The sequence below is a fragment of the Embleya sp. L77 genome (assembly GCF_055557415.1).
In genome coordinates this window covers 2,740,748-2,798,268 of record NZ_CM145710.1, presented here as the reverse complement: position 1 = coordinate 2,798,268, position 57,521 = coordinate 2,740,748, and the positions used below count along the sequence as shown (strand labels likewise).

46 protein-coding genes (2 of these 46 running past the window's edge) are annotated in these 57,521 nt (G+C 71.3%); 26 read left to right on the top strand and 20 right to left on the bottom strand.

Annotation, left to right across the window (positions count from 1 at the left end):
• The 3 genes in view from ACZOOI_RS41770 to ACZOOI_RS41760 are tightly spaced (each overlapping or abutting the next) and all read right to left on the bottom strand, a layout consistent with a single transcriptional unit that may run on beyond the window.
• A protein-coding gene (locus tag ACZOOI_RS41770) for an ABC transporter permease (protein ID WP_465282046.1) crosses the window boundary here: on the bottom strand, positions 1-190 show its 5' end (the start). The gene continues 671 nt to the left of window position 1, outside the view; 190 of the gene's 861 nt are visible here — the first part of the coding sequence; the start codon lies at positions 188-190; its stop codon lies off the left edge, out of view.
• Positions 178-1,116 (bottom strand): ABC transporter permease, encoded by a 939-nt coding sequence (locus tag ACZOOI_RS41765; protein WP_465282045.1) that lies wholly within the window; start codon positions 1,114-1,116, stop codon positions 178-180. Before ACZOOI_RS41765 ends, ACZOOI_RS41770 begins: the two co-directional genes overlap by 13 nt.
• Positions 1,113-2,294, bottom strand: coding sequence for an ABC transporter substrate-binding protein (locus ACZOOI_RS41760; RefSeq protein WP_465284154.1), 1,182 nt, complete (start codon positions 2,292-2,294; stop codon positions 1,113-1,115). The genes ACZOOI_RS41765 and ACZOOI_RS41760 overlap by 4 nt, the downstream gene beginning before the upstream one ends.
• 211 nt (positions 2,295-2,505) lie before the next feature.
• Here ACZOOI_RS41760 and ACZOOI_RS41755 point away from each other — a divergent pair, with 211 nt between their 5' ends.
• Positions 2,506-3,252 carry a GntR family transcriptional regulator gene (locus ACZOOI_RS41755; protein ID WP_391584753.1) on the top strand — a complete coding sequence of 249 codons (747 nt, stop codon included), beginning with the start codon at positions 2,506-2,508 and terminating at the stop codon, positions 3,250-3,252.
• Positions 3,253-3,411: 159 nt separating this feature from the next.
• Here the strand turns inward: ACZOOI_RS41755 and ACZOOI_RS41750 are convergent, their stop codons facing one another.
• Both ACZOOI_RS41750 and ACZOOI_RS41745 read right to left on the bottom strand, forming a co-directional pair.
• Positions 3,412-3,981: a phosphonate degradation HD-domain oxygenase gene (locus tag ACZOOI_RS41750; RefSeq protein ID WP_465282044.1), complete on the bottom strand. Its 570-nt coding sequence runs from the start codon at positions 3,979-3,981 to the stop codon at positions 3,412-3,414.
• Positions 3,978-5,045, bottom strand: coding sequence for a TauD/TfdA family dioxygenase (locus ACZOOI_RS41745; protein ID WP_465282043.1), 1,068 nt, complete (start codon positions 5,043-5,045; stop codon positions 3,978-3,980). Before ACZOOI_RS41745 ends, ACZOOI_RS41750 begins: the two co-directional genes overlap by 4 nt.
• A 462-nt stretch (positions 5,046-5,507) precedes the next feature.
• Here ACZOOI_RS41745 and ACZOOI_RS41740 point away from each other — a divergent pair, with 462 nt between their 5' ends.
• Positions 5,508-6,581 (top strand): prenyltransferase, encoded by a 1,074-nt coding sequence (locus ACZOOI_RS41740; RefSeq protein WP_465282042.1) that lies wholly within the window; start codon positions 5,508-5,510, stop codon positions 6,579-6,581.
• 37 nt (positions 6,582-6,618) lie between these two features.
• Here the strand turns inward: ACZOOI_RS41740 and ACZOOI_RS41735 are convergent, their stop codons facing one another.
• A complete protein-coding gene (locus tag ACZOOI_RS41735; protein ID WP_465282041.1) occupies positions 6,619-7,245 on the bottom strand; it encodes a TetR family transcriptional regulator in 627 nt (208 codons plus the stop codon).
• A 99-nt stretch (positions 7,246-7,344) separates the two neighbouring features.
• Between ACZOOI_RS41735 and ACZOOI_RS41730 the strand changes: the two genes are divergently transcribed.
• The 3 genes from ACZOOI_RS41730 to ACZOOI_RS41720 all read left to right on the top strand — a co-directional run bounded on the left by ACZOOI_RS41730 (position 7,345) and on the right by ACZOOI_RS41720 (position 9,990).
• Positions 7,345-8,196, top strand: coding sequence for an alpha/beta fold hydrolase (locus ACZOOI_RS41730; protein WP_465282040.1), 852 nt, complete (start codon positions 7,345-7,347; stop codon positions 8,194-8,196).
• Positions 8,197-8,548: 352 nt separating this feature from the next.
• Positions 8,549-9,343 carry a hypothetical protein gene (locus tag ACZOOI_RS41725; RefSeq protein WP_465282039.1) on the top strand — a complete coding sequence of 265 codons (795 nt, stop codon included), beginning with the start codon at positions 8,549-8,551 and terminating at the stop codon, positions 9,341-9,343.
• Positions 9,340-9,990 carry a hypothetical protein gene (locus ACZOOI_RS41720; RefSeq protein ID WP_465282038.1) on the top strand — a complete coding sequence of 217 codons (651 nt, stop codon included), beginning with the start codon at positions 9,340-9,342 and terminating at the stop codon, positions 9,988-9,990. The genes ACZOOI_RS41725 and ACZOOI_RS41720 overlap by 4 nt, the downstream gene beginning before the upstream one ends.
• Positions 9,991-10,154: 164 nt before the next feature.
• Here ACZOOI_RS41720 and ACZOOI_RS41715 read toward each other — a convergent pair whose 3' ends face one another.
• On the bottom strand, positions 10,155-12,266 hold the full coding sequence (locus ACZOOI_RS41715; protein WP_465282037.1) for a trehalose-6-phosphate synthase: 2,112 nt from the start codon (positions 12,264-12,266) through the stop codon (positions 10,155-10,157).
• A 209-nt stretch (positions 12,267-12,475) separates the two neighbouring features.
• Positions 12,476-13,408, bottom strand: a complete 933-nt coding sequence (locus ACZOOI_RS41710; RefSeq protein WP_465282036.1) for a carbohydrate kinase family protein — start codon at positions 13,406-13,408, stop codon at positions 12,476-12,478.
• A 606-nt stretch (positions 13,409-14,014) separates the two neighbouring features.
• Between ACZOOI_RS41710 and fdh the strand changes: the two genes are divergently transcribed.
• Genes fdh through nrfD form a run of 3 tightly spaced genes read left to right on the top strand, consistent with a single transcriptional unit; the run spans position 14,015 to position 19,108 of the window.
• The gene (gene fdh / locus ACZOOI_RS41705) at positions 14,015-17,275 is read left to right on the top strand and encodes a formate dehydrogenase (protein ID WP_465282035.1); all 3,261 of its coding nucleotides are present in this window, start codon (positions 14,015-14,017) and stop codon (positions 17,273-17,275) included.
• A gap of 1 nt (position 17,276) precedes the next feature.
• Positions 17,277-18,176, top strand: coding sequence for a 4Fe-4S dicluster domain-containing protein (locus tag ACZOOI_RS41700; protein ID WP_465282034.1), 900 nt, complete (start codon positions 17,277-17,279; stop codon positions 18,174-18,176).
• Positions 18,173-19,108 (top strand): NrfD/PsrC family molybdoenzyme membrane anchor subunit, encoded by a 936-nt coding sequence (nrfD, locus tag ACZOOI_RS41695; RefSeq protein ID WP_465282033.1) that lies wholly within the window; start codon positions 18,173-18,175, stop codon positions 19,106-19,108. The genes ACZOOI_RS41700 and nrfD overlap by 4 nt, the downstream gene beginning before the upstream one ends.
• Before the next feature lie 43 nt (positions 19,109-19,151).
• Here nrfD and ACZOOI_RS41690 read toward each other — a convergent pair whose 3' ends face one another.
• From ACZOOI_RS41690 to ACZOOI_RS41680, 3 genes are read right to left on the bottom strand one after another with little or no spacing between them, the layout of a single operon-like run.
• Positions 19,152-19,931, bottom strand: a complete 780-nt coding sequence (locus ACZOOI_RS41690) for a thioesterase II family protein (RefSeq protein ID WP_465282032.1) — start codon at positions 19,929-19,931, stop codon at positions 19,152-19,154.
• A complete protein-coding gene (locus ACZOOI_RS41685; RefSeq protein WP_465282031.1) occupies positions 19,924-22,788 on the bottom strand; it encodes an amino acid adenylation domain-containing protein in 2,865 nt (954 codons plus the stop codon). Before ACZOOI_RS41685 ends, ACZOOI_RS41690 begins: the two co-directional genes overlap by 8 nt.
• Position 22,789: 1 nt before the next feature.
• On the bottom strand, positions 22,790-23,968 hold the full coding sequence (locus tag ACZOOI_RS41680) for an acyl-CoA dehydrogenase family protein (protein ID WP_465282030.1): 1,179 nt from the start codon (positions 23,966-23,968) through the stop codon (positions 22,790-22,792).
• Between the two features lie 696 nt (positions 23,969-24,664).
• Here ACZOOI_RS41680 and ACZOOI_RS41675 point away from each other — a divergent pair.
• Entirely contained in the window at positions 24,665-25,531 is an 867-nt protein-coding gene (locus ACZOOI_RS41675; RefSeq protein WP_465282029.1) for a class I SAM-dependent methyltransferase, read from the top strand.
• A 202-nt stretch (positions 25,532-25,733) separates the two neighbouring features.
• On the opposite strand, the gene ACZOOI_RS41670 is transcribed toward ACZOOI_RS41675, so the two are convergent.
• Entirely contained in the window at positions 25,734-26,801 is a 1,068-nt protein-coding gene (locus ACZOOI_RS41670; protein ID WP_465282028.1) for an EamA family transporter, read from the bottom strand.
• A 221-nt stretch (positions 26,802-27,022) separates the two neighbouring features.
• Between ACZOOI_RS41670 and ACZOOI_RS41665 the strand changes: the two genes are divergently transcribed.
• Entirely contained in the window at positions 27,023-27,340 is a 318-nt protein-coding gene (locus ACZOOI_RS41665; protein ID WP_465282027.1) for a hypothetical protein, read from the top strand.
• Between the two features lie 138 nt (positions 27,341-27,478).
• On the opposite strand, the gene ACZOOI_RS41660 is transcribed toward ACZOOI_RS41665, so the two are convergent.
• Positions 27,479-28,132: an HhH-GDP family DNA glycosylase gene (locus tag ACZOOI_RS41660; protein WP_465282026.1), complete on the bottom strand. Its 654-nt coding sequence runs from the start codon at positions 28,130-28,132 to the stop codon at positions 27,479-27,481.
• Positions 28,133-28,514: 382 nt separating this feature from the next.
• Between ACZOOI_RS41660 and ACZOOI_RS41655 the strand changes: the two genes are divergently transcribed.
• Entirely contained in the window at positions 28,515-29,438 is a 924-nt protein-coding gene (locus tag ACZOOI_RS41655; protein WP_465284153.1) for an RNA polymerase sigma-70 factor, read from the top strand.
• A 116-nt stretch (positions 29,439-29,554) separates the two neighbouring features.
• On the opposite strand, the gene ACZOOI_RS41650 is transcribed toward ACZOOI_RS41655, so the two are convergent.
• The 3 genes from ACZOOI_RS41650 to ACZOOI_RS41640 form a co-directional block, all read right to left on the bottom strand.
• A complete protein-coding gene (locus ACZOOI_RS41650) occupies positions 29,555-29,851 on the bottom strand; it encodes a hypothetical protein (protein WP_465282025.1) in 297 nt (98 codons plus the stop codon).
• A gap of 108 nt (positions 29,852-29,959) precedes the next feature.
• On the bottom strand, positions 29,960-30,907 hold the full coding sequence (locus ACZOOI_RS41645) for a slipin family protein (protein ID WP_465282024.1): 948 nt from the start codon (positions 30,905-30,907) through the stop codon (positions 29,960-29,962).
• 688 nt (positions 30,908-31,595) lie between these two features.
• Complete coding sequence (locus ACZOOI_RS41640) at positions 31,596-32,027, bottom strand: hypothetical protein (protein ID WP_465282023.1); 432 nt, start codon at positions 32,025-32,027, stop codon at positions 31,596-31,598.
• A 552-nt stretch (positions 32,028-32,579) separates the two neighbouring features.
• On the opposite strand from ACZOOI_RS41640, the gene ACZOOI_RS41635 reads away from it, so the two are divergent.
• Positions 32,580-34,130, top strand: a complete 1,551-nt coding sequence (locus ACZOOI_RS41635; protein WP_465282022.1) for a WxL domain-containing protein — start codon at positions 32,580-32,582, stop codon at positions 34,128-34,130.
• A 180-nt stretch (positions 34,131-34,310) separates the two neighbouring features.
• Here ACZOOI_RS41635 and ACZOOI_RS41630 read toward each other — a convergent pair whose 3' ends face one another.
• The 4 genes from ACZOOI_RS41630 to ACZOOI_RS41615 form a co-directional block, all read right to left on the bottom strand.
• Positions 34,311-35,579, bottom strand: a complete 1,269-nt coding sequence (locus ACZOOI_RS41630) for an alpha/beta fold hydrolase (protein WP_465282021.1) — start codon at positions 35,577-35,579, stop codon at positions 34,311-34,313.
• A gap of 275 nt (positions 35,580-35,854) precedes the next feature.
• Positions 35,855-36,646 carry a GntR family transcriptional regulator gene (locus ACZOOI_RS41625; protein ID WP_465282020.1) on the bottom strand — a complete coding sequence of 264 codons (792 nt, stop codon included), beginning with the start codon at positions 36,644-36,646 and terminating at the stop codon, positions 35,855-35,857.
• A 160-nt stretch (positions 36,647-36,806) separates the two neighbouring features.
• Positions 36,807-38,216: an aldehyde dehydrogenase family protein gene (locus ACZOOI_RS41620; RefSeq protein WP_465282019.1), complete on the bottom strand. Its 1,410-nt coding sequence runs from the start codon at positions 38,214-38,216 to the stop codon at positions 36,807-36,809.
• Between the two features lie 176 nt (positions 38,217-38,392).
• Positions 38,393-39,304 carry a dihydrodipicolinate synthase family protein gene (locus ACZOOI_RS41615; RefSeq protein WP_465282018.1) on the bottom strand — a complete coding sequence of 304 codons (912 nt, stop codon included), beginning with the start codon at positions 39,302-39,304 and terminating at the stop codon, positions 38,393-38,395.
• A 390-nt stretch (positions 39,305-39,694) separates the two neighbouring features.
• On the opposite strand from ACZOOI_RS41615, the gene ACZOOI_RS41610 reads away from it, so the two are divergent.
• The 14 genes from ACZOOI_RS41610 to ACZOOI_RS41545 all read left to right on the top strand — a co-directional run.
• Positions 39,695-40,699, top strand: coding sequence for an ABC transporter permease (locus ACZOOI_RS41610; protein ID WP_465282017.1), 1,005 nt, complete (start codon positions 39,695-39,697; stop codon positions 40,697-40,699).
• Positions 40,700-40,770: 71 nt separating this feature from the next.
• On the top strand, positions 40,771-42,537 hold the full coding sequence (locus ACZOOI_RS41605; protein ID WP_465282016.1) for an ABC transporter substrate-binding protein: 1,767 nt from the start codon (positions 40,771-40,773) through the stop codon (positions 42,535-42,537).
• Positions 42,538-42,652: 115 nt separating this feature from the next.
• Complete coding sequence (locus tag ACZOOI_RS41600) at positions 42,653-43,627, top strand: ABC transporter permease (protein WP_465282015.1); 975 nt, start codon at positions 42,653-42,655, stop codon at positions 43,625-43,627.
• A complete protein-coding gene (locus ACZOOI_RS41595; protein WP_465282014.1) occupies positions 43,627-44,664 on the top strand; it encodes an ABC transporter ATP-binding protein in 1,038 nt (345 codons plus the stop codon). The genes ACZOOI_RS41600 and ACZOOI_RS41595 overlap by 1 nt, the downstream gene beginning before the upstream one ends.
• Positions 44,661-45,731 carry an ABC transporter ATP-binding protein gene (locus ACZOOI_RS41590; protein ID WP_465282013.1) on the top strand — a complete coding sequence of 357 codons (1,071 nt, stop codon included), beginning with the start codon at positions 44,661-44,663 and terminating at the stop codon, positions 45,729-45,731. The genes ACZOOI_RS41595 and ACZOOI_RS41590 overlap by 4 nt, the downstream gene beginning before the upstream one ends.
• A 60-nt stretch (positions 45,732-45,791) precedes the next feature.
• Positions 45,792-47,234 (top strand): aminopeptidase P family protein, encoded by a 1,443-nt coding sequence (locus tag ACZOOI_RS41585; RefSeq protein WP_465282012.1) that lies wholly within the window; start codon positions 45,792-45,794, stop codon positions 47,232-47,234.
• A gap of 176 nt (positions 47,235-47,410) precedes the next feature.
• Positions 47,411-48,109, top strand: a complete 699-nt coding sequence (locus tag ACZOOI_RS41580; protein ID WP_465282011.1) for a TetR/AcrR family transcriptional regulator — start codon at positions 47,411-47,413, stop codon at positions 48,107-48,109.
• Positions 48,106-49,254, top strand: coding sequence for a DmpA family aminopeptidase (locus tag ACZOOI_RS41575; protein WP_465282010.1), 1,149 nt, complete (start codon positions 48,106-48,108; stop codon positions 49,252-49,254). The genes ACZOOI_RS41580 and ACZOOI_RS41575 overlap by 4 nt, the downstream gene beginning before the upstream one ends.
• Before the next feature lie 451 nt (positions 49,255-49,705).
• A complete protein-coding gene (locus ACZOOI_RS41570; RefSeq protein WP_465282009.1) occupies positions 49,706-50,869 on the top strand; it encodes a cytochrome P450 in 1,164 nt (387 codons plus the stop codon).
• 445 nt (positions 50,870-51,314) lie between these two features.
• On the top strand, positions 51,315-52,964 hold the full coding sequence (locus tag ACZOOI_RS41565) for a M14 family metallopeptidase (protein WP_465282008.1): 1,650 nt from the start codon (positions 51,315-51,317) through the stop codon (positions 52,962-52,964).
• 306 nt (positions 52,965-53,270) lie between these two features.
• Positions 53,271-54,608, top strand: coding sequence for a hypothetical protein (locus ACZOOI_RS41560; RefSeq protein WP_465282007.1), 1,338 nt, complete (start codon positions 53,271-53,273; stop codon positions 54,606-54,608).
• A gap of 88 nt (positions 54,609-54,696) precedes the next feature.
• Positions 54,697-56,145, top strand: a complete 1,449-nt coding sequence (locus ACZOOI_RS41555) for a hypothetical protein (protein ID WP_465282006.1) — start codon at positions 54,697-54,699, stop codon at positions 56,143-56,145.
• Positions 56,145-57,422: a CHAT domain-containing protein gene (locus tag ACZOOI_RS41550; RefSeq protein ID WP_465282005.1), complete on the top strand. Its 1,278-nt coding sequence runs from the start codon at positions 56,145-56,147 to the stop codon at positions 57,420-57,422. The genes ACZOOI_RS41555 and ACZOOI_RS41550 overlap by 1 nt, the downstream gene beginning before the upstream one ends.
• Positions 57,419-57,521, top strand: partial view of a hypothetical protein gene (locus ACZOOI_RS41545; RefSeq protein ID WP_465282004.1) — the 5' portion only. The gene runs 1,301 nt beyond the window's last position; 103 of the gene's 1,404 nt are visible here — the first part of the coding sequence; it begins with the start codon at positions 57,419-57,421; its stop codon lies off the right edge, out of view. Before ACZOOI_RS41550 ends, ACZOOI_RS41545 begins: the two co-directional genes overlap by 4 nt.

Sequence of the window (57,521 nt, the reverse complement as noted above, 5' to 3'; positions counted from 1 at the left end):
GGAAGCCGTCGGCCCCCAGGATCCCGGTGTACGCATCGAACGTGATGCCCTGGCCGGGCACGTCGATGCTGAAGGCCACCGAACACACCATCGGCAGCAGGAAGTAGGTGCCGGCGACGAGCAGGACGACGCCCCGCGACCAGCGGACCCGGCCACGCAGTGCGGCCACCGCCACGGCTAGTCGAGCCATCGGGCACTCCGGCGCTGAAGGGGCAGGTGAACGGCGGTGACCAGGCCGGCCACCACGACCATGTCCAGGCTGAGCGCGAGCGCCACGTTGCCCTGGTCGACCAGGACGTTGCCGGACAGCGCGTCGGCGATCTGCATCGTCACCAACGGCACCGAACTGCCGACCATCGCGGCAGCCGTCGCGTAGGCGGCGAACGCCGAGCCGAAGAGCAACACGAATCCGCCGAGCAGCGCGGGCGTCAGGATCGGCAACGCGACGTGCACCCAGTAGCGGAACGCGTTGGCCCCGTTGTTGCACGCCGCCTCGCGCCACTGCTTGCGCAGTCCTTCGAGGGAGGGGGTCAGGATGAGCACCATGAGCGGGATCAGGAAGTAGAGGTAGACCACGGACAGCCCGGTGAAGCTGTAGAGGCTCCAGCCGTGCCCGGTCAGGTCGAATGTGTCGGTCACCACACCGGCGTTGCCGAGCGTGGCCACGAACGCGAACGCGAGTGCGACCCCGCCGAAGTTGGCGAGCACGCCGGATGCGGTCAGTGCGGCCTCGCGGACCAAGCGAAAGCGCGAGGTCACCACGGCGTAGGCGATCGGCAGGGCGCATCCGGTGGCGATCAGCGCCGTGACGGCGGACAACTTCACACTGCCGACCAGCGCGGTCAGGTAGGCGCCTTGCACGGACGCGGACATGTTGGCGCCGGTGGCCTGTATCCCGTCGGGAGCGGTGGCCGGCGTGGTGAAGGCGCCGAAGACCATCGCGGCCGTGGGCACGCCGAAGACCACGGCGGCGAACAGCAGCAACGGCGCGACGCCGAGCCAGTGCGGGGCGCGGCGCCGACGCCGGGGCCGGACCGCACCCGGCTCGCGCGAGGCGAGCGCGGGCGCGATCCGGACCGCGGCGGGGGCGCCGACGTCGGAGAGGTCGGTGCTCATCCGGCGACTGCCTGGCCCCAGCCACCGGTGAGGACCTTCTTGGCCTTGTCGACCTGGTCCGGGGTCGGGAAGACCGGGGTGCCGCCACCGGGCACCGCGGGCAGCTTCGCGGCGAACCCGGCGTCCAGCGTGCCGGCCTCCTTCATCGCACCCATCAGCGCCGGGCGGGCGTAGCCCTTGAGCCACAGGTTCTGGCCTTCGGGGCTGTACAGGAATTCCTGCCACAGGCGCGCGGCGGCCGGGTGCGGTGCCCACTTCACGATCGCCTGCGAGTAGTACTGGGCGTAGACGCCGTCGGCGGGGATGTTCACCTGCCAGTCGACGCCCTTGGACTTGAACTCGTCGGCATAGCCCGCGTTGAGGTAGTCCCAGTCGATGCTGATCGGCGTCTCGCCCTTTTGCACGGTGGCCGGCGTCGATTCGACCGGGTTGAAGTTGCCGTTCTTCTTGAGCTTGCCGAAGAAGTCCAGGCCGGGCTGGATGTTGTCGAACGAGCCGCCGCTCGCGAGGGCCGCCGCGTACACGCCGCCGAACGCCGAGCCGGACTTGGTCGGGTTGCCGTTGAGCGCGACCTGCCCCTTGTACTGCGGCTTGAGCAGATCGGCGAACGTCTTCGGGCACTCCTTGATCCGCGCGGCGTCGCAGCCGATCGAGATGTAGCCGCCGTAGTCGTTGAACCAACGCCCCTGGGCGTCCTTCTGCGGCTCGGGGATCCTGTCGAACGCGGCGACCCGGTACGGCGCGAGCAGGTCCTGCTTGGCGGCGCTGAGCGCAAAGGCGTTGCCCAGGTCCACCACGTCGGGCGAGCGGTCCTGGCCCTTGCGCTGGGTCACCGCGTTGATCTCGTCCTGGGATGAGCCGTCGGGGTTCTCCACCTCGATCTTGATGCCGTACTTGGCCTGGAAGGCGTCGATCAGCGCGCCGTAGTTGGCCCAGTCGCGGGGCAACGCGATCGCGTTGAGCCTGCCCTCCTTCTTCGCGGCGGCCACCAGCGCCTCCATGCCGCCGAAGTCCTGGACGGACGTGGCCGACGCGGCGTCCTTGGCCCCGGCGGGAGCGCCCGGCGCGGCGGAGGTGCCGGCCGCGGACGTCTTGTCGGATGCCGAGCCACACGCGCTCAGGGTGAGCGCGGCCACGGCGAGGCCGGCCACCAGTCCGGTCGCACGAACGCGGAGCACTGTCACGGGGTTCTCCTGGAGCTTCGAATGCTGTGCCGGAGTTGGCTGTACAACTTGGTCCAGTACGCCCGACGTCGATGTCCGCCACGTGAACGCAGCGGCACGGGCGTGCGAGGTTCCCGGGAAATGGGCGTGCGGCCCGGCAGGCTCTCGACGAACGGGTAGGGTCGCCACGGTCGGACGTCCCGGCAACGGAATTCGGGGGGTGGCGATGGGGGTTCAGGGCGAGGCGCGGTATCGGCAGGTCGCGGCCGATCTGCGCGAGGCGATCACGACCGGCCGGTACGGCTCCGGGGGCCGATTGCCCACCGAAGCCGACCTCGCGCAGCACTACGGCGTCTCCCGCGGCACCGTGCGCCAGGCACTCGCGGTGTTGCGTGCGGACGGGATGGTCACATCCCGACGCGGCACTCGTCGGGTGGTCCTGGGCGCCTCCCGGACGCAGAGCTTCGCCGAATTGTCGAGCTTCACCCGCTGGGCGCGCTCGATCGGCGAGGAGCCCGGCGGGCGGACCGTGGCGGTCGAGCCGGCGGTGGCCGATCCGGGCGAGTGCGCGCAGTTGGGCCTGGAGCCGGGGTCGTCGGTGTACCGGGTGTTGCGGCTGCGCACGCTCTCGCGGGTGCCGGTGATGATCGAGCGCACGGTCTATCCGGAGCGGATCGGGGCCCTGGTGCAGGGCTTCCCGATCGACGCGGTCTCGCACACCGAACCGCTGGAGGAGTTGGGCGTGCTGTTCACCGACGCCGACCACACGATCGATCAGTGGCCGGCCGACGCGGAGGACGCCCGGCTGCTGGGCTGCCCGCCGGGCACGTCACTGCTCCGCGAGCGGCGTCGCACGACGGATCCGGCGGGCGTGCCCGTGGAGTGGTCGCAGGACCGCTACCTCCCGGGCACCGTGGCCTTCACGGTGCACAACTCGGTGGCCACGACGGCGCTGCACCGCCGACGGGGCTGACCGGGACGGCGGCGGGCGGTCGGGCACCGGTGGTTGCCCACCACCGGCCCGGCGGGCAACCGGCCCGGCGGCGGACGGTCGGCCCCGTGGCGGACGGTCGCCCCGGTGGCGGACGGTCGGCCCGACGGCCCCTGCGGCCGAGCGCACCGGGCCGACCGTTCACGGCAGCAGCAACCTGGTCAGCAGCGGCCGGAAATGGGCGAAGTCCGGGACGCGCGCGTCCGCGTCCTTGGCCGCCTCGTCCCAGCGCCGCACCCGGACCGCGTCGACCGCGTACGGCCCGTCCGCGAAGGCCCGCGCCTCGGCCTCGGCCATCGGGCCGCCCTGCACGGCGAGCGTGTACACGGACGCGTCCGACAGGCGTGCCGCGTAGCCCGGTTCGGTGGCGCACAGGTAGCGCTTCGCCGCCACGTGCAACCGGATCGGCTCGGTCACCTCGGGCCCGAACCGCTTCGCGAGCCGGTCCGCGCCGGTGTGGCTGTGCCGGTTGTCCTCGCCCGCCATCAGGTCGCGGCCGGCCAGCGGCCCGTGGAAGTGCCCGATGTCGTGCAGCAGCGCCGCCGCGATCAGGTGCTCGGGGGCGCCCTCGGCCTCGGCGATCGCCCCGGCCTGGAGCATGTGTTCGGCCATCGTCACCGCCTCGCCGAGGTATTCGCCGGCGCCCTGGTCGGCGAACAGGTCGGCGAGTTCGTCGAGAATGGCCGTGCCGATCTCCCGACGGTGCGTCATGCCGCGTCCCCCGCCGTGCGGTCGAGGACGCCCAACGTGCCGGCGAGGCCGTCCAGGTCGGCGTAGCAGCCCTGGAGGTGCCGCCTGCCCGCACCGTTGAACGCGGTACGCGCGTGCAGGACCCGGGTGTTGTCGAACACCACGCAGTCGCCCGGTTCCAGCCGCCGCGTCAGCATCGATTCGGGCCTGCTCAAGGTCTCGGCGAAGGCGCGGTAGGCCGCGTAGAACTCGGCGAGTTCGTCGGCCGGGAGCCGCAGGGTGCCCATCGACCGGTTGTTGAAGCGCACCTCGCGGATGCGACCGGCGGCGTCCGCGCCGATGATCGGCCGGTGCGCCCGCAGTTCGGTGTGCGCGTCGCGGAACTCGAACGGCACCGGCGTACGGACCAACGTCCGGTACGCGTCCGGCTGTTCGTCGCGCAACAGTGCGGCGGCCCGGAATCCGTCGACGAAGCCGGAGTCGCCGCCGGCGGCCTCGTTGGCCAGGCAGTGCAGGAGTTGCACGGTCGGCACCGGATCGCGATAGGGGTTGTCGGTGTGCGGGGTGATCGCCGCCGAGGTGAAGGCGAGGTTGTTGGGTCGGTCCTCGACCCGAACGTCGAAGAGCCGGCCGTAGTTCGTTTCGCGCACGTAGCCGAACGTCCCTGCCACCGCCAGTACTTGCCCCTCCACACCGGGGACGTCGCGGAGCACCGCGAGGCCGAGCCGTTGCACGGCGGTCAGTGCGGGTGCCGGGTCGCCCGGGTAGCTGCTCCAGGGGAACTCGAAGCGCGCCGCGCGCAGTTCCGCGGCATCCCAGAACGACTTGGCGTCCTCGCTCCTGGGGTCCGGCTCCGCGGGTGTGTCGAACCACGAGCGGGCGTAGACGGATCGGTGCCCGTCGGGCGCCCACACGATCTCCACATCGGAGCCGTGCTCGCGGACCTCGGCGGCGATCGCATCCGGTGGTAGGTCGGTGATCCCGAACAACTTCTGCCCGGTTCGCGGGTCGCGGCACAGCGGGCAGGGGCAGTTGTCCCGCAGCCACACGGCGGGCAGGCCGCCGATGTCCGGGGCGGTAGCCATGGGCGTCTCCTCGGTCTCAGAGAGTGCGCAAAGTTGTCCATACAACCAGCATTCAGGGTTACCGTCGCAGGACGGCATGAGCACGCGACGACGAGCACGTGACGCCGACATGAACACCGGGTCGGCACGGCGCCACCGGCCCGACCCCGGTCGCGACGGCCTTGCGGGCGCGCGACGCGTCGGTGCCGCCCGCGCTCCCTCGGGACGCCCGCGCCCCTCGGGACGTGTCGGCGGCGCCCGCGCTCGCGGTCGGGCGCGGGCGGCAGTCGATCCGTGAGGGGTTCCCCGACGCCGGTCGCGGCCCTACCGTGGTCGTGCGTTGTCCAGCACGGAAGGTAGTCGAGCACCCTCGGCCGCCACAGGCGGATCTCGGCCGGGTCACCGACACCGCGCCGAAGGGATGTCCGTCATGAGCGAGTTCAGCGTGCCCGGCGCGCCCGGTGCGTCCTCGGGAACCAGGCCGTGACCCGCACCGAGTTGATCGGCTTCATCCGGCTGGCCCGATTACGATTCCTGCTCTACAACACGCTGCCCGTCGCGCTGGGCGGCGCCGTGGCCGTGCACGAGGGCCACCGCATCGACCTCGGGTGGTACGCGCTGGCCCAGGGCTTCGCCTGGGGCACGCACCTGATGACGCACTACTGCAACGAGTACTTCGATCTCGACGCGGATCGGGCCAACCGCTACTACACCCCCTGGACCGGCGGCAGCAGGGCGCTGGTCGACGGGCTGGTCCGCCCGAGCGTGGCGCTGTCCACCAGCTTCGCGCTGCTCACCGGCACGGTGTTCCTCGCGGTCTCGATGCCCACGCTCCCCGCCCGCCTGATGGCCGCCGCCGGCATCGCGCTGGCCTGGTTCTACACCGCGCCACCGCTGCGCCTCAACTATCGGGGTCTGGGCGAACTGACCGTGGCCGTCGGCCTCAACGGCATCTGGCCCCTGGTGGCGGTGGCACTGCTCGGTGGCTCCGTGCCCGGGCTGATCCTGCTGATCCTCGCCCCGACCGCGGTGCTCCAGGCGGCCCGCATGATGGTGATGAACCTCGCCGACATCGAATCCGACACCCGGGTCGGCAAACGCACCCTCCCGGTCCTGCTCGGGCCCCGCCGGGCCGTCACGATCATCGGTCTGTGCCAGATCGGCGCGTACACCGCCCTGATCGCGTTCACCCTCGCGAGGTGGATCCCCTGGCCGGTCGGCGCGGCCATGGCCTGCACCGCGCCGATGTCGGTATGGCTGATCGCCCGCCTGCGTTCCGGCGCGCTCGCCGACCACGATCCCCGCCGCATGACGCCCGTGGTGTTCTGGGCCTCCAACCACGTCGCCCTCATCGTCTGCGCGGCCCTGATCGGCATGCTCGTCGAGAACGCCCGCCATGCCGACGACGCCCTCGCCGGTTCACTGATCTTCCTGACCGCGGTCCTGGCGGCCTTCCTCGGGCTGTTCGCACTGCGCCTGTTCCTGGCCCTGCGTCGGCTACCGCACCTCGACGCGGCCCACCCGGTCGAACGTCGCGCCGAAGAGGTTTCCACCTGAACGCGCGGCAGAGGGTGGGGAGTTCATCGGCGCGACATCATCCCGGAGCCGAGCCGGGATCCCGTCCGGCCACGGTCGTGCGCAGGATCTCGACCCACCAGTCGAGCATCCGATCCCGCGCGGTCTCGTCGAGCCCGACGCTCCGGCGAAACTCACTGCCCAGTACCGGATCGGTGGCAACGGCCTGGTGCAATCCCGCCACCGTCAACTGGACCGCCTCGCGCGCCGGCGGCGTTCGTCCCGTGGTCGCGCAGTGCCGGCGCGCCTGGGCGTGCAGCCGGTCCACCACCTCGTCGAGCAGTCCGCTGCCGGTGTCCCGCCAACCGGACCGATGCAGCGCGAGCGCCAGTTCGGCGTAGCCGTCGGCGTACAGCGCGGCCAGCGCGTGCACCAACTCGGCGGGATCGGTCGGGCCGTCGGTCCACGCGCCCAGCACGGCGTGCAGTTCGGCCTTCAGTTTCGTCCCGCCGAATCGCAGCAGCGACTCCAGCAGTCGATCGCGCGTGCCGAAGTGGTGGTTGACCGCGGCATCGGACACCCCGACCTCGGCGGCGACGGCGCGCACCTGCACGGCGGCCGGACCGCCTGCGGCGAGCAGCCTGCTCGCCGCCTCCAGGATCATCCGCCGCGCGTCATCGGGGTTGCGTCGTACTCGGGTGGCCACCGCCCCACCCTACCTTGACCACTCAAGGTAGTCCGCCTTACCTTGACTGCTCAAGGTAAGGCGGGAGGCACCGTGCACCGACGATTCACGATTCCGACGATGGCCGAGCTGGCGGCGACCCTGGGCGTCGCGATCCACGATCCGACCCCGCCCCGCGAGATCCGCTTCTCCCGCGCGGGCTGCCGGTTGCACGCCTTGGACTGGGGCGGGACCGGCCCGCCGGTGCTCCTGCTGCACGGCGGCGGGTTGACCGCGCGCACGTGGGATTTCGTCTGCCTCGGCCTGCGCGGCGCCGCCCGGCCGGTGGCGCTCGACCTGCGCGGGCACGGCGACAGCGACTGGTCCGACGACTACCGCATCGACGTGATGGCGGCCGACGTCGTCGCCGCGGCCGACCACCTGGGCCTCGACCGGATCCGTCTGGTCGGCATGTCGCTCGGCGGCGTGGTCGCGGCCCACGTCGCCGATGCGCGGCCGGACCGGGTGGAGCGGCTGGCCCTCGTCGACGTGGCACCCGGCGTGGACTTCGACAGCACCCGGCGCGTACGGGCATTCATGGCCGGCCTCGGCCCCGTCGGCGAACTCGAATCGGTGGTCGAGGCCGCGATGCGGGTGAATCCGCGCGCCGACCCTGCGGGAGTCGCCTACCGCATGAGCACACTCTTTCGCCGTGCACCCGACGGCGGTTGGGTGCCCAAGGCCGATCCGCGCCCACCCGACTTCCCGGCCATCCTCGCGGCCATCGAACGATTGGCCGCCCGGCTGACCGCGGTTCCGGTGCTGCTGGTGCGCGGCGAACGCAGCAGGGTGCTCCCCCAGGCCACCGCCGAACGCCTGGTCGAGCGCATTCCGGACGGGCGACTGGCGGTCGTACCGCATGCGGGGCACATCGTGCAGGAGGACAATCCGGCAGCACTGATCACCGCGTTGCGCTCCTTCCTCACCCGCTGACCGCAACAACATCGCCTCGGTGTTCGAGGCACCGGGCGGGAGCCGAAGGGCGACGGCGGCCCTTCGCGGACGGGCGGACGGCGCGCCTGCGGCAGCGGCGGGAGATCGGGGGCGATGCTCGTCCTGTGTCGGTCCCCGGGCGCTTCGGTCGGATGCGCCGCATCCCTGGGGAGTCGCAAGGGGTGTTCTCCCTCGGGCGACAGGCGGATAACCGGAATGTGGCATTCGGGTTCCTCGACCGCGATTGGGTGCTCGTGGCCGGGTGATCGCGACCCGGCCGTGCCACCGCGTGAGGTCGAGCCACCGTCCCCGGTGGGTGGGGCCTCGCATGCGTCGAGGAGTTGAAGTCCCCGTGTCACCACCCCTCATGGGTGCTCGCCCGTCCCGCCACCCGGCGATGGCCGCGCTCGCCCTGACCACCCTGCTCGTGGCCGGCCTCACGTCGGTGGCGCCCGCGGCCCGGGCCGACGAGGTCCCCTCGACCGCCAAGGGGCCGCAGGTCGGCGGTCCGGCCGCCGGGCTCGTGCTCGACCGTCCCGGCGAGTCCGTCGTCACCCGGCGCGAGGTCACCCCCGTCGCGCCCGGCCTCACGCTGACCTCCTTCGACCGCATCGGCAGGGCCGGCTGGATTCGCGGGCAGGTCCTGGTCGCGGACCTGAACACCAAGGGCCTGAGCGTCGACTACCTGTCCTCCGGCAAGGTGACGACTCGTCAGACCGTGTCGGAGCAGGCCCACAACGCCGGGGCCGTCGCCGCCGTCAACGGCGACTACTTCGACATGAACGCCTCCGAAGCCCCGCTCGGCGTCGGCGTGTCCCGAAAGGAGGGCCTGATCCACGCCCCGGTCCGGGATCGGAACCAGGCCGTGACCGTGGGCACCGACGGACTCGCCCGGATGGCACAGGTGTTCCTCGAGGGCAAGGCCACCCTGCCCGACGGTCGGGAAGTGGCGCTCTCCGGCGTCAACACCCACGCGCTGCCCGAGGGCGGCGTCGGCGTCTTCACGTCGGCGTGGGGCAACGCGTCCCTGGCCAACGTGGCGGGCGGCGCGGGCAACGTGGTCGAGGTCGAGATCCGCGAGGGGCTCGTGGTCGCCGTGCGCGACCGGCTCGGCAGCGGGCCGTCGCCGCCGGCAGCACGCTGTTGATCGGCCGTGACGGCGGCGCCGACCGGCTTCGCGGCGTCCGGGCCGGCGACCGGGTCGGCGTCGGCTACCGGCCGCGTGCGTCCTTCGGCGAGGTGGCGGTGGCGGTCGGCGGCCGACAGGTCCTGGTCCGCGACGGAATCGTCGGTACGTTCGGCGACGGCGACGCCAACACGGTCGGCGGTGTCAAGGCCGAACAGGCGGTCCGGGTCGGCGACATCGACGCGAGCGCATGCACGACCACGATCCGCGGCACGAGCAGCAAGCCGCTCGCGATCACGTCGGGCATCACCTGCCTGGACCACGCGACGGTCAAGGGCCCGATCCTGATTGGGCCCGGCGCCGGTCTCGTCTCGACGGGCTCGACCGTCACCGGCCCGGTCTCCGCCCGCGAGGCACGCGCAGTGATCCTGGCCGACACCGCGGTCGGCGGGCCGGTCGCGGTCGGCGGCAGCACCGGTCCGGTCATGGTGCTGTGGTCCAGGATCGGCGGACCGCTGGACCTGACGCTCGACAAGGGCGGCACATACGTGGCGGGCAACACCGTCGGCGGCCCACTGAACTGCCGCCTCAACACACCGAACCCGACCGATGGCGGCTTCCCGAACCGAGTGAGTGGCCCCAAGGCGGGCCAGTGCAGCGCACTGTGACGCCGCCCGACCCACCGAGACATCCGCGGTAGCACGCCGGCGACGACCCGGTCGGCTCCATCGCACACCCCGCGTCCCGTACGGCCGCCTGCAACGGCCGCACGGGACGCGGTCGTTCTCCGTCGCACGTCGCAAGCCGGGCCGGCGGGTCGCGCCGGCGGGCGTCAGGCGGTGCCCGCGGCCGAGGCCGCGACGGGTGGTGGGCCCGGGTCGGGGGCGCCGCCCTCGATGGCGGCGATGATCCCGGCCGCCCAGTGCCGGGGGTGCTCGTGCCCGAGGGCCGTGGACAGCCGAATCATGCGCGCACGTCGTTCGCGCCGAGCCATCCGCAACGCCCGCCGCAGTACTCGCACGAGGTCGGTCGGCGAGCGCGGATCCGTCAGCAGCGCGCCGCGGCCGAGTTGCTCGGCCGCTCCGGCGTAGCGCGACAGCACCAGCACTCCGGAGCCGCCCGCGGCCGACTGTGCCGCCACGAACTCCTTCGCCGTGAGGTTCATCCCGTCCTGGAGCGAGGTCACCCAGAACACGTCCGCGGCGAGGTACTCGTCGAGAACCTCGACGAAGGAGAGGTTGCGCGGGAGGTATTCGACCGGTTGCCAGGTCGCGGTGCCGAACCGATCGTTGACGTCGGCGATGCGGTCTTCGAGGGCGACCCGGGTCGAGTCGTAGGCGGTGATGCCCGGTTCGGGCGGCGGGCAGACGAGTCGAAACCGAAGGCGGCCGTGCAGGGCCGGGTCGGCTGCGAGAAGGGCGGCGACGGCGGCGACCTTGCGCTCGGGGGCCTTCACGTAGTCCAGGCGCTCGACCGAAAGCACCAGCCGCCCCGCGCGGGACCGCGCGCGCGGGCCTCGGGCCCGGACCTGCGCGTCGATGGCCGCACGGTCGACGCCCAGCGGATGCACGCCCACCCGCGGCGGCGCATCGCTCTCGCCCAGGGTGGCCCGGAAGTTGGCGGCGAATGCCTCGGTCTGGAATCCGGCCCAGTCCAGCGCCGTCAGCGACGTCCGCACCTCCGCCGCGACCGGCAGCGCATCGAAGACCCGCACCGGCGGGAAGGGCGTGTGGTGAAACAGTCCCACCCGCAGATCCGGCCGCGCGGCACGCAGCAGTCCCGGCACGAGCCACAGGTTGTAGTCGTGCAGCCAGACAATCGCCCGCTCGGCGGCTCGGTCCGCGATGTGTTCGGCGAAGCGGCGGTTCACGGTGCGGTACTCGGTCCAGGCCGCGCTGTCGAAGCACATGCGTTCCGGCTGCGACATCAGCGCCGGCCACAACGTCTCCTTGCAGGCTCGGTGAAAGTACGCGGACCAGGCGGCGTGATCGAAGCGTTCCAGCGACAGGGCGGGCCGAAGACCGTGCTCCCCGACGTCCGGATCGGGCAGGTCGTCGTCGACCACCGATCCCGCGACCCACAGGGCCGAGACGTCGCGGTCGTCCCCGCGTTCGGCGCCCAGAACCGCACACAGGGTCGGCAGGATTCCGTTCGGGCTGGTCGGAGCGCGCCAACCGGTCGATGTCCACACCCGTGGTGGCCGGTGGTAGCCCACGACCAACGCGTGTTCCGGCGCCACCCAGCCCAGGTTTCGCAAGCCGGCAACGATCCCCGCCGCGCCGTGCTGCTCGGTGCGGTACACCGTCTCGTCCCCGGCCACCGCCCGACCGAGGGCGGGTTCGGCGCCACCGACCACCACGCCGTGCGCGCCGATTCCGAACATCGACAGATCGTTCAGCGAGTCGCCGGCGACCAGCACGTCCGCGGGCGCCCAACCGTGCGCGCGGGCCAGGGCCTGCATCGCGGCACCCTTGCTCGCCCTCGGCGGCAGCACGTCGAAGTACCGATCGGCCGAGTACGCCCACGAGCACCCCAACGCGGCGACCGCGGAGACGAGTTCGCCGGTCAGGTCGCCCGGACGCAGGTGAAAGGAACACCGTCCGTCCTGCGCCACCCCTTCCTGGTACCTCAAGGCCGGGAATCCGGAGAGCGCGTCACGCACCCGGGCCGCACCGGGCCAACCCTCGCGCAACCGGGACTGCACATCCATGACGGTGCTCAGGTCCCTGCCGTCGGCCACACTGGCTCCGACGTCGGCAATGATCCACCGTGGCCTGGGCACGAGCGGATCGGCGAGCACCTCGCGCACCGAGGCCAGTCCGCGACCGGTGGCGAAGACCACCGTGATCTGCGGATGACGCGAGAGAATCCCGTGCAGCCGACGGCGTTCGGCGTCCGTGCCACCCAACAACGTGCCGTCCAGATCGGTGACCAGGACTGCCATCGCGTACCCCCCGACCGACCGGATTCGCATGCCTCGAACACCGCACCCACGAACGGGTGTTGGTCGACGCACGCGAAACGCCCTCCGCCCCGGTGGGTCGGAGAGCGTGGTCGACCGACGATCAACGAACGCTAACACGTGCGGGAAACCGTGGGGAGTGCCGCGACTACCAAAGGTGAGATGTGACCTGCGCCGCTCGCACGCACCGCTCAACTCGACGACACGGGGCCGACCTTCGCAAGCCACGCGGACAAGGTGTCGGCGTCCGGGGCCCCGCTCGACCCCGGCGACGTGGCGGCCGCCGATCCACAGGCCACCGCCGCCGCCAGGCACCGGGGCAGATCCCAGTCGGCGAGAATGCCGTGTACGAAACCGGCGTTGAAGCAATCGCCGGACCCGGTGGTGTCCACGACGCGAACCGGCACGGCGGGAACGGCGAACCGGCCCTCGGCTCGCAGCGCCAACGCGCCCTGTTCGCCGCGCTTGATCAGGACCGTGCCCACCAGTTCACCCAACAACGTCGCCGCGTCGTGCGCCGTGGCGGCCCCGGTGAGGCGCCGTGCCTCGTCGAGGTTCGGCGCGAAGACGTCGACTTGGGACAGGACTTCGCGCACGGTCGCGGTCTCCAGCGTCACCGGGACGTCCTGACAGTCCATGAATATCAACGTGCCCGAATCTCGCACCACCCGCAGCGTCTCCGCGACTCCCGGGCCGTGCCGCAGTTCCGGCAATACCAGGACCTTCGGCCGATACGCTCGCACCAGTTCGTCCAGTGGTCGCGGCGTCACCGGGTCCTGGAAACTGACCATGGCCCGGTCGGCGGCATCCGAGAGCACGACCGTGACACTGCGCAACGGACCCTGGTGGTACCGGAATCCGGACTCGTCCAGCCCCACGGCCCGGGCCCCGGCCAGGACGTACCGGCTGAACTCGTCCTCGCCGAAATCGGCGGCCCAGACCACGTCGTTCCCCAGCCGGTGCAGCGCCACCGCCGGGTTGAAGGCCCCACCGGGCAACATCTCGAACCCACCCGCGAACGTCTCACGCCCCGCGGCAGGCGCGCGGGGTAGATCACGGAAGATCAGGTCGGCGAAATATGCTCCGGCAACCAGAACCTCGCAACGAACTTCCGCTATACCCATACCCGCGTCATCACTCCCGACCGGCACAACGAATGGACCCCAATCGTGCGCAGAGGATTATCGACGACCGCAGGCATCCTCGGCACCGTGGCCGTCCTGGGGGCGTGTACCGCGTCGGACTCCGAGGTCGTCTGTGCTGCGGACTGGTCGGCTCCCCTGCGGATCGACATTGCCCCCGGCCTGGCAAAGCCCTGAATCCCATCCACACGACAGCACGGCATCGCCCGGACGCACCCGCGCCGGGAGCGGGCCGGTGACCGGTTCGTGATGCCGGGCGGTCGGGGCTACCGTCGAAGTCGAGGATCGGTTCAACCCTGCGTTCGACGATCGAGAGACGGCCGGAGTGCGGATGCGTCGCAGCCGGCGGGTACGGGTGTCGTGGGCGTCCCGACTGAGCGCCGCGCCGCCTGTGGTGCGTAGGTGTCGCAGCCGTGGAACGCCCGGACCACACCCGCCGCACCGACCCGCTCCCGCCCCCGGGCCGGGGCGGCACCGACCCCCTCCGCCCCCGGACCGACACGGCCGCTTGGGCCATATGCCAGGAATGGCCGCCGGCGGCTCGGGTAGTCGTCTCGGGTCGTGGCCCAAGACCGGCAGGGAGCTGATGTGGACCCACGTACGTGGTGGCGCGAGTGGCCCGTCCGACGCCAGCTCACCGGCGCCGACCGGCTCGGACGCGGCACCGCGGCGCGTTCGGCCGCGACCGCCGACCTGCGGCCGCGGATCGCCGACGCCGATCGGGTGGTTCCGTCGGTGTGCCCGTACTGCGCGGTGGGCTGCGGGCAGCAGGTCTACGTCAAGGACGAGCGCGTCGTCCAGATCGAGGGCGACCCGGATTCGCCAGTGAGTCGGGGTCGGTTGTGCCCCAAGGGCTCGGCGACGCTCCAGCTCACCACCGGCTCGGCCCGTCGGGACAAGGTGCTCTATCGCGCCCCGTACGCGAGCGAGTGGAGCGAACTCGACCTGGACACCGCGATGCGCATGGTCGCCGATCGCGTCGTGCGCACCCGCCGGGACACGTGGCAGTGGGAAAGCGACGGCAAGCGGGTCGCCCGCACCCTGGGCATCGCGAGTCTGGGCGGCGCGACACTGGACAACGAGGAGAACTACCTGATCAAGAAGCTGTTCACCGGCCTGGGCGTGGTGCAGGTGGAGAACCAGGCCCGGGTCTGTCACAGCTCGACGGTCGCGGGGTTGGGGACCACGTTCGGTCGCGGCGGCGCGACGATGTTCATGCAGGACCTTCAGCACTCCGACTGCATCGTGATCCAGGGTTCGAACTACGCCGAGGCGCACCCGGTGGGCTTCCAGTGGGTGATGGAGGCGAAGAAGCGCGGCGCGACGGTGATCCACATCGACCCTCGGTTCACCCGTACGAGTGCGTTGGCCGATGTGCACGTGCCGATCCGGGCCGGGTCGGACATCGCCTTCCTCGGCGGCGTGATCAACCACGTGCTCACCGAGGGCAAGGACTTCCGCGAGTTCGTGCTCGCGTACACCAATGCCGCGACGCTGATCGGCGAGGATTTCCGGGACACCGAGGATCTGGCCGGGGTGTTCTCCGGCCTGGACGTGGAGAATCGTACCTACGACCAGAGTTCATGGGCCTACGAGGGCGGTCCGGTCGAGCCCGCGGTGGGCGATCGGGATGCGCGCCGCGACGACCGGACGGGCGAGCGTCGGCGGAAGGTGTCCGAGGCCGGGCGCAGCGAGACGCACGGTTCGGGTGGTGCGCCGATGCACACGAACGTGCCGCGCGACGCGACGTTGTCCCATCCGCGCTGCGTCTATCAGTTGCTCAAGCGCCATTTCGCGCGCTACACACCCGAGTTCGTCCAGGAGACGTGCGGTGTGCCCGCCGAGACGTTCCTGCGGGTGTGTCGTGCGTTGACCGAGAACTCCGGTCGCGAGCGCACCTCCGCCTTCGTGTACGCGGTGGGCTGGACGCAACATTCCGTGGGCGCGCAGTACATCCGCACGGCGTCGATCCTGCAGTTGCTGCTGGGCAATGTGGGTCGGCCCGGCGGGGGCATCCAGGCTCTGCGCGGGCATGCCAGCATCCAGGGGTCGAGCGACATCCCGACCCTGTTCGATCTGCTGCCGGGTTATCTGCCGATGCCGCACGCGCACGTGGATGAGGACCTCGACAGCTATATCGAGGCGATGGTGGCCGAGAAGGGCTACTGGGCGGACATGCGCAAGTACACGGTGAGTCTGCTCAAGGCGTATTTCGGCGACGCGGCCACGGCCGAGAACGATTTCTGCTTCGGTCATGTGCCGCGCCTGACCGGTTCGCACAGCACCTACGACACGGTGATGGCGCAGTTGGACGGGGTCTGCAAGGGCTTCTTCCTGATGGGTGAGAATCCGGCGGTGGGTTCGGCGAACGCGCGCATGCAGCGCATGGGGATGGCGGAGCTCGACTGGCTCGTGGTGCGCGATTTCTCACTGATCGAATCGGCGACGTGGTGGCGGGACGGGCCCGAGATCGAGACGGGCGAGATGCGTACCGAGGAGATCGGTACCGAGGTGTTCTTCTTCCCGGCCGCGTCGCACACCGAGAAGTCGGGCTCGTTCACCAACACCAATCGCTGGTTGCAGTGGCATCACCAGGCGGTCGAACCGAGCGGCGACGCGCGCAGCGATCTGTGGTTCGTGTACCACCTGGGCCGGCTGATCCGCGCGCAACTCGCCGACTCCACCGACCCGATGGACCGTGCGGTGCTCGATCTGACCTGGGACTATCCGACCGAGGGACGCTACGACGACCCGGCCGCGGAGGCGATCCTGGCCGAGATCAACGGCTTCGGACCCGACGGCGAACACCTGTCGGCCTACACCGAGTTGGCCGACGACGGGTCCACGTCGTGCGGCTGTTGGATCTATTGCGGGGTGTACGCGGACGGGGTCAATCAGGCCGCGCGGCGCAAGCCGCACACCGAGCAGGACTGGCTCGCGGCGGAGTGGGCGTGGGCGTGGCCGGCGAATCGGCGCATCCTGTACAACCGGGCGTCCGCGGATCCGGACGGCCGGCCGTGGAGCGAGCGCAAGGCGTTGTTGCGGTGGGACGAGCAGGCGGGGCGCTGGACCGGTCCGGATGTGCCGGACTTCCCGCCGGACAAGTCCCCGCACTACCGACCGCCGGAGGGGGCACGCGGCGCCGAGGCGCTGGCGGGCGACGATCCGTTCATCATGCAGGCGGACGGCAAGGGCTGGTTGTACGCGCCGGCCGGGCTGGTGGACGGCCCGTTGCCCACCCATTACGAGCCGCAGGACTCGCCGTTCGTGAACCCGCTCCATCCGGAGCACTCGCGCAACCCGGTCCGTCAGGTGTTCGCTCGTCGGCACAATCGGTCGCATCCCAGCGGGGACGAGCCGGGCAGCGAGGTGTTCCCGTTCGTGGTGACCACGCATCGGCTCACCGAGCATTTCACCGCCGGTGGGATGAGTCGCTGGGTGCCCTATCTGGCCGAACTGCAGCCGGAGTTCTTCTGCGAGGTGTCGCCGGAGTTGGCGGCGGAGCGCGGCCTGGAGCACATGGGGTGGGCGACGATCGTCACCGCGCGGACCGCGATCGAGGCCCGGGTGATGGTGACGCGACGGATGCGGCCGCTGACGGTGCGCGGACGCACGCTGCATCAGATCGGGTTGCCGTTCCACTGGGGCCCCAACGGGATGAGTCGGGGCGACGCGGCCAACGAGCTGGCCTCGATCACGCTCGATCCGAACGTGCACATCCAGGAGGTCAAAGCGATGAGCGCGGACATCCGACCGGGTCGGCGCCCGCGTGGGCCCGAATTGTTGCGGTTCGTCGCCGGGTATCGCCGCCGTGCGGGGATCACCGAGCGGACCGGAACGGAGGTCTGACATGGCGCAGTTCATCGGCGGGATCGGGCGCGCACCGAGGGATCCCGCGGCCGGGCCGGGGGATCCGGCGGGCACTACCGGATGGGGCGAGGCGCACCCGCCGCGAATGGGCTTCTTCACCGATACGTCGGTGTGCATCGGGTGCAAGGCGTGCGAGGTGGCGTGCAAGGAGTGGAACGCCATCCCGCAGGACGGTCTCGAACTCACCGGGATGTCCTACGACAACAGCACGGGCCTGGGTGCGAGCACGTGGCGCCACGTCGCGTTCATCGAGCAGGACCGGCCGGTGCGGGCCGCGGACGGCGATGCCTCCGCGCCGGCCGGCGATGCGATGCGCTGGCTGATGTCCTCCGACGTGTGCAAGCACTGCACGCACGCGGCGTGCCTGGACGTGTGCCCCACCGGTTCGCTGTTTCGGACCGAATTCGGCACGGTCGTGGTCCAGCAGGACATCTGCAACGGCTGCGGCTACTGCGTTCCCGCCTGTCCGTACGGCGTGATCGACCAACGTCCCGAGGACGGACGGGTGTTCAAGTGCACGATGTGTTACGACCGGCTGGGCGTGGGGGCCGAACCGGCCTGCGCGAAGGCGTGTCCGACCGAGTCGATCCGGTTCGGGCCGCTGGAGGAGTTGCGCGCGGCGGCCCGGGAGCGGGTGACCGACCTGCATGCCGACGGTGTGCCCGAGGCGCGGTTGTACGGCGAGGATCCCGCGGACGGGGTGGGCGGTGACGGGGCGTTCTTCCTGCTCCTGGACGAGCCCGAGGTCTACGGTCTGCCGCCGGATCCGGTGGTGACCACGCGCGATCTGCCCGCGATGTGGCGGCACGCGGGTGCGGCGGCGCTCACCCTGGCGGCCGGGGTCGCGGCCGCGTTCGTGTCCCGGGGAGGACGGCGATGACGCGCGGTGAGACGCGGATGGTCCCCGAGGTCGAGACCACGTCGTACTACGGGCGACCGATCGTCAAGGCACCGGTGTGGGCGGCGACCGACATCGCCGGCTACGTCTTCCTGGGTGGTCTGGCGGGCGCGTCCTCGCTGCTGGCGGCGGGCGCGCAGGCGACCGGACGCCCGGCGCTCGCGCGGGTGGGCAAGGTCGCGGCGCTGGGCGGGATCTCGCTGTCGGCCGTCGCCCTCGTGCACGACCTGGGTCGGCCGGAACGCTTCGCGAACATGCTGCGCGTGTTCAAGCCGACGTCGCCGATGAGCATGGGCTCGTGGCTGCTCGCGGCGTACGGTCCCGCCGCCGGGGTCGCCGCGGTCACCGACGTGTGCGGCCTGCTCCCCCGGGTCGGGCGCACCGCGACCGCCGGCGCGGCCCTGCTCGGCCCGGCCGTCGCCACCTACACCGCGGTCCTGTTCGCGGACACCGCCGTACCGGCGTGGCACGAGGGCCACCGCGAACTTCCGTTCGTCTTCGCCGGATCGGCCGCGAGCGCGGCGTCCGGCCTGGCCCTGCTCGCCACCCCGCCCGGCCAGGCGGGTCCGGCCCGGCGCACCGCGGTCGGCGGCGCGGTCGTGGACCTGGTCGCGGCGCGCCGGATGCGGGCCCGCATGGGCGTGGTCGCCGAAACGTACCGCCGGGGCCGGGCCGGGCGGTTGATCCGGGCCGCCGAGGTGTTGACCGCTGCCGGGGCACTCGGCGCGGCCGTGTCCGGTGCCCGGACGGTCGGGCCCACCGCACGCCGGATCACCGCCGCCGCCTCGGGCGCGGCGCTGCTCGCGGGCTCGGTGTGCACGCGCTTCGGCGTCTTCGCCGCGGGCATGGCCTCGGCCCGGGACCCCAGGTACACGGTGATCCCCCAACGCGAACGCCTCGCGGCCCGCACCTGAACCGCCCGGGGCGGGGGTGCGGGTCGCGGGACGACACGGTTGTTCAGCCGCCTTCCAGGGCCTTGGCCAGGTCCGTCCGCAATGCGCGGAGCACGAAGGGGCGTGCGTCGTCGAGGAGGAAGTGCCCTCCGGGAAAGCGCCGGACGAGGGGTGGCGACGTCGGCGGGCCGACCCGGGCCCACTCGGGCAGTCTCGCCTCGGCGACCAGGTCGTCCTCCTGTCCGGCGTATACGGCGATCGGGCAGGTGAGGGGCGCGCCCGGCACGTGGGTGTAGGTCTCGGCGATCGTGTAGTCGGCGCGCAGGCGCGGCAGGATCGCCCGCAGCAGTTCGGTTTCCTCGGGGCCGGCCGCCGCGCTGCCGCCGAGTCGGGCGATCTCGGCCAGGAATTCGTCGTCGGGCCACCGGTGGCGGTCGCGGGCACGTTCGCCGGTTCGCCAGGGGGCTTCGCTGCCGGACACGATCAGGAGCGCGGGTGGCCGGCCGCGCGCGCTCAGGCGCCGGGCGGTTTCGTACGCGGTGATCGCGCCGAGGCTGTGGCCGAAGAGCGCGTACGGCAGGGCGGGCCCGGTCCGCATGTGCTCGGCCAGCCCGTCCGCCGCCGCGTCCGCCAGGGTGCTCATGTCGGCCGGTACGAGTTCGTCGGGCCTGGTGTCGCGGCCGGGCAGGACGACGGGGCGGGCGTCGAACTCGGGGCGCAGGTCCGCCGTCCAGCCGGCGTACGTGCCGCTTGCGCCTCCGGCGTGCGGAAAGCAGTACAACCGTGCCCGGCAGTCCGGATCGGGCTCGGGCATGGGCAGGATCCAGCGATTGCTCTCAGGCATCGGCGTCTCCCGCCGTCGTCGTGTCGTGGGGCTGCTTTGATCGTGCGGACACCGCGGCGACGGTCGGTGCGGCGAGGAAGTTCTCCAGGTCGATGTCGATGCCCAGTTCGCGGCGCGCCCGCGCGACGAAGCGGGCGGCGTGCAGCGAACTTCCGCCGGCGGCGAAGAAGTCGTCGGTCGGTGCGACGTGCTCGACGCCGAGCACACGTGCGGCCAGGGCGGACAGCGCGCGTTCGCCCTCGTCACCCTCGCCGCCCCGGTCCGGTGCGGCCCGCCGCGCCGCCAGGTTCGGCAGCGCGCGGCGGTCGATCTTGCCGTTCGTCTCCAGTGGGATCGCGTCGAGCGCGCCGATTCCGGAGGGGAGCATGTACTCGGGCAGGCGCTCGCGCAGATGGGCACGGAGCCGGCCTTCGTCGAACTCGACGCCCTCGGCGGGGACCACGTGCGCTTCGATGCGTCCGTCGATCACGTTCAGGACGGCCGTGCGCACGTGCGGGTGGGCCTCCAGGGCGTCCTGGATCTCGCCGGGTTCGATCCGGTGGCCGCGGATCTTGACCTGGTGGTCGGAGCGGCCGAGGAACTCCAACGCGCCGTCGCGGCGCAGGATCACCACGTCACCGGTGCGATAGAGCCTGCCGCCGGGGGTGTGCGCGAAGGGATCCGGGGCGAAACGTTCGGCGGTGGGACCGGGCCTGGCGCGGTAGCCCCGGGCGAGTCCGGCGCCGGCGACGTGGAGTTCCCCGGGGTAGCCGATGGGCACCGGCATGCCGTACTCGTCGAGGACGTGCACGCGGACGTTGTCGATGGGCGTGCCGATCGGTATCGGTCCTTCGGGGTCCGTGCGGCGGCAATGCCAGTGGGTGACGTCGATGGTGCATTCGCTGGGTCCGTAGAAGTTGTGCAGTTCGATCCCGGTGGTCGCGGCGTGAAAACGGGCGACCAATTCCGGGGAGAGCGCCTCGCCTCCGCTGAAGACGTAGCGCAGGCCCGGGAGATCGGCGAGCGCCGGTTCGCGTTCCTCCACCAGCAGGTCCAGCAGTGAGGGCACGCAGGCCAGCACGGTGACGCCCGTCGCGGCCGACTCGGCGAGCAGGGCGTGCGGGTCGCGCGTGGCCTTGGGCGGGGCCACCACCAGCCGGGCGCCGGAGATCAGCGGCGCGAAGATTTCCCAGACCGAGATGTCGAAGCTGAGCGAGGTGTGTTGCAGGATCGCGTCGTCCGCGGTGAGCGGAAACCTCCGGGCGTCCCAGAGCAGTCGGTTCACCAGGTTGCGGTGCTCGATCTCGACGCCCTTGGGAGTCCCGGTGGATCCCGAGGTGTAGATGACGTATGCGAGGTGGGCCGCGGTGACGGCACTGTCGGGCGGTGTGTGCGGAGCCCGGTCGATGCGGTCTCGGAGGTGGTCCATGAACAGGATCGGCACGTGCGTGGCGGGGAGCCAGTCGCGCATCCACGCGCGGGTCAGCAGCAGGACGGCCGCGCTGTCCTCGAGCAGGAAGGCGATGCGGGCCGGGGGGTATTCGGGGTCGATGGGCACGTAGGCGCCGCCGGCCTTGAGCACGGCCAGGATCGCCACGATCGCGTCGAGGTCGCGGTCCAGGCAGACCCCGACGGGGGTGTCCGGGCCGACACCGTGTTCGCGCAGGACGTGCGCGAGCCGGTTGGCGCGTTCGTTCAACTCTCGATAGTCCGAGGTCGTGCCGCCGAACCGGACCGCCGGGCGGTCCGGGTACCGGGCCGCGGCCTGTTCGAACAGTCCGTGCACGGTCGCGTCACCGGGGCGGGCGACCGCGGTGTCCTCGACCGCGTGCGGCTCACGCCGCCGGGCCGATGCGACGGGGTCGGCGGGTACGGGCGGGCCGACCACGCGGGGGCGGCGCGGGGGCTCCGCCGATGGGTGTTCGCCGACCTGCGGCCACGAGGGCTGTGCGGGGGTCTCGGCGAGGAAGCGGCGATAGCACCGGGTCGCGGTCTGCTCCTCCGCGAGTCCCGCGGCGCCGTGCACGTGCAGGCCGTGGGTGACACAGTCGCGGACCAGGGGGCGAAGCGCCGCCATGATCGCCTCGGCGCGGCCGAGCACACCCGCGGCGTCGTCGGGATCCTCCTCCAGGCACAGGAGTTGCTCGCCGATCGCCAGGCGCAGTCCTTCCAGTCGGGCGCGTCCGGCGGCGAGCGGAACGGCCACGCTCTGGTAGCGGCCGATGGGGCGGCCGAACTGGTCTCGTTGCCGGGCCCGGGAGAGCCCGGCGGTCACCGCGACGGCGCCGATCCCGAGCAGGTGGGCGGCCCGGAGCAGGACCGCCCGGGCCCACAGGGTTCCCGCGTCGGCGCAGGTTCCCGGCGGGGGTTCCCCGAGCGCGTGCGCTCGCGGGGCGACCGCCCACAGGTCACCGGCAAGACCCGCGTGCGCCCGGCCGACCAGGTCTCCGCGCGCGATCGTGCGCAGCCGGGTGGGGCCTTCGGGGAGCAGGAGCAGGTCGGGTACCCGGTGCAGCAGGTACCCGATCGACCCGTCCGCGCCGGTGGCGCGGGGGTGGGTCGGTGGGCAGATCGCCACCCGGGGGCACGCGTCACCCGTCGGCATCGGGGTGTGTGGGCGGGCCGGCGTGGTCGCGACCAGGACGGGGTCCATCGCCTCGCCGGGGAGCAGGGCGCGGCCCAGGCTCTCGGCGAGCAGCGCCGCCTCCGGGCCGCCCAGGCCGAGGCCGCCGTCCCGGGCGCTCACGAGCAGGTCGTGCCAGCCGTTGCGGTGCAGTTGCGCTCGCGCCTGCTCCGGGGCGTCGTCGCCGACGCAGTGCTGCCAGGCGGTGTCGAAGTCGCGGACGAGCCGCCGCTGCCACGCGGTGCGGACGAACATCTCAGACCACTTCCCGTTCCCATGGGTCGTCGCCGTCCAGCAGGTCGGCTGCGACCGTGTTCAGGAGTACCTCGGAGGTGCCGGCGGCGAGGGTGAGCCCGGGAGCCTCGCGCACCGCGAGCAACAGATCGGGGAACAGCGGATGGCCGGCGCTCCCGGCCGGCGGCGGCCCCAGCAGTTCCCAGGACAACCAGGCGACGTGTTGGGCCAGTTCGCTGGCCCACCATTTGGCCGCCGCGGCCGAGGACGCACCGGTTCGCCGCTCGGCCACGTCCTGCACGGCCCGCCATGCCAGGAGCCTGCACGCCTCGACCCGGGCGTCCAGGGCCCGCAGCGCGTGCCGTTCCTCGGCGGACCCGAGTCGGTCCCCGGCACGCAGACAGGCGATCAGCCGGTCGAGCCAGCGTCGGGCCCGACCGGCGAAGCAGATGCCGGTACGTTCCAGGCCCAGCGCCTGGGAGAGCAATGACCAGCCCTGTCCCGGCCGTCCCAGCAACGCGTCGTGCGGCAGGGCGACGTCGTCGAGCCGGACGTGGAAGAACACTTCGGGGTTGATTGTGGGGACCGCCGCGATGTGCACGCCCGGGGCGGACAGCGGGAGCACGAACAGGCTGATGTCCGCGTACTTGTTGCCGCCCCCGGCGGTCCGGGCCGCACAGATGGCGAACTCGGCGGACGAGGTACGGGCGTTCCACGCCTTGGCGCCGTTCAGCCGCCACCCGTTCCCGCTCGGCTCGGCCCGGGTGGCGAGGGCGCCGAGGTCGCTGCCGACCTCGGGTTCGGTGTAGAAGACGGCGAAGGCGGTCGTGCCCGCGGCCATGCCCGGCAGATGTCGGGCCCGTTGTTCGGGGGTCCCGGCCGCGAGAAGGGTGGCTCCCGCGTTGTCGACGGTGTTCACCCGGACACTGTCCGGGACGCCGTGCAGGGCGAGTTCCTCCGCGACCGTCGCCGCGGCGTACGGGTCGGCGTGCAGCCCGCCGTATGCGCGCGGCCAGTGCGGGGCGAGCAGGCCCGCGGCGCCCAGCGCGCGATAGGTCGCCTCGGCGTGCGGGAGGTCGCCTCCCCCGGCTGCGGCGGCCGTCCAGATCTCCTCCCGTTCCTCGCACAGTCGCGGCCGGTCGAGTATCCGCCGTACTCGGGCGCGTACATCCGCGTCGTCGGTGATCATTGCGGCCTGCATTCAACCTCCTGTGGATCCCGGCCGATCGCCGGCCCGGATGCGGTCGGGTCTCCACCCGAAATACCGCGCGCAATTCCGGGTCGCCGCCGCCATCCCTGCACACCGGCGAACCGGCGAACCGGATGATCGAATTCCGGAAATAGAAATCGATACACCCAGTGTGCGGAGTCGATCCCGGCGGATGTCAAGTGCCGATATCGCATTCCCAAAAATCACCGGGAAACGGTGCAACCCGCGCTGCTGCCCGCTGCCCAGCCCGCCAAACAAGAAATGTCCACGGTCTTTCGCTTCGCCATCGAATCCACCCGAATGCCGCCGCACGGAAAGGTATATAGGCAGGTCAGAAGCCATATCGAGATCAATACCGGGCCCTGACGTGCGCTGTTGACAATCGCCGATGCGCTTTCTACTTTGAGTTCGTACCGAAAGGCAGCGACTTCATATTCACCTTCGCTTCCGACGATCCGGCGAGAGCGTCGGTGACAATGTCGTGCATCGGTGACGCATAACCATTCGCGATCTTTATGCGCGAGCCGATCCTGCCCGTGGAACGTATCGTCGCGTGCCGCTCATCGTCGATCCGCCGCACATTCGGCAATGATCCGACCATGCCCGCCCGCCCTTCGGGAACCGGGTCCGCGCGGCACGGCGACCTCCACACCCGAACCGACCGAACCCGATGTGGAAGGACGAGATGTGACGACCTACGAGCAGACACCCGCCCGTGCGAACGGCGCGGGAGTCGACCGCGAGAGCGCGTCGGCCCAGAAGGAGACCGTCAAGTCGGTGTACCTGCGTGTCGCCGAGGAGTACGACGAGCGCATCCCCGGCAACGGCCCCTCCGACGACATGTTCACCCGGGCCGAACGCGACTTCCTCCTCGCCCGGGTCCACCCCGGCGACCGGGTGCTCGACATGGGCTGCGGTACCGGTCGCTTCACCGTGCCCCTGGCCGAACACGGGGCCCACGTCAGCGGATTGGACATCTCCCGCTCGATGCTCGACGTCGCCGAACGCAAGCTCGCCGCACGAGGTCTGCACGCCGACCTGCACGAAGGGGACATGGCATCGATTCCGTTCCCGGACGACTCGTTCGACACCGTCACCAGCATGCTCGCCCTGATGCACATCCCGATCGCGGACCGGCCGACCGTCTTCACCGAGGTCCGACGGGTGCTGCGCCCCGGCGGCCGGATGTTGCTCGGGGTCAAGAACTCCGTGTTCGAGCAGATGTTCACCGGCGATCGATTCGCCTCCGTGGACGTCACCGACGTCGAGAACAAGCAACTCCTGTTCACCAACACACGCAGCGGCGAAGAGTATGTCGCGCCCTGGTTCAGCTTCAGTCCTCAGGAGCTCACCACGCTGTTCGCCACCGTCGGCATGACGGTGACCCTGATGCGCGGCAATTCGCCGATCGCGGCCTGGCTGGCCGACGAAGTGCTCGCGGACAAGGGGATCGCCGACTTCGTGACGAGGATGGAAGGTTTCCTCGGCGACGTGGCGCCGTTCAACCACTTCGGCTACCACCTGCTGGTCGAGGCGGTCAAACCGATGATCTGACCCGTCGCCGTCGCACTCGGGTGCCCGACGGCACCGGTCGAGCAGTCTCCCGCACGAAAGGAGGCGGCGCGCCACGACGGTGGCGCGCCGCCTCCGCGCCCGAGCGGGGTTCGCCGGCCATCCGAGCACGCCGAAGCCGAGGGCCACGGCCCGTGGCACGGAAAGCCGCGCGCTCCACCCCCGAGCGCGCCGAAGCCGGGCGTCACGCCCCGTGCGACCGGGAGTGAGGGTCTGCCTCCGCGTCGCGTTCGTCCGTCGCCCGGGCCTGCGCGCCTCGACCCCTCGGCTCAAGCCCCTCCGCCTCTCGCCCTTCGGCGCCCCGCTCCTCCCCTCCCCCTTCCTCGTCCTGGGTCCGTACCTCCGCCCGGCGTTCGCCGATCAGCACCGCGACCACTCCGCCCACCACCACCACGGCGCCGACGATGACCCACACGGTGATCGACTCGTCCAGGACGAGCCATCCCAGGAACAACGCGACCGCCGGATTCACGTAGGTGTACGTCGTCGCGATCGAGGTCCGCGTGTGCGACACCAGCCACACGAAGGACACGTAGGCCAGGATCGACCCCGGTCCGATCAGATACAGCAGGGACAACACGCTGCGGCCGGACCACTGGGCGACGTCCGGGCGTTCGCCGACGGCCACGCCGACCACCAGCAGAACCGGGCCCGCGACCAGCATCTGCACGGCCGAGGCGAGGATCGCGTCCTCGACCACGGAGAAGCGCGGCGCGTAGTACGAGCCGATCGCCTCGGACAGTGCCGCGGCGAGCAGGAACAGGATGCCGGACACCGCGGCCGTGCCGCCGGTACCGCCGATCAGACTGAGCATGGCCACGCCCAGGAGGCCGCAGGCCACCCCGCCCGCGGTGGCCCAGCCGATCCTTTCCCCGTGTGCCACCCGCAGCAGCACCACCCACACGGGCACCGCCGCGGCCAGCAGCGCGGCCAGTCCGGACGGCACGGAATGCTCCCCGAGGGTGAGCAGGCCCAATCCGCCGCCGATCACCAGCAGGCCGATGAAGCCGGTTCCCACGAGCCGACGCCGGTCCAGGCGCGGCGGCGACCGTCGGCGGATCGCACACCAGCCGTAGAGCAGGGCGCCGGCGGCGACGAAGCGCAGACCTGCCCCGAACAGCGGCGGGACGGTCTCGACCATGATGCGGATCGCCAGATAGGTCGATCCGAAGACGACATAGACGACGGCCAGGTTCGCCGCGACGGCCCGACCCGAGGGCGGGGTGGGCGCACGATCGGTCACAGCACTCATGGCCCTGTCCCTGCCCTGGACGCGCCATCCGATACTCCGCCGAAAGCGGGCGCCCGCGTCGGGAGCCCGATTCCCACGAATCGTCGGATCGCCGAATCATCGGCTCGTCCGATCGCCCGACGTCGCGCGGGCGAACACGGATGGTGGCCAAGGACATTCGCAGCGCGACACGCCCCGTGTCCGCGTGCCGAACCACGTGCGAAGGGTCCACACTGGCACCCATGAAGGATCACGAGGGAGCGGCGACCGTGGTCCTGCCGAACGGACGGCGGATCGGCGTGCACGCGATCGTGGACGCCGACGAGGAGCGCCTCTACGACCCGGGGCCGGATGCGACACCGATCGGCTGGACGGGGACGTTGCGCCCGAAGAGCCCGGCGGCCCGCTCGGACCTGCACGAGATCTACCGGGCCGGCCAGGGACGGTTGTGCCTCCCCAGTGGCACGCGCGGCCGCTTCCTGGTGGTCGGCATCCGGATCGGGGCCGGACACCCCGACCACGTCGACATCATGGGCACCGGCGACCCCGCGAGCGAGTGACCTCCCCGCCCGCCGCCCACCACCGTCGCCGCACGCCCGGACATCCCGGGCGACCGGGTGGGCGGTAGGAAAGCCGACCGCCCCGCCCGGTTCACGTACGTCCGTCGCAGCTCGGGCCTCGCCCGGGCCGCACGCGCATCACCCTGCGGCCGTCACCCGGTCCGCGAGCTCCTTGTCCAGCGCCACTCTCACCAGCGCCGCCGCGAAGCGCGCCAGGTCGTCCCCGTCGACCAGTTCGGCCAGGGCGTCGGGCGATTTCGGCAGGCCGACGCGGGCCGCGCCGTCGAGCGCCTTCCCGTCCAGGACCGGGCGCAGGAACGGCCAGATCCCCTGGACTTCACGGCAGAAGATCAGGGCGCCGGACGGCCCGATACCGGGGAACTCCCGGAGCAGTTCCTCGACGCGGTCGCGCTGCTTGTCCGCTTCGCGGACGAGTCGACGCAGGTCGCCGCCGTGGCGTTCGCGGATCAGGTCGGCGCACTCGCCGAGCCGGGTCGCGGTGCCCTCGTCGTAGCGCACGTAATGGGCCCGCCCGAGCGCGTCCACTCGCTGCTGCCAGGTCAGTGCGGCCATGCCCGCGGGTGTCCCGCCGCCCGCCTCGAACAACTCGCGAGCGGCGTGGACGGCGATCGACGCCTTGATCCGCGTGGCCGTCAGGTTGCTCAGCACCAGCACCTGCCACAGCGGTGCGGGCGTGTCCGCGACCCGGATGCCCGCCTCTTCCGCGTACGTGGTTCCGGCCTCGGACAACAGGGCGTGCACCCGTCGGTCTTTCGTCTGGGTCGTACTCATGATGCGCCTCCCACATCCGGCTACCCGACGACACACGATCGAATCGGACGACACGTCCGCCGAGGGATTCCCGAGCGTCGGGAAGCGCCCCGGTGCCGGTTCGGTGGACCACGCCGGTCGGCGGCCTCGACCGCGCACCGCACACCCGCCCGCGTCGTGATCTTCCCCGGCGCTCACCCCCTTGCCGACGCGCCCCGGCCTGCGATGTCACACCCGGCGGGGCTGTCTCGTCTCGGTTTCGAAGACGGGCTCCGAACGAGAAGGTGATGGCATGCGGGTGTTCGTGGCGGGCGGATCGGGGGCTCCGGGGCGGCAGGTGGGTGCCGGGGCCGACGGGGCGGAAGCGACGGGCGACGACCGCGACGACCGCGATGAGGGGGGCGTGCGGCGGGCGGAGGAGTTCGAGGAGCTGCGACCGCTGCTGTTCTCGATCGCGTACCGCATCCTGGGCAGCGTGAGCGAGGCCGAGGACGCGGTCCAGGAGACCTGGCTGCGCTACGAGACCTCGCCGACCCGACCCACCTCGACCAAGGCGTTCCTGTCCGCCGTGGTGACCCGGATCTCGATCGACGTGCTGCGCTCGGCCCGCGTCCGGCGCGAGGAGTACGTCGGGCCGTGGTTCCCCGAACCGTTGCTGGCCGACCCGTACCAGGATCCGGAGCGCTCGGCGGAATTGGCCGACTCGTTGTCGATGGCGGCCCTGCTGCTGTTGGAGCGGCTCAGCCCGCTCGAACGCGCCGTCTTCGTGCTTCGCGAGGTGTTCGCCTTCGGCTTCGCGGAGATCGCCCCGGCCGTGGGGCGCTCGGAGGCGGCGTGCCGCCAACTCGCGGTGCGGGCGCGCCGCCACATGGACGCGGGCCGGCCACGGTTCGAGGCCGACCGGACCGAACGCGACGAGCTCGCGGGGCGATTCCTCGACGCCTTCCGGGAGGGCGACCTCGACGGGCTGCGCGAACTCCTCGCCGCGGACGTGCACCTGGTCGGCGACGGCGGAGGCAAGGTCCCGCAGTGGGCCGGCGGCATCTTCGGCGCCGAGAACGTGGCCCGACTGCTCGCCACCGTCGTCCCCTCGTTCGTCCGGATCGGCGGCGTCGTGGAACCGCACCAGGTGAACGGCCAGCCGGGCGCGATCCTCCGCGACCGGGACGGCAGGGTCCTCAACACCCTGTCGCTCGACATCCTCGACGGCCGGATCCTGGCGATCCGCACGGTGAACAACCCGGACAAGCTGGCGCACGTGGGTCCCGTGGCGGACGCCTGGGCGGTGCTGCGCGAAACCCGGCAGGTCGGCCGAGACACGAACTGACCGATCCGCCCACACCCTCGCCCGACGCCGAAGGCCCGTCCCGGAGTATCTCGGGGCGGGCCTTCGGCGTCGAGTGAAGTCGGCCAACCGCGGCCACTACGGAGTCACCGGAGGTGCTACGCGGTCACCATGGTGAACACCGGGTAGATCTTCGGCTGAATGTCCGGAGCGCCGAGACCGCTCAGGATCGGGATGATGATCTCGCTGAACCGTCGGAACGCTTCCTCGGATTCCCACACGTCCGCGACGAACCAACCCTCGGGGGTGGGACAGGCGGTGTGCGAGAGCAGACCCGGTACGGGCCAGTCTGCGGGGGACTTGACCGGACCGCGACCACCGGTCACCTGGTCGGCACTCGCCTCGTACATCGCCTGGGTCACGCCGGGCATTTCGAGAATCACGATGATCGCCATGTCGGTCGGCCTCCGGTGCGCAGTTGATTGCCGTGTCGGCCCAGTCGACCAGTGCGATCGACCCTCACGCACGCCGAGCTACGCCGAATGGACCGCGCCGGTCGCCCGTCAGCGGTTCGCGGAGGCGACGGAGTCGTCCGGCGTCATCGGCGGCGCCGCCCGCCGGATGCCCCGGTTCTTCAGGTGATGCGGATGCGGACGAGCCCGGGAGGCCGTCGGCGGGCGCACGTGCGTCGGCGTCCGCCCGATCCCCGCCGCCGTGCGGTCGGCGACCGACGCGCTGCCCGGACCCGACATGGCGGTGGCGTTCTCCAGGAAGCGCAGGAGTTCCACCGGGAAGGGCAGTACGACGGTCGAGTTCTTCTCGGCCGCCACCTCGACGATGGTCTGCAGCAGTCGCAGTTGCAGCGCCGCGGGGCTGCGCGTCATCACGTCCGCCGCGGAGGCGAGCTTGCGCGACGCCTGGAACTCGCCGTCGGCGGTGATGATCCGCGATCGCCGTTCCCGCTCGGCCTCGGCCTGCCTGGACATCGAGCGCTTCATCGACTCCGGCAGAGCCACGTCCTTGATCTCCACCCGGTCGATCTCCACGCCCCAGCCCACCGCGGGCGAGTCGATCATCAGGGCCAGGCCCTGATTGAGCGCCTCGCGGTTGGACAGCAGGTCGTCCAGGTCGCTCTTGCCGATGATCGAGCGCAACGACGTCTGGGCGACCTGCGACACCGCGAACACGTAGTCCTGTACCTCGACCGTCGCCTTGACCGGGTCGTTCACCCGGAAGTACACGACGGCGTCGACGCGAACGGTGACGTTGTCGCGGGTGATGCCGTCCTGGGCGGGGACCGGCATCGTCACGATCTGGGTGTTCACCTTCCGCAGGCGGTCCACGATCGGCACGATCCGGGTCAGGCCGGCCTCCCGGACCGGTACCTGCACGCGGCCCAGGCGGAACACCACGCCGCGCTCGTACTGACGGACCACCCGCAATCCGGCCCCGGCGAGCAGCGCGGCAAGCGCGGCGACGGCCCCGACGATGAATACGAACAGCAGGATCATGGCCCACTCCGGTGCCGAGCGACTGCCCCGAGCAGGCGGACGTCCCCGAGCGTCCCCTGAACTCCCACTGTAGCTCCGGCCGGGCTGCGATCGACCGTGATCGACTCGGCCCGAAGTCGGCGCGACACGAGCCCGAACGGGTTTGGGGTCGCCGCGGGACGGCGGTCCGGGTCGTGCACGCGTTTCCTGCGGGCGGCCGGAGGCTTCCCTGTGCGGCGCGAATGGCACGGGTCCGATATCCGCGGGCCCGGTGCCGCGTCCGGATAAGCCGTCGGCCCGATGGTGGATCATCGAATGCCGGGTGGGCCGCAGGCATCGCGAATAGAAAAAGAAGATCGAGATTTGTTACTGCTCGATAATTGTCGGAACCGGCTCGGATTCGACATCGATATTCGATCGTCGAATGTCCGTTCCGGGTGGATCCGCACACGGCCGAGCCGCTGCCTTCGGGCAGCGGCTCGGCGTGTGTTCTCGGGCTTGCGCAGGGCTCCGGGGGGTGTTGTACGTTCGTACTCCCATCTGCCCCGCCGTTCTCCGGGCGGCGCTCGGGTGGCGGCGGTTGTGCCGGGGCCGAGGGTGCTCGTGGTTCTGTCCGTACTTTCACTACGGACAGCACCGTTCACGAGTACCCGAGGCCGGACCGACCCGAGGGGTTCGGATCGTTGCGAGGGGGGCGCGTCCCGTTCGGTCAGATCGGGAAGCCGGTGGGAGGCGGCGACGCCTTGAGGTTGCAGGTGACGGTCAGCCCGGGCGGGGTGATCGTCATGACGATGCTGCTGGGCGCACTGGGGATGGCCACGCTGCCCGCCTTTTGCAGGACGATGCTGGTGTGGATGCCCGCGCTGATCGCCGTGGGGTTGGCCAGGCCGCTCTGGTTGCCGGTCAGGGTCCCCGTGATGCCGCCCGCCGGGATGGCGGTCGGCACGAAGTAGGTCAGGTTGGCCGTCAGCGTGAGCAGGTTGCTCGCACTGCGGGTGAACGTGGCGCCGACCGTACTGCCGTAGACGCCGCAGTCGTAGGTCGCCTTGCCCGTGCCCGCCGCGGAGGCCGGGGTGACCATGGCCGCGGTGGCGCCGATCGCGCACGCCGCGGCGATGACCCCGCTTTTGATCTTCGACATGAGAACAGGTCCCTTCCGCATCGACACCCGAAGGGCGGGACGGCGCAACGCACACGCGGCCCCGAGCGCCGAACGTGATGCAGTGATTGCCATTCGAAAGAACCGGGCCGGACAGCCCGGACGTGGCCGTGCGGTTGCGTATCTTGCCTGCGGTTCGGCAAATACGATAAAGCAAAGTTCCCCAAGGATCGCCCGCAGGTCAAGACCCTTCGCCGGGAAACCGTAACGTCGGCGAAACCCGGACACCGATGAAATGATCTTGAATATGTGATCGCGCTCGGACTCGACACGTGTCACCTGAATCGGCGGTACGCCGCTATTGATTTCCGAGCCCTTTGCGTACAGATTCCCCACCATCATTGGACCTCCGTATGCCGCCCCGGCATCCGACGGAAGTCGATCGTGTGTGGCTCGGAGCCGGGACGACCTGCGGAAGCGATCTTCCACGCGCCCGCGGCGGGTGGGGTCGGTTCACGAAGGAGCACGGTTTTGGGGTTACGAAGATTGCTCCCCCACAGGGCAACGGCCGCCGTGGTGGCGGGGGTTCTGGGGGTGGCGGGGGCCGCGGCACTGGCGCCGGCCGCACATGCCGCGCCCATCGAGTACACATCGCAGTGCACGAACCGGACACTGCCGAACCTGCCGATCGATCCGTCACAGACCAAGGTCGACATCTCCGTGGATCCGGTCAAGCCCACGTACCGGGTGGGTGACACGATCACGGTGAACTGGAAGTGGTTGTCCTACGGCATCGTGCCGCCGAACACTCCGATCGTGACCAAGGTGGAGAAGGATTCGACTCTCCCCAAGGGCAAGATCGGGTTGTCCGGTGCGCAGACCCGCGAGATGGACGTCGAGGGCGAACGCAAGAATCCCGAGACTCCGCTCGGCCAGGAATTGATCGTCACCGACATGAAGGGCACCGTCACCCTCACCGACGCCGGCGTCGTCAACCTGACTCCGCTCCAACACTCGACGTGGACGATGGCATTCGGCTTCGACTCCGAGACCCGGTGCCTGCCCACGACCCCGGTACCGGTGGGCGCCTCGATCACGGTGGAGCCGGGCGAGGTGCAGTTGCCGGTTCTGCAGGCGCCGGACGGCGACGTCTACCCGGGTTCGACCATCGCCCTGACCGGCAGCAGATTCGCACCGAACGGCACCCCGCAGGTCGCGCTGTGCGCGGCGGACGGCAGCGGCTGCGATGCGGCCAAGTTTCTGACGAACACGCTCGCCATCGACGCCCAGGGCAACCTGACCGGGTCCGCGACGCTGTATCCGTTCGGCATCGAGGACGGTCGGTACGTGGTGCGGGTCTCCGACGGCACCAAGGAGGCGACGGACACCCTCTCCATCAAGGCGTTCGTACCGGGGCAGCGGGTCCTCACCGCCGACCGGGCATCCGGCCCGGTGGGCACCGTGGTCAAGCTCGAAGGCCACGACTGGGTTCCCAACTACGAACTCCAGATCAGCGGTGTGGACGCCGACGGCAACATCACCGACGTCCCGATCAGTGTCATGACCTCTCCCGACGGCAGGTTCTCCGCCGAGTACGTCATCGGCGCCGCCGAGGACGTCGCGATCCGCGCCGTCGCGGGCTTCGACGACAACGGCATGACGGTTCCCTTCCGGGTGACCGACGACGGCACCCTGGGGCAGTCGATCACCGGCACGATCACCCCCGGCGGCCTGACGATGACCCAGGCGGCGACGGGGATCGACTTCGGTACGACGACCCTGAACGGCCGGGAGCAGACCATGCACGCGGCGCTGAACCGGGTGACCGTCGTCGACGCGCGCGGCAGCGCACTGGGCTGGCAGTTGACCGGATCGGTGTCCGACCTGAAGTCGGACCGGGGCACCATCCCGGCCGCGAACGTGGCCTGGACGCCCTCCTGCGCGGCAGCTCCGGGCAGTCCGTCCACGGTGACCTCGGGGTCGACCGGCCCGATCGGGTCCGGCGCGACCCTGTGCTCCCAGGCGCCGGGCAGCGCCGGGCCGACCGGCGGCAGTTTCACCGCGGACGCCGCACTGGCCCTGACCGTACCGGCGTTCGCGACGCCGGGCACCTACGGCGGGACGATCACGCTGACCCTGTCGTGACCGAACCGGCCCGGCCCTCGCGCGAGTTCGGGTAGGCGGCCCCGGCGGATCGTCCGACCCCGTCCGAGCGGACGCGGCAGACGATCCGCCGGGGCCTTCTTCGATCCCGCGGCGCGGTGCTCGGCGTGGGAGCGAAGACGGGCCCCGGGGCCTTCGCGCGGCGGGACGTGCGGCGCCCGGTCAGGCTCGGCCCGTGGCCATGTCCATCAGGCGGGACAGGACGGCGTCTCCGGAGGCGGCGACGCCGTCGTGCTCCCACTCGTTGGTGACCCACGTTCGCACCGCGCCGACCTCGCGGGCGGTCTGCAGGGAGAGCGGGGCGTCGACGTACATGTCGTCGTGGTAGACGACCGCGGTCACCGGGACCCGGTTGGCGGCCAGCCGCTCCCGGTCGTACAGCAGCGGCCAGTCGGTGCGCTCGGCGAGGATCCCGGCCGCGTCGGCGAAGGGCCGAAGTCCCGCGATCTCGTCGAACATCCAGGGGTGGATCGTCTCGCCGGTGAGCAGCAACGGGTCCGCGTCCTCGGCGAATTCGGGGAGGGCGGCCATCGTGCGTTCGGCGGCCCAGCCGGTGGCACGGTCCCCTTGGGCGTAGATGGATTCGTGCAGGACCGCGAACAGCGGGTTGTCGACGAAGCCGGTCAGGGTCGTCACCTGCGCCAGGAAGGTGTCGGAGAGTTCGCCGGACCGCGCGTCGAGCGCCTCGTCGAGCAGCCAGTGCACCCGCTCGAAGCCGTCTCCCATGCCGAAGACCAGGCCGAGGGTGCGCAGCCGGCGCACGGTCAGCGGGTCCCCGTCGGGCAGCCGCACCCGACCGCCGGCCACCGTGTCGGCAATCCGCCGCAGCCGGGCGACGTCGTCCGGATAGCGGTCGCGATACTCGGCGTTCTTGTCCCGGATCCGCGGGTAGGTCCGCGCGTACACCTCGTCGGCGGTGGTGGACAGGCCGGGCAGGCCGCCGGTGATGTAGCAGCGCCGCAACCCCTCCGGGGCCTGCGACAGATAGGTGAGCGTGATGAAGCCGCCGTAGCTCTGGCCGAGCGTCTCCCACGGCTCGTCGCCGCACAGGCGCCGCCGGATCGCCTCGGCATCCGCCACGATCGCGTCGGCCCGGAAGTGCGCGAGGTGATCGGCCAGTTCATCGGCCGACGGGAAGCGCTCCGCGGCGCGGGCGGTCAGAGGGGTGCTGCGCCCGGTACCCCGCTGGTCCAGGAGCAGCACCCGGTGGGTCTTGGTCGCGTGCCGCAGCCAGCCGGGCGTACTCGCGGTCGGGCGGGGGGACTTGCTCCCCGGCCCGCCCTGGAGATACAGCAGCCAGGGCAGCCGTTCGTCGGCGCGGGCCGGGTCGGCGACCTCGCGGGCGAAGACGTCGATGCGCGGGCCGCCCGGATCGTGGTGGTCCAGGGGGAGGTCGAACACGTGGTCGGTGACCGCGTATCGGTAGCTCATGGGTGCCTTCCTGGGATCGCCGGCGGTGTCGGCGCAGCCGGGGCCGGTGCAAAGTGGGGCATGCCGAGGAACCGCCTCCGGGCGCGGCGGTGGGGTCCCTCGCGGGTTGGTGGTCGGACGTTCCGGGGTGGTCCGTCACGGGTTCGGGAGCCGGGGGCGGGGTTCGTCCGACGCGGGGTCTGTCCCACGCAGAGGTGGCCCGACGCCGACTCGGGAATCGGCGCCGTGGCCGGGAGCCGCTGCCCGCTCCCGGCCGCGACCACGGCGACGCGGCCTCACTCCGACGCGGGCTCGCCCTCCGGGTCGGACTCCTCTGCCGGATCGGACTCCTCCGCCGGGTCGGACCAGAGCGAGCGGATGTGGCCGAGGTGTTCGGTCATCGCCCGACGAACGCCCTCTCCGTCCCCGGCGAGCAGCAGGTCGAGGATCTCCTCGTGTTCCCGCGCCGAGGCCACCAGCGCGCCGCGTTCGGCGAGTCGGGTGAGTCCGTACAGGCGCGAGCGTTTGCGCAGGTCGCCGACGACCTCGACCAGGCGCTGGTTGCCGCCCAGTTCGAGGAGTCCGAGGTGGAACTGTCGGTCGGATTCCAGGTAGCCGATCAGGTCGCGCCGCTCCGCGGCGGCCACGATGGCGGCGGCCACCGGACGCAGTGCCTGCAGCGCGGCGGGGTCTGCCGTCTCGGCCAGCCGCACGATGACGGGGACCTCGATCATCGATCGAATCTCGGTGTATTCGTCGAGGTCCCGGGCGGACAGCGCGGTCACCCGGAAGCCCTTGTTGCGAACAACCTCGACCAGTCCTTCCTTGACCAGATCCAGCATCGCCTCGCGCACCGGAGTGGCCGAGACGCGGAACTGGGCGGCCAGGCTGGGTGCCGAATAGATGACGTCGGGACGCAGTTCGCCGGCGATGAGGGCGGCTCGCAGGGCGTGCGTCACCTGATCGCGCAGGCTGCGGCGCTCCTGCACGAACGGCAGGTCCAGCGGCCGCTCCCGCAGGTTCGTCACGGCGGCGGTCTCGCCGGTTCGGCCGGTCGGCACTTCGGCGTGCGCTCTCATCGGGTGCATCCTCCCTCAAGGCCGGCTTCGCCTCGAATAGCCATACAATGTGCAATGTTACAGTCTATCGGTCACCTGCCCCACCCTCCCATCGTTTCCCGACAGTCCGACACTTCGGTACGTCGATGCCTCGGCACTTCGCTGCTCGATGTCTCGGTGCTCGGACGTCTCACGCACCGCCCGTCGGGTTCGCCGGCAGCAGACTCACCGTGCAGGTGGCGGTGTAGAAGTCCGCCGCGGCGCGACCCTGTTCGCGTGGTCCGTGGCTGGATGCCTTCGTGCCGCCGAAGGGCAGGTGGAAGTCGACGCCGGTGGTGGGCGCGTTGACCTTCACCAGGCCGGTGTCGATCCGGTCGACGACGGCGAGCGCGGCGTCCAGGTCGCGGGTGTGCACCGATGTCACCAGGCCGTGCGGCACGTCGCGGGCGAGCGCGATGGCCTGCTCCAGGTCGCTTGCGCGCTGGAGCACCGCGACGGGGCCGAAGATCTCCTCGCGGAGCGCGGCGTGCCCGGCCGGCACCTGTTCCAGGATCGTCGGGGCGGCGAACCACCCCGCACCGTCGTGGACCGATCCCGCGGTCAACACCCGACCGCCGGCGGCCGTTGCGGAGTCGAGCGCGGCGCGGACCCGGTCGCGGGCCGCCTCGGTGACCACCGGCCCGCACACCGTCGCGGGGTCGGCGGGGTCGCCCACCGGCAGCGCCCGGGTGGCGGCGTCCAGTGCCTCGCGCAGCGGATCGGGGTCGCCCACCACGATGATCCGCCGGGTCGCGGTGCACTTCTGCCCGGCGTAGCCGAACGCCGCCGCGATCAGCTGGGCCGCGGTGGACCGCACGTCGGCGTCCGGCAGGACCAGCGCGGCATTGCAGCCGCCCATCTCGGCCTGGACCGGGACCCCGCGAGCGGTGCCGGCCCGGACCACGTCCAGCCCCACCGCGGTGGAACCGGTGAAGGAGACCACGTCCGCGGCCTCGACCACGGCCGCGCCGGTGCCGGCCTCGCCCGGCAACACGGTGAACAGGTCGGCGGGCAGTACCGCGTCGAGGAGTTCGGCCAGGCGCTGCGCGCAGCCGAGTGCCTGCGGGGCGGGCTTGAGCAGGACCGCGTTGCCCGTGGCCAGCGCCGGTGCGGCCTTCCAGAGCGGGATGGCCAGCGGGAAGTTCCACGGCGTGATCAGCCCGGCCAGGCCGTACGGGCGACGACGGGTCAGCAGCAGGCCGGGGCCGGCGGCGGGTTCGTGCACGGAGCCCACCGGGTCGTACACCTGCTGCGCGTTGTAGCGCAGGATGGCGACCGCGCGGGCGACCTCGCCGCGTGCCTCGGTGATCGGTTTGCCGACCTCGCGCACGATCAGGTCGGCGAATGCGTCGGCCGAGGCGGCGAGCCGATCGGCGGCGGCGCCGAGCGCGGCACAGCGGGCCGAGGCGCCGGCCGCCACCCAGCCCCGTCCGGCGGCGCGGGCGCGTTCGGCGGCGCGGTGCACGTCGGCGGCCGGCACCGCCGGGGCCTCGGCGACGAGTTCGGCGGGGTCGGCTGGGTTGTGGCTGCGGACGAGGGATGCGGCGGACGTGATGGTCACGGCGGGAAGCCCTTCGGGAAGGGGTCGGTGGGGTCGGGCGGGTACGGCACGCTTCCGGTGGGCGAGTCGCGGGCACGCAAGGCCGGTCGGCTGCGCATGGAATCGGCCTCCTGTCCGGGAACGCGGTTGTGTCGTACGGGTGTTGACGGTGCGTCAGGCGGGTCGGCCGGACCTGCTCAGCTCAGCCCGGCCGCGACGGCGCGCTCGGTCGCCAGGCGGATGGCCTGCTGCATCTCGGCGTTCAGCGGCCGGCGCGGCGGACGGCAGGGGCCGCCGGGCTTGCCGACCACGTCCATCGACAGCTTGATCGCCTGGACGAATTCGCTGCGGGTGTCCCAGCGCAGCAGCGGCTGGAGGATGTCGTACAACTCCCGCGCCCGGGTCAGGTCGCCGGCCACGGAGGTGCGGTACAGCTCGACGCAGGCGTCGGGCAGCACGTTGAGGAAGCCGCCGATCCAGCCCTTGGCGCCGGCCACGGCCAGCTCCAGGAGCACGTCGTCGGCCCCGGCCAACAGGTCCAGACCGGGCGCGAGTTCGGCGATCCGGTAGGCGCGTCGGGTGTCGCCGCTGAACTCCTTGACGCCGACGATGTGGCCGTCGGCGTGCAGCTTCGCCAGCAGTTCGGGGGCCAGGTCCACCCGGGTGTCGAAGGGGTTGTTGTAGGCGACGATCGGCACGCCGACCGAGGCCACGTCGGCGTAGTGCGCGTGCACCTCGGCGTCGTCGGCGCGGTAGCCGTTCGGCGGCAGCAGCATGACCGCCTTGGCACCGGCCTCCGCGGCCTGTTCGGTCCACCGGCGGGCCTCGGTCGAGCCGTACGCGGCCACGCCGGGCATCACCCGGTCACCGCCCACGGCCTCGACCGCGACGCGGACCACCCGGGCCCGTTCCTGGTCGGTCAGGACCTGATATTCGCCCAGGGAGCCGTTGGGCACCACGCCGTCGCACCCGGCGTCGACGAGGCCGCGCACGTGCTCGGCGTAGGCGTCGTAGTCGATGCTCAGATCCGCGTGCAGCGGCAGCGGGGTAGCGACCATCAGGCCGCGCCAGGGACGGAGGGTGCGGTCGATGGAGATCGCGTCGGACATGGGGACTCCTTGGCTTTCGGCTCGGCTTGCGACTCGGCTGGCGACGTCGATGTCGAGGTCGACGTCGAGGCCGGTATCGGCATCGGGGATGCGGGACACGCGGGATATGCGGGGCGCCGGATCGGTGGTGCCGCGCTCGGGGCCGTGATTCGGCGCATCCGCTTGGGTCACCTCAGTACAATGTCACATTGCTCTTGAGTTGCGCCAGACCCGCCCCCGATCAACGTAGACGGCCGAGCGGGAAGGAAAACCGCAGGTGAATGGCAAAGGAATTGCAAATACAATGTCGCACCTCAAATGTGACACGACTCAGACCTTGACCATTGAGTCGGCCCTGGGCAGAGTTCCCCACCATTACCCACCCCGCCGCCTCCCGAGAGGCCCGCCGTCATGACCACGCTCGCGCCCCCCACGGATCCGCCGGTGGACACGGATCCGCCCGTCGCCGACACCGCCCCCATGGGGCTGCGCCCTTCGCAACTCGCCTGGCGTCGTTTCCGCCGCGACCGCACCGGGATCGTCGCCGCGTGCGTCGTCGCCGTGTTCGTCGTCGCGGGCTTGGGCGCACCGCTGTTCGCCAAGTGGTACGGGCACGACCCCTACACCACGTACGGCCAGAACCGGCCCGGCCTGCTGAACGAGTTCGGCTTCCCCGTCGCCCCCAACGGCGGCATGTCCGGCGAGTTCTGGCTCGGCCTGGAACCCGGTCTCGGCCGGGACGTGCTCACCCAACTGCTCTACGGCATCCGCACTTCGCTGCTCATCTCGCTGGCCGTGGTCGCGATCGTCACCGTGCTCGGCGTACTGGTCGGAGTGACCGCCGGCTACCTCGGCGGCAGTACCGACTACCTCGTGGGCCGATTCATCGACGTCATGCTCAGCTTCCCGTCGACGCTGTTCTTCATCGCCTTCACCCCGGTGGTGACCTCGCTGCTGACCCACCCGGGCGAGCAGATGTCCCCGCTGCTGCGCGGGGCGGTCATCGTCGCGGTGCTCTCCGCATTCGGCTGGGCCTCGGTGGCGCGCCTGTTGCGCGGTCAGGTGCTCTCCCTGCGCAGCCGCGAATACGTCGAGGCGGCGCGCGTGATCGGCGCCTCGCCCGGCCGGGTCGTGCTGCGCGAGCTGCTGCCCAACCTGGTCACCCCGATCCTGGTCAGCGCCTCGATGGCGGTGCCGACCTACGTGACCACCGAGGCCGCCCTGTCCTACCTGGGCGTGGGCATGGTCGAACCCACCCCCGACTGGGGGCGGATGTTGCTCAAGGGCGCCGAGGTCTACCGGACCGACATCACCTACATGTGCGTCCCCGGCATCTCGATGCTCGTCTTCGTGGTCGCCTTCAACCTCTTCGGCGACTCGGTCCGCGACGCGCTCGATCCCAAGAGCGACCGCTGAGCCCCGGGCCCCGGGCACGGCACCGGCGCCCTCGCCACACCGCACCCGCACGGCAACCCTCGGAAGGAACCATGAACCCTCGCCGCAGACCCACTCGCCTCACCCGAACCGCGCTCGCCACGCTCGCCCTCGCCCTCGGCGCGGCCGCCTGTTCCGGCGGCGGCGGCACTCCCGCCGGCAAGGAGCCCGGCAAGGGCGCCCCCAAGGCCCAGGTCCGCGCCGTGTCGATCGGCGCCGCCGCCGAGTCGAAGGGCCCGGCCAAGGACCTGCCCGGCGCCAAGCCCGGCGGCACCGCCACGGTGCTGGAGCGCGCCGACTTCAATCACCTGGACCCGGCCCGCGTCTACGTCTCGCACGAGCAGACGGCCGAGTTGCTGATCTCCCGTCAGCTCACCACGTACAAGCAGGAGGGCGACCACACCACTCTGGTCGGCGACCTGGCCACCGACACCGGGACCAGCCCCGACGGCGGCAGGACCTGGACCTTCACCCTCAAGGAGGGGCTCAAGTACGAGGACGGCTCGCCGATCACCGCGCAGGACGTCAAGTACGGCGTCGAGCGCTCGTTCGCCAAGGAGATCACCGGCGGTCCGACCTGGATCCAGGAATGGCTCGTCGGCAACCCCGACTTCCGTTCGGTGTACGACGGCCCCTACGGCGGTCGCGAACTCGACGCGATCAAGACCCCCGACGCGCGCACCATCACCTTCGCGCTCCCCGCCCCGCGCGGCGACTTCCCGTTCGCGGTGGCGATGCACACCAGCACCCCGGTGCCGCGCGCCAAGGACACCAAACTGGAGTACGACAAGCACCCGTTCTCCAGCGGCCCCTACAAGATCTCCGCCCGCGAGATCGACAAGTCCATGACGATGGTTCGCAACGAACACTGGGACCCGAGCACCGACGCGGTCCGGCATGCCTACCCCGACCAGTGGAAGTTCGAGTTCGGCGCGTCCAACCAGCAGATCAACGAGCGGCTGATCGCGGCCAACGGCGGCGACCGCTCGGCCATGACCTTCCGCGTCGCGGTCGGCCGGGAGGTCGCCCAACAGGTGCTCACCACACCGGACTTGAAGGCCCGCACGGCGGACGCGGCGACCCCGTACACCGAGTACTTCGAGATCAACAACCGCCGTCAGACCAACCCGAAGGTCCGCCAGGCGCTGATCGCGGCGTTCCCCAAGGAGCAGGTGCGGCAGATCATGGGCGGCCCCGCCTACGGCGAGTTCGCCACCACGCTGATGGGCCCGACGGTGCTCGGGTTCGAGCCCTACGACCTGGCCGGCGTGCCGAACACCGGTGACATCGCCAAGGCCAAGCAGCTGCTCGCCGAGTCCGGCACCCCCAACCCCACCATCGTCTACGCCTACAACCAGACCCCGCTGTGGGAACAGGTCTCGGTGACCATCGTCCAGGCCCTCCAGCAGGCCGGTTTCAAGGTGGTCCCGCAGCCGATCAACGACAAGAGCTACTACACCGAGATCGGCCGCGTGGACAACAAGTACGACCTGTACTGGGCCGGCTGGGGCGCCGACTGGCCCAGCGCCGCGACCGTGCTCCCGGCCAAGTTCGACGGTCGCAAGATCATCGACGACGGCTCCGTGTACAGCCTCTACAACAACCCGGCGATGAGCACCGAGATGGACCGCATCACCGCGATGTCGGACGTCGTCGCGGCCGGCAAGGAGTGGTCGAACCTGGAGAAGAGGATCATGGCCGAGGCCCCGGTCGTGCCGTTCGTGTACAAGCGCCAACTGACCCTGTACGGGCCCGGCCTGGGCGGCGTACGGGTCGGCTTCATCGGCTCGACCTATCCGACCGACGTCTGGGTCAAGTAGCCCCCGGGCGGAGCGGCCCCGGCTCCGCCGGGGTGGGCGGGAAGGCTCCCCCCTTCCCGCCCACCCCGGCCGGGCCGGCCGGCCGCTCCCCGGTCCGACCTCCAGTGAGGGCCCCATGTTCCGATTCCTGGTGCAGCGACTGCTCGGCGCGGCACTGATCCTGTTCGTCGTCTTCACCGTCACCTTCTTCCTGTTCTTCGCGATGCCGGACGACCCGGCCCGCCTGTCCTGCGGCAAGACCTGCACCCCCGAGACGCTCGCCCTGATCCGACGCGACCTGGGCCTGGACGAGTCGGTGCCGATGCAGTACTGGCACTACATCGTCGGCGTCTTCGCCGGCCGCGACTTCGGCTCCTCGAACTGCTCCGCGCCGTGCCTGGGCTACTCGTTCGTCAACCACGAGCCGGTGCTCGACACCCTGCTCGACCGCTTCCCCGCCACCCTGTCGCTGGCCCTGGGCGCCTCGGTGATCTTCCTCGGCGTCGGCATCATGATCGGCATGCTCGCGGCGCTGCGGCGCGGCACCTGGCTGGACAAGTCCACCATGGCGTTGTCGCTGATCGGCGCGTCGGTGACGATCCAGTTCCTCGGGGTGATCGCCCGCTACGTCCTGGTCGACGAACTGCGCTGGTTGCCCAAACCCGAGTACATCCCGTTCACCGGCGACACCGGCGGATGGATGGGCGGGCTGCTGTTGCCCTGGTTGACCCTGGCCTGCGTACAGGCCGCCGTGTACGCGCGATTGACCCGGGCGTCGATGATCGACGCGCTCGGCGAGGACCACATCCGCACCGTCCGGGCCAAGGGATTGACGTCCCGTCAGGTCTACGCCAAACACGCGTGGCGCGGGGCGATCACCCCGGTGGTGACCGTCTACGGCATCGAACTCGGCGTCCTGCTCGGCGGCGCGGTGGTCACCGAGACCACCTTCAACATCCCCGGCATCGGCAAACTCGCGGTGAACGCGGTCGCCAACTCCGACCTGCCGATGATCACCGGTGTGGTGCTGATCGCCGCCACCGCGATGGTGCTCGCCAACGTCGCGGTGGACGCCGTGTACGCCGTCATCGACCCCCGGGTGCGTGTGTGATGACCCCTCCCCTGCTCGCGGTCCGCGACCTGCGGGTCCGCTTCGCCACCGAGGGCGGCGTGGTCAAGGCCGTCGACGGCGTCTCCTTCGACGTCGAACGCGGCCGTACGCTCGGCATCGTCGGCGAGTCCGGTTCCGGCAAGAGCGTCACCAACCTCACCCTGCTCGGTCTGCACAACCCGGCCCGCACCACCGTCGAGGGCAGTGCGGTCCTGGACGGGACGGAGTTGGTCGGCGCCCCCGAACGCACGCTGCGGGATCTGCGCGGGCAACGCGTGTCGATGGTCTTCCAGGACCCGCTCACCGCCCTGTCGCCCTACTTCACCATCGGTGCGCAGATCGTCGAGACCTACCGCCGGCACACCGGCGCCGGCCGCCGCGAGGCGCAGGCACGCGCCGTCGACATGCTCGACCGGGTAGGCATCCCGCAACCCGCGCGCCGGGCCCGCGAGTACCCGCACCAGTTCTCCGGCGGCATGCGCCAGCGCGCGATGATCGCGATGGCGCTGGTATGCGAACCCGACCTGCTGATCGCCGACGAGCCCACCACCGCGCTGGACGTCACCGTGCAGGCCCAGATCCTGGATCTGCTCGCGGAGTTGCAGGAGCAGTTGGGCACCGCAATCATCCTGGTCACCCACGACCTGGGGGTGGTCGCGGACGTCGCCGACGACGTGCTGGTGATGTACGCGGGCCGCGCGGTCGAGTTCGGCTCGGTCGCCGAGGTCCTGGACACGCCCAGGCATCCCTACACCCTGGGCCTGCTCGCCTCGGTCCCGCGCCTGTCCGATGCCCTGGACCGGCCGCTGCAACCGGTGCCCGGCTCACCGCCCAGCCTGCTCGCCCCACCGCCCGGCTGCGCCTTCCATCCGCGTTGCACGCACGTGATCGACGGCCGCGAGGCGCCGTGCCGCACGGTGCTCCCGCTGTTGACACGTGCGCCCGCGGGGGCCGACGGCAGTGTGCACGCCGCCGCCTGCCATCTGGAGGCGGTGCCGAGCGCCGCGCCGACGGATCTGCAAGGAGCCACCCCATGAACACCACGTCGCTCGACGCGTCCGAGCCGCCGCTGCTCCGGGTGAGCGGACTGACCAAACACTTCCCCACGGGCCGGAGCCTGCTGCGCCGCCGGGCCCGGGCGGTCCGCGCGGTCGACGGCATCGACCTCGCCGTCGGGGCCGGGCAGAGCATCGGCCTGGTCGGTGAATCCGGCTGCGGCAAGTCGACGACCGGACGGCTGATCACCCGACTGCTCGAACCCAGCGCGGGCACCATCGAGTACCGCGGTCGCGACATCACGCACGCCTCGCGCCGCGAACTGGCGCCGATCCGCGCGCAGATCCAGATGATCTTCCAGGATCCGTACTCCTCCCTGAACCCGCGGCAGACCATCGGCACGATCCTGCGTGCCCCGCTGGACGTCAACGACATCGACCCGCCCGGCGGACGCGACCGCCGGATCGAGGAGCTGCTGGAGACCGTCGGCCTCAATCCCGAGCACCGCAATCGCTTCCCGCACGAGTTCTCCGGCGGCCAGCGGCAACGCATCGGCATCGCCCGGGCCCTCGCCGCCGGGCCCAGCCTGATCGTCGCCGACGAGCCGGTGTCCGCACTGGACGTGTCCATCCAGGCCCAGGTGATCAACCTGCTGGAGGAACTGCGCCGCGATCTGGGCATCGCGTTCGTGTTCATCGCGCACGACCTGGCCGTGGTCCGACACTTCTGCGACCGGGTGGTGGTGATGTACCTCGGGCGTGTGGTGGAGACCGCGGATCGCGAGTCGCTGTACGAGCGGGCCCATCACCCGTACACCCAGGCGCTGTTGTCCGCCGTGCCCGGCGCGACCGGTCCGGACGGCACCCGACTGGAGCGCATCCGACTCACCGGGGACGTACCCAGCCCGATCGACCCGCCCTCGGGTTGTCGCTTCCGCACCCGCTGCCACAAGGCACAGGACGTGTGCGCGGTGGCCGAACCCCCGCTCACCGCGGTGGACGGCCGGGCCGGCCACGAAGTGGCCTGTCACTTCCCCGAACCCGTCAAGATCTCGTCCGCGAAGGCCCCGACGCCGGCGGCACCCGCGCAGCCGAGCCCAACCTCCTGAGGCCCGACCCACCCGACCCGGTCCACACCAGACCCGAACCCACCGGAAGGACAGGGAACCATGACCCGGCAAGACCCCGTCGCGGCACTCAACACCGGCACCCACGACATGCCCGTATCCCCCGCGCTCGACGCCTTCATGGCCACCGCCTGGGCGCCCAGCCCGCTGCCCGACCTCGGCGCCGAGCCGGTCGCCCCGTGGGCGGCGAAACGCCGCGAGCGGCTGTCCGCGCGCTACCCCGGCGAGCGACTGGTCGTCCCCGCCGGCGCGCTCAAGGTGCGCAGCAACAGCGTCGACTACCGGTTCCGGCCGCACACCGCGTACACCTACCTGACCGGCGACCACACGCCCGACGGCGTGCTGCTCCTGGAACCGGTCGGCGACGGGCACGAGGCCGTCCTGTACCTGCGCCCGCGTTCGCCGCGCGACACCGGCGAGTTCTACCGCGACCGGCGCCACGGCGAGTTCTGGACCGGGCGTCGGCCGACCCTGGAGGAGTCGCAGACCCTGCTCGGCGTCGCCTGCGCCCACCTGGACACCCTGCCCTCCCGGCTCACCGGCCCCATCGTACCCACCCGCCTGCTCGGTGGAGTGGACCCGGACGTGGACCGACTGGCCGCCCCGACCGATCCCGGACGCGGCGCCGAACTCGCCGCGTACCTGTCCGAGATGCGCCTGGTCAAGGACCCGTGGGAGGTCGAGCAGCTGCAACTGGCCGTCGATCACACCGCCACCGGGTTCGCCGACGTGGTCCGCGCCCTGCCGCAGGCGCTGCGGCACCCGCGCGGCGAGCGTTGGATCGAGGGCGTGTTCGACATGCGCGCCCGGATCGAGGGCAACGGCACGGGCTACGACACGATCGCCGCGGCCGGCGCGCACGCCTGCGTGCTGCACTGGATCCGCAACGACGGCCCGCTGGATCCGACCCAACTGCTGCTGTTCGACGCCGGCGTCGAAATGGACAGCCTGTACACCGCCGACATCACCCGCACCCTGCCGCTGTCCGGCCGCTTCACCCCCGCCCAGCGCGAGGCGTACGAACTCGTGCTGGCCGCGCAGCAGGCCGGCATCGACGCACTGCGTCCCGGCGCGCGCTTCCGCGACTTCCACAACGCCGCGATGCGGGTGATCGCCGAGGGCCTGCACGCCTGGGGCGTATTGCGGATCACCCCGGAGGAGGCGCTGCGTCCGGACAGCGGCCTGTACCGGCGCTACACGCTGTGCAGCAGCGGCCACATGCTCGGCATGGACCTGCACGACTGCGCCAAGGCACGGGCGGAGACCTACCTGGACGGCGTCCTGGAGGCCGGCCACGTGCTCACCGTCGAACCGGGCCTGTACCTCCAGCCCGACGACGAGACCCTGCCCGTGGAACTGCGCGGAATCGGCATCAGGGTGGAGGACGACCTGGTGATCACCGAGGACGGCGCCCGGCTCATGTCGGCGGCCCTGCCCCGAACGCCGGACGCCATCGAGGAGTGGATGGGCACCTTGGCGGGCTGAGCGGGAACCGTCGCGGTGCCGGGCCGCCCCCGCGCGGGGGGCGGGGGCGGCCCGGCACCGCGACGGTTCGACCATGAGGCTCCCTTGTCAGTTCTTTGACGCCGGAGTCAACGATATGGAAGACTCCCATGTCAATGGGCATTCCATAATTTGGCGCTGATGACAGGGAACGGTGCATGGCGCGACCGAGGAATCAGACGGCGAGACGTGAGCAACTGGTCCACGCGGCCACCGCCGCGGTCGGCCGGCACGGTCTGGCCCAGTTGCGGGTGGCCGACATCGCCGAGGTGGCGGGCGTGGCCCGCGGGTCGGTCAGCTACTACTTCAGCGATCTGGGCGACCTGCTGCGGCAGGTGTACCGACAGGCCGCGGACCGCTTCTACACGTCCCGCACCGACACCGCCTCCCGCCTGCCGGACGCCCGCGACAAGCTCGTGGCCTGCGCGCGGCGCGGGCTGCCGTCCGGGCCGGAGGACGAACTCGCGGTGGTCCTGTACGAGTTCAGCGCCGCGGCCCGCGACGAGAGCGAATACGCCACGCTGGCGCAGAGCCTGTACGACCGACAGGTGGCCATGTACGGCTCGATCCTGGAAATCGGGCAGGCCCAGGGCCACTTCCGGTTCACCGAGCCGATCCGCGACGTGGCCGCGAACCTGGTCACCCTGGAGGACGGCTACGGCCTGCACATCGTGAGCCGCAACTCCTCGCTGCCGCCCGAGCGCGCCCTGGCCCTGATCCTGGCGCACGCCCGCCAGGCCACCGACTGCCCGGAGTTGCGCCCGGACCGGGTCGTCCCCGACCCCGACGCGCCCGACGAGGGCACCGGCAGGCCGGACGCCGCCGGCCACGACAACCCCCGGAAGGGCACCGCGTGAACACCCCCGCCACATCACCCCTCGCCGTCACCCCGTCGGGACGCCCGCGCGCCCGGGCCCTGGGCATCCGCCTCGACGGCACCCCCGGACCGGCCAACGCGCTCACCGACGTCCCCGGGGTGCACATCGGCTACACCACCCTCGTCCAGGGCCCGTCGGTACGCACCGGCGTCACCGCCGTGCTGCCGCGCGGACGCGCCGGCATCGGCCTGCCGTGCGCCGCGGGTCGCTACTCGCTCAATGGCAACGGCGAGATGACCGGCAGCAGTTGGCTCGACGAGACCGGCAGCCTGGCGGGCCCGGTGATGATCACCAACACGCACGCGGTGGGTCCCGTGCATCGGGGCGTCGTCGACTGGACGGTGGCCAACCGGCCCGAACTCGCGCGGCAGTGGCTGCTGCCGGTCGTCGCCGAGACCTGGGACGGCTACCTCAACGACATCAACGGCCCGCACGTCCGTGCCGAGCACGCGATCGCCGCGATCGACTCGGCCGCCCCGGGCCCGGTCGAGGAGGGTTGCGTGGGCGGTGGAACCGGGATGAACTGCTATGGCTTCAAAGGTGGTTCGGGCACGTCCAGCCGGGTGGTCGAATACGGTTCGGACCGGTACACGGTCGGCGCCTTCGTCCAGGCCAACTTCGGCGAACGACGCGAACTGGTCGTCGCGGGCGTGCCCGTCGGAGAGCGGTTGACCCGGGACAACCCGATGGAGGACACCGACTGGTTCGCCCCCGGCGGGGCCGGCTCGGTGATCGTGGTGGTCGGCACGGACGCTCCGCTGCTGCCCGGCCAGTGCAAGGCGCTCGCCCGCCGGGTCCCGATGGGTCTGGCCCGTACCGGCACGACCGGCAGCCACTTCTCCGGTGACATCTTCCTGGCCTTCTCCACCGCCAACGCCGGAGCCCTGACCAGCAACTTCCCGCAATCCCCGGCCACCGACGAGGACTACGACACGCTGCGGCACATCCCGTGGGGCCGGATCGACCCGTTCTACCGGGCGACCGTACAGGCCGTCGAGGAGGCCGTGCTCAACGCCCTGGTCACGGCCGAGGAGACCACCGGCCACAACGGCCGACGCAGCCCGGCGATCCCACACGACCACCTGCGCGCACTGCTGACGGGGAAGGATTTCGCCGACGCCTGACCCCACGAGGCCGCCGGGTGCGGCCCACCCCGCCGGCCCCCGCGCACACGAGGGCGCAGCCCACACCCGCCCAGGCGGTGCGACTCGTTCCGGTCGAGCACGACAATCTGCGGCGATTGCGGCAGCTGGGCCGGGCGCCTCACCGGCCGCTGCCGGTGAGGGGCTCGCGGGCCCGACGGCGACACCTGGTTCAGTGCTCGGAGCGGCCGGGGCCGAGCGGGCAGGCCGTGCGGGCGGTGCTCGCCCTCGGCGCCCTGGCCGCGGCGGCGGGACCGGCCGACGACGTCCCGGTGCGCCCGCGCGGCCGGTTGCCGGCCGAGCCGGGGATTGCCCGGCGTCGATGCCTTGCACGGGCATTGCGGTCACACGATACTGACCTGAGGTCGCTGTCCGTGTTCCGTGGGGGCACGTGCTCCCGCACCCGACCGGTGTCGGAGGGGGAGACCACTCGATGGCCAGGGCAGATCTGCGCCGGTTCCACCGCGATCCGCTGGGGTTTCTCGACGATCTGTCCCGCCGTCGCACCACCGGGGTCTTCCGACTCCCCTGGGGCGGCTGGTGCGTGGGCGACACGGACCTGGCGCTCACGGTGTTGCGCGATCCCGAGTTCAACGCCGGCCTGTCCACCTTCTACGGTGACCTGCTGCCCTCACGATCGGCTCAGCTCGCCGTCGGTCAGGCCGTGCGGAACCTCGTCCGGGCACGATTACCCGAGTATCGCGAGAACCTCGCCGAAGCGGTGCAGCGACTGCCGGCGGCCGCGAGCTGGCCCGAAGCCGGCACCGCATTGCTCTACGAGTGCACCGCCGACCTGCTGCTCCACCCTGCCGCGGCGCCCGATCTACGGCGCCTGCTCGCCCGATCCGTGGGCGCCGGCCTGCTGATCCGCTCGCCCCTGATGCGGGAGCGGGCCCGAGCGGAGATCCTGCGCGCCAGGCTCTTCGCCGCACTGATCCGGCACATCGGGCAGCGCCGGGCACAGGGCGGCGACCCCGGCGGGCCGCGCGATCTGCTCGACGCCGTCCTCGACACCTGCCCCCGGGAGACGAGCGCGGACGACGTGGCCGAACTGTATGTGCTGCTGTTCCGGTCGATCGTGGGAAACGTCGGCTACGCCGTGGCCTGGACCGTACTGCTGGCCGGGCTGCATCACCCGCCGGGCGTGCCGTGGCCCTGGCCCGCGGACCGGATCGTGCGCGAGGCCGCACGCCATCGCCCGTTCGTCTGGATGGTCGGCCGTCCCGTCCCGCACCCGGTCGAGATCGGCGGTGTGGCGCTGCGTCCCGGCGCGATCCTGTCGGTCAGCCCCTACCTGCTGCATCACGACGAACGACACTGGAGCCGGCCCCACGCGTTCGACCCGGACCGCTGGGCCGATCCCGACCCGGCTCGCCCCTATCTGCCGTTCGGCGCAGGCCCGTTCGTCTGCGCCGGCGCGGCCCTCGCCCGGACCATGGCCGGCGACGCCGTGGCCGCCCTGGCCGGTGGCGCCCGGCTGACCGTCCTCGGCGGGCACACCCGTCCGGTCGTCACCAACGCGGCCGCGCCGCGTGCGTTCACCCTGAGCCGCACCACCGAGCCCGTCACCCGATCGCACGCACCCGAAAGGAGGTGACCACATGAGGGCAATCCTCCGGCGCATCCTCACCAACACGCCGCCGCTGATCTGGAACCCGAAGGATCCCTGGTGATCCGCACCCGCACCGGGCGGCCCGCACGCCCGAAGGAATCACGCCGTGCGGGCCGTTCGCCGCCGCCGGCCCGGCGGGCGGGCGAGCCGCGTGGTGTGGGGTGGCCCCCGTGGGACCGCACTCCGGTCCGGCGGAACGCCAAGGGTTTCCCCGATTCGCGGGCATGTCCGCTGGATACCTTGGTAGCGGCCCACTCGGCGTCTCGGGTGGGCCACGTCCCCCTTACCGGATCGCCGGCGTGCGCGAGCGCATGTCGTGCGATCCACCCGAGCGGCATGTCGTCGGCCTCCCACCGGCGGTGTCCGTCGACACACGACGCAATCCCTCCGGCATCGGGGAAGCCCGATGCCGCCACGAGGAGGTACACGTGTGAAACACAAGCGCCTGTCCGTTCTGACCGCCGCCTTTACCGTCGCCCTCGCGATGGTCGCGGTCAACCCCGCCCCCGCCGTCGGAGAGAAGCCTTCTCCGTCCGCGGATGCCACGACGTCGGCCGAATACAGCGTCGTCGGCGTGCGAACCACCCAACAGCGCAGCGCCGTCGCGTCCACCGGAGCCTCGGTCGACGGTGTCGAGGACGGCCGCCTGCTGATCACCGCGACCCCGGAGGAGGTCCGGCGGATCAGGGCACTGGGCTTCACGGTGAACCCGGAGGCCCCGCCCCTCCCCGGGAGCCGGATCAACCGGGACTTCCCACCCTCGGACTCCGGCTACCACAACTATGCGGAGATGGTCACCGAGATCGACAAGGCCGTCGCCAACCACCCGACGCTGATCAGCAAGCAGGTGATCGGGCGCTCCTACGAGGGCCGCGACCTGTACGTGCTGAAGATCTCGGACAACGTGGCGGCCGACGAGAACGAGCCCGAGGTGTTGTTCTCCCACCATCAACACGCCCGGGAACACCTCACCGTCGAAATGGCGCTCTACCTGGTCAAGTTGCTCGGCGACGGCTATGCCACCGACCCGCGGATCAAGGCGCTGGTGGACACTCGCGAGATCTGGATCATGCCCGATGTCAACCCGGACGGGGGCGAGTTCGACATCGCCACCGGTTCGTATCGCAGCTGGCGCAAGAACCGGCAGCCCAACTCCGGTTCGAGCAACGTCGGTACCGACCTGAACCGCAACTGGAACTACAAGTGGGGCTGTTGCGGCGGTTCCTCGGGCAGCACCGGCAGTGAGACCTACCGCGGCCCGCGGGCCGAGTCCGCACCCGAGGTCAAGGCCGTGACCGACTGGGTGCGCGGCCGCATCGTCGGCGGAAAGCAGCAACTGACCGCGGCGATCGACTTCCACACCTACAGCGAACTGGTCCTGTGGCCGTTCGGGTGGACGTACAGCGATGTCGTGCCCGGCATGACCGCCGACGAGTACAACACGTTCGCCACGATCGGCCGGGCCATGGCGGCGACCAACGGTTACACCCCCGAGCAGTCGTCCGATCTCTACATCACGGACGGCTCGATCGACGACTGGCTGTGGGGCGACCAGCGGATCTACGCCTACACGTTCGAGATGTACCCCGCGTCGGGCAACGGTGGGTTCTATCCGCCCGACGAGGTCATCGATCGCGAAACCTCTCGGAACAAGGCCGCCGTCCTGCACCTGCTCGACTATGCGGACTGTCCCCCGCGTGCGATCGGCAAGACCTGCGGCGGGGATCCGGGCGGCACGACGTTCGAGAACACGAACGATGTGGTCATCCCCGACAACGGCGCGGCCGTCTTCAGCGACATCGTCGTCACCGGGGTCCCGGGCAACGCGCCCGCCGGCCTGAAGGTCGGCGTCGACATCAAGCACACCTGGCGCGGGGACCTGACCGTCGACCTCGTCGCCCCGGACAACTCCGTCTACCGACTCAAGAACTCCAGTACCAACGACTCCGCGGACAACGTCGTCACCACCTACACGGTCGACGTCTCCGGCGAAGTCGCGAACGGCACCTGGCGGTTGAAGGCGCAGGACGTGGCCGCCTCCGACGTCGGCAAGATCGACTCCTGGAAGCTCACCTTCTGAGCGAGGAACGTCGCCTTCCGGGCAGGCGCCCCGACCGAGCGAGCGTCCGCACCGGGTAAGCGTCCCGGCCGGGCAGGCGTCCCGAACGCATTCGCGTGCGCATCCCTCGGCCCGACCCGATTCCGCATCGGGTCGGGCCGTGCCGTTCCGGTCGCGGCAAGCACCGGCCGGCCCTTCCGTGCCACCGCCGGCGGGCGCACCGGCCCTCGGGCGCCGGATCCTGCCCCCGTTTGCCCCCGTCCGCGGGGAGGTGAACCATGGAATCAGGACTGCCGCACCACACCCGCACGGACATGGAGCCGGACGATGTCTGGTCCTTTTCGACAGTTTCCACTCGACGGGGGCTCGACCGCGGATCTGTATCTGCTCCGCTACGACGAGGACGGCCGGCTGCGCAGCCCGGTCGCCGAGCAGGAGATCAAGGGGCGGCTCGCCGGGGTCAGCGACGTCTTCCTGTTCTCGCACGGCTGGAACAACGTCTTCGCGCAGGCCCTCGACCGCTATCGCAGTTTCATCAGCGGGTTCATCGCTCAGCGGCGGCAATTCGCGGTTCCCGTTCCCCCGGACTACCGGCCCCTGCTGATCGGCGTCATCTGGCCGTCGACCAGTTTCGTCATGCCGTGGGAGGCGGGCCCCAGGATCGCGGCCGATCCGGAACCCGACGGGGCCCAGGCGCGCCAGGTCGAGGAGATGCTCGACCTGGTCACCCGGTCCCTGGGTCCGGAATCGGATCCGGAGTTCGTCGAGTTGGTGGACGGTCGCGCGGTGATCGACGCCGACGCGGCGCAGCGCGCGGCCGAGATCGTGCTCGGTGCGCTGCGGGCCGAACCCGACCCGGACGACGGCTCACCGCCGCCCACCGCCAAGGAATTCCTCACCGTCTGGGCGGCACTGGACGCCGGCGGGGGCGCGACCCCGCCGGCGGATCCGGACGACTTCGGCGTCGCGGGCGAAGCGTCGTCGGGTCTGCTCGCCGCCGGTGGCGCGGGGTTCGATCCGCGCAACCTGTTGCGTGCGGCCACGGTGTGGAAGATGAAGGCGCGCGCGGGCGAGGTGGGTGCCCACGGGGTGGGTCCGCTCGTGGCGCACATCCTGCGCGAGAGCGGGGTCCGGCTGCATCTGGTCGGCCATTCCTTCGGTGCGAAGGTGGTGCTGGCCGCGCTCGCGTCCGCGGCTCCGAGTCGGCCCGCCCGGTCGATGCTGCTGCTGCAGGCCGCGATCAACCGCTGGTGCTTCGCGGCGGACGTCGCCGGCACCGGACGTCCCGGCGTCCACCACGCGGTCCCGGACCTGGTGGAACGACCTTTGTTGACCACGTTCTCCGCGTTCGACGAGCCGCTGACCAAGGCCTTCCATCTCGCGATGCGCGCGAGTCGGCAGGGTCAACCGGGCTTCGCCGCGATCGGCGATCCCGAACTGTACGGTGCCCTGGGCGGATTCGGCCCCGCCGGGGTGGAGGGGATCTCCGCCGTTCGACCCGCGGCCGTCCCCGGGCAGGAACGCTACGACCTCGGCGGCGGGTTGCGCGTGATCGCCGTGGACGGCGGAGTCGAGATCGACGGAAAGCCGGCCATCGCCGGGCACGGCGAGGTCAGCAACCCGGCGACGTGGTGGGCGATGCACGCTCTCACCCGGCCCGACTGAGGGGTGATCCGCGCGCACGCGCGACGCGGTACGCCGGCGGCGAACGCTCACCCGGAGGGAACCGCAGCCGAATCGAAGGAGAGTCGCCATGTCCGAGCCCCGCACCGAGCGATGGCGCCTGGCCGTGCTTCGGGTACGGCTCGACCTGGCGGGCTCCTCGCCGGTGGCGGCGGTCGAACTGGTCGGGGATCTTGCGAACGACGCGCGGACGTACTGGCGGGCCGAATTCGACTACGGCAGATTCGGCCTCGCCGAAGGCTCGGAACCCCCGACCGCACTGGAGGTGCCCCGCGACCTGGTCGAGGCCGTCCGGGACCGCCTGATCGCGGACTTCACCGCGGATACGGCGCTGTGGCTGCGGCTGATCCCACCGTACGGCAACCTCGGTGGGGTGCCGTGGGAGCGTGCCCTCGTCCCGACCATCGGTCGCCCACTCGTCCGGGTTCCCGATCGGCTGCCGCCGGGGTCCGACCCGGGGCGGGTGTGGACCGTGGCCGTCGCCGTGTCCGTGGCGCCGAACGCGGCCTGGGTCGCCGGATACCTCTCGTCGTTCATCTCCGCCCTGCGCACCTCCGTCACGGGCGAGGTGGACGTGCACGTGTTCACCGACCGGGGCGCCGAACAGGCACTGCGGGCGCTGTTGCACGAGGGTCCGAACGAACCGCGCGTTCATCTGCACGACCCCGGCGACGCCGCACTGCTCGACCGGTCGGGGCCGCGGCGCCGACCCGCCGGCGCCGATTCGCGGCCCGCGCCGGGCCCGCTGCTGTGGGGGGACTGGATCACCGCGGGGCTGGGCGGCCGCGCGGTGCGAGCGCTGCACATCGTTGCGGACGGCGCGTTCGAGGGCAGTCGCCCGGTGTTGTCGGTGAACCCCGATCCCGCGCGGCCGAGCGGGCGTTGTGAGCGCGCGTACGTGACCGCGGACCGCGTGCGGCGCCTCACCGACCGCGTGGGTGCGTCCGTGCTCTCCTTCGGCTCGCCCCCGGAGAATCCGTACGACTCGGCCACCCGGATCATGACCGACCACATCGGTCTGCGGCGCGCCGGGCCGACGTTCTACAGCGCGTTGCCGCTGGATCCCGCCGGATACACCTTGGCGCAGGCACACGCGTTCATCGCCGGCGCCCCGGGTGCGGTGCCGATCCCGCGTGATCCCTCGCTGTTCGCGTACCTCCAGCCCGAGTTCGTGCAAGGCGCGCTGCGGGATCCCTGGCCCGACCCGGACCGTCCCGGACAGAGCTGGCTCAGCGGGCGGGCGCCCATCGGGGATTCGGCGACCAGCGGTGAGATCCTGCCGAGTGCCCTGGGCGTGGCCGGCGGCGATGAGATCACCGCGCGCTACGCGACGGCCGAATCGGTGCCGATGTGGGTTGCCGCGTCCACGCGTTACATCGAGAACCAGGTGGCCTCGCTGGTACGGACCGCGGGCGTTCCGGGCGAAACCCCGGCCGCCAAACAGGCGTACGACCGCGGGGTCGGGCAGGCCATCGCCGAACTGCGGGCCCTGGTCGATCGGCGGATGCGGGAGTCGTGATGCGTACCGTCCTGGGGTTCGAACCGTTCGGGGACCGCACGGTGCTCAAGTTGCGCGAGGCGCCCGCCAACATCCCGGGGCTGGGCACCAACGAACTCACCGACGTCACCGACCCCGGCGGCACCATCACCGCCCGGGGCGAGGCCCTGCTGGAGCGGCTGTGCCGGCATCCGGTGGTGAGCCTGGGGCTGAGCGCCGCGCTGACCAAGCCGCCGGCCACCGGGCCGGGACCGCTGTACCTGCACATGGTCTCGAACCAGGCCGATCAACTGCCCTGGGAGCAACTCCACTCGTCACCCCAGGGGTTCATCGCCCTGGACGCCCGCTGGCCGATCGCCCGGATCGCCGCCGTCCGCAGCCCGGTCGATCGCCGCACGTTCACCCCGCCGTTGACCATCGTCGCCGTCCTGTCCGCGGCGCTGCGCAGCGGCGTGCCGCAACTCCAGGCGCTGCTGGCCGCCACCGCGCTGCCCGATGCCCGGGCGGTCGGCACGCGATTGCACGTGATCAGTGCGGAGCAGGCCGTACTGGATGCCGTCGCGGCGTCCGGACGGGCCGACGTCAGCGCCGAGACGATCCCCGCGAACGCGCCCGACCTGGCCAAGCGGATCACCGCGGCCCGGCCGCACATCGTGCACCTGCTGTGTCACGGCGGGGCGGCCGGCGGTGTCCGTACGCTGGCCTTCGCGCACACCGCCGACGTCGACGCCCGCGAGCCCGTCGGCTCCGTACAGCTGAAACTGCCCGACCTGGTGGTCGCGTTGAACCCGTGCGCGCCGTGGCTGGTGGTCCTCGGTGCCTGTCGAACCGCGCAGACCTCGGACACCCTCTCCCTCGCGCACGAACTCGTCTCGCAGGGGCTGCCCGCCGTCGCGGGCATGCGCAGGCTGATCGACCTGGGCGATGCGGACAGGTTCTGCGCCGCGCTGTATCCGGAGGTGCTCGCCACGGTGCGCATCGCGGTGAAGGACGCCGGGGAGCACGAGATCGACTGGGCCACGACGTTCACCGCGCCACGTCAGGCGATGGCGCAGGCCGATCCGACGCAGACGGACGCCTGGTCGGACCCGGTGCTCTACGTGCAGGACGAACCGCTGCGGATCACGTCGAGCTCCGTCGTGGGTCTGCCCGAGACGGCGAACCTGCAGGGGCAACTCGACACCTACGAACGCTTCCGCGCCACGCTCGATCCGATCACCGTCGATCCGGCCCTGCGGGAGCGGGTCGATGCCCTGATCGCCGACCTGCGGGCTCGATTGGCGGGTGACAACCCATGACCATACCTGCGGAGATCCGGCTCAATGCCTGGACCGGGGACGAGGCGGCGCAGGCCACGACGGACGACGAGGCGGCGCGCTGGGGTGCCGGGAAGCGCG

What these genes read in the sequence shown, in the direction of transcription:
- ACZOOI_RS41765 (WP_465282045.1), bottom strand. Translation starts at nt 1,116, where the DNA reads ATGAGCACCGACCTCTCCGACGTCGGCGCCCCCGCCGCGGTCCGGATC.
- ACZOOI_RS41755 (WP_391584753.1), top strand. Translation starts at nt 2,506, where the DNA reads ATGGGGGTTCAGGGCGAGGCGCGGTATCGGCAGGTCGCGGCCGATCTG.
- ACZOOI_RS41750 (WP_465282044.1), bottom strand. Translation starts at nt 3,981, where the DNA reads ATGACGCACCGTCGGGAGATCGGCACGGCCATTCTCGACGAACTCGCC.
- ACZOOI_RS41745 (WP_465282043.1), bottom strand. Translation starts at nt 5,045, where the DNA reads ATGGCTACCGCCCCGGACATCGGCGGCCTGCCCGCCGTGTGGCTGCGG.
- ACZOOI_RS41730 (WP_465282040.1), top strand. Translation starts at nt 7,345, where the DNA reads ATGGCCGAGCTGGCGGCGACCCTGGGCGTCGCGATCCACGATCCGACC.
- ACZOOI_RS41715 (WP_465282037.1), bottom strand. Translation starts at nt 12,266, where the DNA reads ATGGCAGTCCTGGTCACCGATCTGGACGGCACGTTGTTGGGTGGCACG.
- ACZOOI_RS41710 (WP_465282036.1), bottom strand. Translation starts at nt 13,408, where the DNA reads ATGGGTATAGCGGAAGTTCGTTGCGAGGTTCTGGTTGCCGGAGCATAT.
- ACZOOI_RS41700 (WP_465282034.1), top strand. Translation starts at nt 17,277, where the DNA reads ATGGCGCAGTTCATCGGCGGGATCGGGCGCGCACCGAGGGATCCCGCG.
- nrfD (WP_465282033.1), top strand. Translation starts at nt 18,173, where the DNA reads ATGACGCGCGGTGAGACGCGGATGGTCCCCGAGGTCGAGACCACGTCG.
- ACZOOI_RS41690 (WP_465282032.1), bottom strand. Translation starts at nt 19,931, where the DNA reads ATGCCTGAGAGCAATCGCTGGATCCTGCCCATGCCCGAGCCCGATCCG.
- ACZOOI_RS41685 (WP_465282031.1), bottom strand. Translation starts at nt 22,788, where the DNA reads ATGTTCGTCCGCACCGCGTGGCAGCGGCGGCTCGTCCGCGACTTCGAC.
- ACZOOI_RS41680 (WP_465282030.1), bottom strand. Translation starts at nt 23,968, where the DNA reads ATGCAGGCCGCAATGATCACCGACGACGCGGATGTACGCGCCCGAGTA.
- ACZOOI_RS41670 (WP_465282028.1), bottom strand. Translation starts at nt 26,801, where the DNA reads ATGAGTGCTGTGACCGATCGTGCGCCCACCCCGCCCTCGGGTCGGGCC.
- ACZOOI_RS41665 (WP_465282027.1), top strand. Translation starts at nt 27,023, where the DNA reads ATGAAGGATCACGAGGGAGCGGCGACCGTGGTCCTGCCGAACGGACGG.
- ACZOOI_RS41660 (WP_465282026.1), bottom strand. Translation starts at nt 28,132, where the DNA reads ATGAGTACGACCCAGACGAAAGACCGACGGGTGCACGCCCTGTTGTCC.
- ACZOOI_RS41650 (WP_465282025.1), bottom strand. Translation starts at nt 29,851, where the DNA reads ATGGCGATCATCGTGATTCTCGAAATGCCCGGCGTGACCCAGGCGATG.
- ACZOOI_RS41645 (WP_465282024.1), bottom strand. Translation starts at nt 30,907, where the DNA reads ATGATCCTGCTGTTCGTATTCATCGTCGGGGCCGTCGCCGCGCTTGCC.
- ACZOOI_RS41640 (WP_465282023.1), bottom strand. Translation starts at nt 32,027, where the DNA reads ATGTCGAAGATCAAAAGCGGGGTCATCGCCGCGGCGTGCGCGATCGGC.
- ACZOOI_RS41630 (WP_465282021.1), bottom strand. Translation starts at nt 35,579, where the DNA reads ATGAGCTACCGATACGCGGTCACCGACCACGTGTTCGACCTCCCCCTG.
- ACZOOI_RS41625 (WP_465282020.1), bottom strand. Translation starts at nt 36,646, where the DNA reads ATGCACCCGATGAGAGCGCACGCCGAAGTGCCGACCGGCCGAACCGGC.
- ACZOOI_RS41615 (WP_465282018.1), bottom strand. Translation starts at nt 39,304, where the DNA reads ATGTCCGACGCGATCTCCATCGACCGCACCCTCCGTCCCTGGCGCGGC.
- ACZOOI_RS41610 (WP_465282017.1), top strand. Translation starts at nt 39,695, where the DNA reads ATGACCACGCTCGCGCCCCCCACGGATCCGCCGGTGGACACGGATCCG.
- ACZOOI_RS41605 (WP_465282016.1), top strand. Translation starts at nt 40,771, where the DNA reads ATGAACCCTCGCCGCAGACCCACTCGCCTCACCCGAACCGCGCTCGCC.
- ACZOOI_RS41600 (WP_465282015.1), top strand. Translation starts at nt 42,653, where the DNA reads ATGTTCCGATTCCTGGTGCAGCGACTGCTCGGCGCGGCACTGATCCTG.
- ACZOOI_RS41595 (WP_465282014.1), top strand. Translation starts at nt 43,627, where the DNA reads ATGACCCCTCCCCTGCTCGCGGTCCGCGACCTGCGGGTCCGCTTCGCC.
- ACZOOI_RS41590 (WP_465282013.1), top strand. Translation starts at nt 44,661, where the DNA reads ATGAACACCACGTCGCTCGACGCGTCCGAGCCGCCGCTGCTCCGGGTG.
- ACZOOI_RS41585 (WP_465282012.1), top strand. Translation starts at nt 45,792, where the DNA reads ATGACCCGGCAAGACCCCGTCGCGGCACTCAACACCGGCACCCACGAC.
- ACZOOI_RS41580 (WP_465282011.1), top strand. Translation starts at nt 47,411, where the DNA reads ATGGCGCGACCGAGGAATCAGACGGCGAGACGTGAGCAACTGGTCCAC.
- ACZOOI_RS41570 (WP_465282009.1), top strand. Translation starts at nt 49,706, where the DNA reads ATGGCCAGGGCAGATCTGCGCCGGTTCCACCGCGATCCGCTGGGGTTT.
- ACZOOI_RS41560 (WP_465282007.1), top strand. Translation starts at nt 53,271, where the DNA reads ATGTCTGGTCCTTTTCGACAGTTTCCACTCGACGGGGGCTCGACCGCG.
- ACZOOI_RS41555 (WP_465282006.1), top strand. Translation starts at nt 54,697, where the DNA reads ATGTCCGAGCCCCGCACCGAGCGATGGCGCCTGGCCGTGCTTCGGGTA.
- ACZOOI_RS41550 (WP_465282005.1), top strand. Translation starts at nt 56,145, where the DNA reads ATGCGTACCGTCCTGGGGTTCGAACCGTTCGGGGACCGCACGGTGCTC.